This window comes from Erwinia typographi, from assembly GCF_000773975.1.
Lineage (GTDB): Bacteria > Pseudomonadota > Gammaproteobacteria > Enterobacterales > Enterobacteriaceae > Erwinia > Erwinia typographi.
In genome coordinates this window covers 1-56941 of the sequence record NZ_JRUQ01000005.1, presented here as the reverse complement: position 1 = coordinate 56941, position 56941 = coordinate 1, and the positions used below count along the sequence as shown (strand labels likewise).

The window sequence follows — 56941 nt, the reverse complement described above, 5'->3', positions numbered from 1 at the left end:
GTAGCTTCCACGTTGTTCCCACGCCGGGCCACACGCCGGGCAGCACCAGCTACCTTTACGCTTCTCCCCACGGTAAAACCTATCTTTTTGTCGGCGACACCATAATGCTGACCTCTGAGGGCTGGGTTACGGTACTGGTCCCGGAAAGTAATGAAGCCGATCTGAAAAAATCGATTGAGTTTTACCGCGCGCTGCGGCCCGACGTGGTGCTGATGGGAACAACGGCGGGCCAGCTTGCCTGGCAGGAAGTGACGATGCGCCAGTGGCTGTCGCTACTGGATGAGGCGGAGAATTCGCCGCTGGATCTGCGCCAGCGGCTGCTGGAGTAGCCGAAGCGCTCAGGACGCCAGTTTGCCTGAGGCGTCGGTCCTTTGCAGCTCAACCGCGCTGTTTTCACGCTCGCTGCTGCGGCTACAGGGCACCAGTTTCTGCTCACCGACGTAAGAGAAGAAGACATCCTCGTCTGAGGTATTCACCACCATCTGATCGCCATTACGGAACAGCACAATCGACACTTTATCGCCATTCCCGGTTTTGGAATGCTGGTTACCCGCGGCAATCTGGAAATGATCGCCGGGCCACATAATCGTGGTCAGGCCATACTGCGCTTCGGTCACGGTCATCGTCGGACGGCCTGGGCAGGTAATCTGGAATTCAGTGTTGAGTTTTGGCGCGTTCTCGTTTGCCTGAGCAGCGAACGCAGCGCAGGCAAGCAGACATCCAGTGGCGATAGTGCGGAACATGGGCAGGCGTCTCCGGGAATTCTCTCTGATGTAGCTGATATTTGTCAGAGAGCCTGGCATATTCCGCGTGATCTGTCTGTCTGATAATACTCCGAATTTCTGCCGGGCTTATTTGTCCAGCGAACTCATCTCTTTAATCTGGTCCTGGTTTACGGCCTGCTGCTGACCATTTTCATCGGTGTAAACCACCATACCGGTAGCTTTGTCCACCTGCGGTTTGCCCTGCACCACCACCGTTCTGCCATCTTTCATCTGCATGACGTGGTCGCTTGAACAGCCCGCAAGCAGCAGACCACCCGCCAGTAAAGCTAATGCATACGCCGTTTTTTTCATTTTTTCAGTACCTTCATTCGAATGGGTTACTGCGCAGTGTAGCGCAGGAGATGAAGTAAATTTGATGATTATTGCGGGGAATCCAATCCGCCTCACAGAATCCCCTCTCCAGCCAGGCCCTGCCGATTTGTCCAGCACGCAAGATTTTGATTGAAGGTTGCCGGCAATAACTGTATTTTTATCCAGCCTTTTTAACCAGGATAACCCCATGTTTGTTGAACTGATTTACGATAAGCGCAACGTTGCCGGACTGCCTGCCGCGCAGGATCTGATACTGACCGAGTTGACGAAGCGGATTCAGCCCGTTTTTCCTGACGCTGAGGTTAAGGTCAAACCCATGCAGGCTAACGGGGTGAAAACCGACGCCAGCAAAAGCGACAAGTCGGTCATGCTGAGAATTATTGAAGAGATGTTCGACGAGGCCGATCAGTGGCTGGTTTCTGAAGAGTTTTAACCGGCAGCAAGGCGAATGCGCAATGGCTCACGGCCCCACCCGATGCTAAAGTTTTCGCCAGCCAGGCCGACTCTATTCCTATAGCAAAATAAAGGAGAGACCGGTCATGGCAATACTTTTCATCCCGTCGCTGGTGAGCTTGCTGACGAAGGCGGAAAAACGAAAAGGCGCGGCGTTAACGCGACAGGAAGCGGAAGCTGTTTGCGCCAGTGCCGTCTGCATTTCAGTACCGGACAACCTTGTACGCAACCTGGACCCCTCGCGTGGCTACAGTGATATCGATCATACAAAATGCTGGGAAGCGTGGCTAAGCTACCGTTCTCCCGAGCGGACAAGAACGGCGTAGTGCGGCCGGAACCGGCCTATTTCGCGCGATGGGCAATCTCGGCGTACAGCAACTCGTAAACCTTAGCCGCATGAGCTGAGCTGTCGCGCAGCATCTGAATGGCCTCCTCCAGAGTCTGAGGTTCCATCTGGCCCACAATGCGCCACCCTAAAGCGATGTTCTTCGCTTCTTCCAGCCGGTTTGGGGTTTGTTCGATCGATGCAGCTTCAGACACAGAATTCTCCTGATTTGAGTGTTGGCCCTATTTTACGGACCATCGCTTCGCCATCTCAACCCCTGATTCAGGGCGGGCGGTCATTTTGGCTAGTTTTTACCCACTTTTCAGTTAAGTGGCGTTTTATCCAGCAAAATTAGAAAAATCCCCGGCTTAAAGTCGCTTACTGCCTGATGATGAAATAGCACTATTTCATCGTTTTGCGCTAACTTCCAGCCCTTTGTGCGGAAAATTTCTGCTGAATTTGGCCGGAAAAAAAATAAAAGTGTTGCGCAGATGAGAAGCGTTAAGGGCTATCGGTAACAGATCCGATGTAAACAAGGAACGTTCGGCTGGCGTTTAAGGTTAGTTTAGGGACGGGGTTGGTCTCATCCCCAACTGTAGTCATGCTGTCTTGCCGGTTGCCAGTAAAGAGTCATCAGCCAATTGCTGCTGTACCGCAGCCAGGAACAGGCGTAGGGCCGCAGGCTGAAGCTCACGCGACAGGTAAAGACCATAAATACCCAGCGTTTTTGGCGTGAAATCTGACATCACAAGCTGCAATTTCCCGCTGCCGATCGCCGCTCGTGCCTCCATCTCCGGCACCATCGCCAGACCGCAACCGGCGATGGCCGCATCGCACAACACCGAGGAGATCCCTGCGCTGAAATTCCCCCTGATGGCAGTGTTTACCACCTCACCGTTTCGGTCTTTAAATTGCCAGTTCTGTCCAGCGAAGCGGCTGTAGTGCAGGCAGTTATGCTGCGTCAACTCCTGCGGCGTTTGCGGTGCGCCGTGCTGCTGGAGATAACCTGGTGACGCGCACACCACCGAAGCACATTCACCGAGGCGACGCGCAATCGTGCCGGGTTCAGGATCGTTAGTGATGCGCACCGCCAGATCTATACGCTCGCCAATCAGACTGACTGACTGGTTGTTGATCTCAAGCTCGATACGCAGTGCCGGATAACGAGCCAAAAACGCCGGGATCATTGGGCCAAGAATATGGGTGGCGGTAGAGTGGGCGCAGGCCACCCGCAGCGTGCCCTGTACCTCACGCTGTGCGCCCTGTTCAGCAATTTCCTCCGCCAGACGCGCCAGAACACGGCTCTTTTCGAGAATTTTCTCCCCTGCGGGCGTGATGGTAAGACGGCGCGACGACCGGTGCAGCAAGCGCGCGCCAGCCCATTTCTCCATTTCGTCGAGATAGCGGCTGACCATGGGCCGCGAAATGTCCAGCGCCCGCGCAGCGGCGCTCAGGCTGCCCAGTTCGCAGATACGATTAAACACCGTGGCCGCTGTCACTCTGTCCATGCTCACTCCATCCGATCGTTTTATGAAACTGAACATCTCTGATTACGGTAATTCTATCAGACCAGGATTCCCCTACAATAGCGCTTTCAGTTACGGCAAGCCGCCGCTTAAAGGAAGACACAATGAAGATGAAAAAATTAGCACTGCTGTTGGCGCTCGCCGCCAGCCCGGCACTGGCCGCTCCGCTGCACTTAGAAGTATTCAATCCTCAGAAGGCGGGTCTGTTCCCCGTTTCTTCGACGCTGGTATCCGGCCCGCATGAAGCAATATTGTTTGATGCGCAGTTCAGCCCGGCAGATGGCAAAAAGCTGGTTGAGATGATCAAAGCCAGCGGCAAGAAGCTGACGCAAATTGTGATTACCTCCGGCGATCCCGACTTCTATTTCGGTCTGGAACCGATCGTCAAAGCCTTTCCGCAGGTGAAGGTCACGGCTTCGCCGGTGGTAGTGGAACATATCGAAGCCACTAAAGACGCCAAGCTGCAATATTGGGGCCCCAAAATGAGCGGCGGCGCGCCCTCACAGGTGTTTGTACCCAACATTAGCTTTCAGACAGGTTTCAGCGTAGATGGCGAGCGTATTGAACTGCGTCATGGCGGAGATAAATCTGCCTACCTGTGGATTCCGGCGAATCGGGCGATTCTGGGAGGCACGGCAGTGGCGGCGGGTATCCACGTCTGGACAGCGGATACGCAAACGCCCGCCAGTCGCGAACAGTGGCGCAGCGTGCTGCGTGAAATGCAGCAGTTAAAGCCAAAGGTGGTGATCCCGGGTCATTACATTGGCGCTCGTCCGTACGGCGACCAGGCCGTGACCTTCACGCTCAATTATCTGCAACAGTTTGAAGCGGCGCTGAAGCAGAAGAAAGGTTCGGCGGCGGTGATTGAAACCATGAAAGCGGCCTGGCCTAATCTGCCAGATGAGAGCTCACTGGACCTGAGCGCAAAAGTGAATAGCGGTGAGATGAAGTGGTAGTGTGCAAGCTCAAGGATTAAAGATGGCGGGAGCAGAACGCTCCCGCCATTAAGTACGCTGATATATGCCTGAGCATCGCGTCGCCAGACTCGCAAAACTTCAGCAGATTAGCGTCTTCCCTGTGACGCAGTATCACGCGCACAAAGTGAACCGGCTCTGATGAAAAAAATAATGCACCTATTTGCTTAGCACCAACGCGCATTTTGAATTATTCATATAATGATGAAAATCAGCAAGTTGCCATTAAAAGTAAGCAATCTTTCTGTTTACGCCATTGATCTTTACTGTAATGTAACCTGTTGGTGTAGCGGTTGAGGCTGGGGCTTCCGCCGTGGCTGAGGCCAACGTCACAACCTTCCCGTCATATCCATAACCAGCTGAGCCATTGTGATGATTCATTACGGATGAAAGCGTTACCCGGCTGGTGTTTTCAGGATCCAGGTCAGCATCTTCAGTGAAATCTGAATAGAACAACGAACTTTCACCTTCATCAAAGCGAGTCGGCCCTGTTGTTTTAAGATTAACGATGACATCACCACTCTGCGCTTTTACCTTAATCCAGGCCTCACAGGTTAAGCCTGAGTTATGTGAAAGCATGAAGCAATCGTCAACGCCAGAATCGCCTTCAAAGTGGATATTACCCCCGACAGAACTGGCTCCACGATAGAGGTTAATGAACGTCTTACCGCATACATTACTCAGTAAGGGGTTTTCAGTTGGTAATGTCGTCGTATCACGAAGTGTTTTACCGTTTACCTCAAGGTGCCAGTGCTGGTTAGCATAGCGAAAGTTAAACTGCCCCACGCGGAACCACTTGTCTTCAGTCGAATTATTGGTAATTCGATAACCTGAATACCAACCAGCTCTCATCGATCCGGTCATCTCGGTGCCGTAGTTCTCATCACGGCGCCAGCCCTTTTCAAAACTTGAAAGCCACGATGATCCGGTACGCTCCATGTCAATGCTGCCGCCAGTTTGCAAGTTCAGTTGACGAATCAGCACCCGCGAATAATTCAGTTTGAGTGGGTTAACGGAAGACTCAATGCTGAGAGCATCAATAATCCACTGACCATTGGACAGATCGCCAGGAAAACGCGTGTGCTCAATCCATACGTTGCGGATCAACCCTTGTGTCATACGGGGCATGTACAGCATTGCATCAGCATAACCATACTGGAAGTTTGAATTGGTCAACTCAACCGCCGTAGAGTGATCCCATTTTCCATTAGGTGAGTCTGACCAGGTAATATCAAATACCCGCCCATAAGTGTTTTTGGTGTAAATCTGGTCTAAACGCGTATCAAGTGTATCGATCAGCTTAAATGCGGAGCCACCATTATTTTCAACGCGACAGCATGTGATATTGACATATTGCCCCTCAATGGTGATGTTTTCGAAAAATGACTGCTGATTGCTGACCATCTCAGAAGTTATTGCACCAGTATTCGTGGTGGTATCCGCCGTGGCCTGGCCATCCCAAAAGAGCCCACGGATAGCCGTACGACGGGCCTGAACTTTAAAAACGGTTGAGCTGGATTGGTCGGAAACAATAATAGTTCTTGGAGAAATGCCGTATTCGCAGTCGTCCCCGTAAAGATTGAAAAACTGAAGCTCCCCCTCGCCGGTTAAATCAACAGGATTAATCATAAACTTGCCGACAGGGAAGCGAATTCCGACACTTTTAATCGGGTTTTTAGTGGTATCAGTTACAGGGGATGAAAAACCTTTTGACCATTTGTGCATGCTCACACATGCATCGTGGTTGACCGTGCCATTATCTGCATCAAATGAGGAATCACCACGTAGCCGCTTTCCACCAAAATGATAAATATTGATATCTTCAACATTATCGATGATGCGCTTCCAGTAGTAACCTCCGGCTGAAGGGACGGCAATAGTACCATTATCGTCAGAACCTGAAGTGATGGCGGTATCAAGGAAACCGACAAAACGACCGCCCCCCTGGAACGCGGAATCTTTGTCATAATAACGCTTGAGAGCAGCAATCTCGCCGGATGCAGATGGCGTGGTGTTACGTAGTTCGGCAAATGAATTTACTTCGATCATGACATTTCCTTTCATGGGTTGTTGAGCATATATGCCCGGGAGTATTCATTGCTTTCTTACAGGCCTGAGCTGATGCAGCGGAAACTGACACCTGTTAATGCGCTTCCAATTGCGACAGTCCCTGATATTAATTTGGACTTTCGCTCCCTTATTGCTGTAGTGTCCTCACAACAATTAAGGGGCAAAAAAAGCCTCCGGCGGTGGCCGAGGCTGGAATCTTATGATAATAAGCGTTGTGTCTACGTGACCACGCCTTTCAAGCTACGACACTTTTTGCGTAACGCAGTAGAATTATTTATATTTAATGCTGTTTTTTCTGACCTCTCTGGTTCGGCCACCTATGGCAAGCATCACGTCCAGTTAACAGCTAACGGAGAAAGGAAGCATGGCACGTAACTTAGCCCCCGGATATTGCGTGGTGGAACGACCCGGCACACTGGATTATCAGGCGCGGGAACTGTTCAGGGATAGTCGCTCCCCGGCCACCAGCCTGTTTATGAAACTTAATGCGGATACGCAGTATCTGAAACCAGGCCAAATCCTGATTGTGGCTGATCCGGACACACCTGACACGCTAACAATGCAGATGCTGACAACGCTCAGAGAGGCAAAGAATAAAACCAACGCTGCGTTTATTGGCGTAAGTAGTGATGATGCCAGTTTTATGCAGAAACATTACGGGATGATTGCCGCGTTAACGGGGGCGGGAGATAAGATTTTTAGCACAGCGGGCGATGTGGGTGAAAAGTATTTTAATGCCATTGAGCAGACCCTGAAAAAAATTGAGTCAAGCTATCAGAATCAATTCCGTACTCAAGGGACGCTGATCGGTCAGCAGTTCTTTGTTGAGCGTAATCAGTTGCTGCATCAGCTTAAGGAACTGGTCAACAGGCCAATGTTAAAATCCCTTGCCCGGTATACCATGAAATTCCAACAGTATGACAATATGAAGCGGGCGCTAAACCTCTCCAGCCGTTCGATTGTGCATGAGTGGTCCACGGTGGGGATGGGTGGCATTCCGGGATATTCGTATTATGTCGGCAATGCGGCCAGGGCGGCGCGTTTCCTTAAGATGGGAGGATATATTGGCATTGGATTTGCTTTTGCCGGAACAACTAATGATGTCGCTGAAGCATGCACCAAAGGCCGCGAAGGAGAATGCGGAAAATTAGCGTTCAAGGAATACACAAAATTCGGATTATCAACAGCTGCTGGGGTTGGCGCTGGTGCTATGGGAGCAGCGGCGGGAGTCGGGGTATGTGCTGCTGTCGGAATAGTAACGGCTGGCATTGGGGGTGTTGCCTGTGCAGCAATAGGTTCAGTTGCTGCTGGCTATGCTGGCAGCGAGTTTATGAACTGGGGTGTGGATGCGATCTCTAATCGCCAGGGCGTATAAATGTTAATGAAATTTACCGGATTCTTTATAATGGCATTATGCTTAGTTAGCTTTACTCTTTCCGTCATTATTTATGGTGTAAACAGAACCAAGTATTACAAGCTTTTGGGTGAATTTCAGAAAAACAATACATTCCCTGCCCCCTATTCTTTTCATTGCCTGACAGGTTTCTTTGGTGCTATGCCTATTGCGTATTTCTTTCTCAACTTAAATAAAAAAAAGAAAATATTTTTCTTGAAACGGGATAGCAACTCATATATTTTTTTTGATAAGAGAAACAGTGAATTAATCAAATGGATGCCTGCTTTCTATTACTCATCTATCACCAGCACGATCTGTTGCGCATTGATAGTTGCGATAGCTGCGTCACTGGAAATGAAGGATAAATTCTTTCCATAATTGCCTCCTGAATATAGCCCAATTTATGGGCTATATTTTTCTATGCTTGATTATCCATTTCCAGTTTGACAGACAGCCTTCGATAAACTCCTCTGCCGTCTGAAACTTAATCCGGATCATGCCCTCTGACAGCTTTAGCTTCCTGCCTATCGGCCCGCTTTGAAATGTCTTTGTGTAGTGAGCCACCAGCAAGACATGCTCATCAGGCCGTTTTTTGCTTCTGTCTGCTTACGCAGGTGCCCGGACTTCAGCAAACTTCTTCCGGCCAAACCAGAGCCATGCGACCTGTTGCCCATTTTTCAGGCTAAATACCTTGCCCTGCCCCAGCAGATGTTTGGTAAGGATTTCACCGTGGCCGTCATGCTTAAATCGTGGGGGCATGAAAAGCCATGCCAGCGCCTAAATGCTGGTGTGATTCGACATAATATGCACGAACAAAAAAAGCGCCCCGCTGAAGGTGTTTGTATCTGAAATGGGCATGAGAAATATGGATGACAATCGAGGTAAGGACTGGACGGTGATTGCGGTATAGTTTTTAAGCGGTGTTGCAGAAGTATTGCAGAAAGATTTTAAAGAGACAGAAACATCCCCATAATCGACCAGAATTACAGGAATGTTTCAATTAGTGATTATTACATATGCTTAATCATAGCGTCGCCAAACTCTGAAGATTTCAGCAGCGTAGCGCCTTCCATCTGACGTTCAAAGTCATAGGTCACGGTTTTGGCGGCAATCGCGCCTTCCATGCCTTTAACAATCAGGTCAGCGGCTTCGAACCATTCCATATGACGCAGCATCATTTCAGCGGACAGGATAACGGAACCTGGGTTCACTTTGTCCTGACCAGCATACTTAGGCGCCGTGCCGTGGGTGGCTTCGAACAGCGCGCATTCGTCACCGATGTTAGCACCAGGGGCAATACCGATACCGCCAACCTGCGCCGCCAGGGCGTCGGAGATGTAATCGCCGTTCAGGTTCATACAGGCAATAACGTCGTATTCCGCCGGACGCAGCAGGATCTGCTGCAGGAACGCATCGGCGATCACGTCTTTAACCACGATCTCTTTGCCAGTGTTAGGATTCTTAATCTTCATCCACGGGCCGCCGTCAATCAGTTCAGCGCCAAACTCTTCTTTCGCCAGCTGGTAGCCCCAATCCTTAAAGGCACCTTCGGTGAACTTCATGATGTTGCCTTTGTGAACCAGCGTCAGAGAATCACGGTCGTTGGTAATCGCATACTCGATAGCCGCGCGAACCAAGCGCTTGGTGCCTGCTTCTGAACACGGCTTAATGCCGATACCGCACTGCTCCGGGAAGCGAATTTTCTTCACGCCCATCTCTTCGCGCAGGAACTTGATCACTTTATCCGCATCCGCAGAACCAGCTTTCCACTCGATACCCGCGTAGATATCTTCGGAGTTCTCACGGAAGATCACCATGTCGGTATCTTCAGGACGTTTTACCGGGCTTGGCGTGCCGGTGTAGTAACGCACGGGACGCAGGCAGATGTAGAGATCAAGCTGCTGACGCAGAGCCACGTTCAGGGAACGAATACCGCCGCCGACTGGGGTAGTCAGTGGGCCTTTGATAGCCACGCGATACTCTTTAATCAGGTCGAGGGTTTCTTCTGGCAGCCAGACGTCCTGGCCGTAGAGCTCTACCGATTTCTCACCGGTGTAAATTTCCATCCAGGAAATTTTACGCTCACCGTTATAAGCTTTCTGTACAGCGGCATCGACAACTTTGATCATCACTGGAGAAACGTCCACGCCAATACCGTCACCTTCGATAAAAGGGATGATAGGGTTGTCAGGTACGTTGATTTTTCCATTCGCCAGGGTGATTTTCTGACCTTCCGCCGGAACAACTACTTTGCTTTCCATTAACCTCTCCTTCGAGCGCTTTTTTGTTAATGATTTGTAAGATGCGCGTCAATACTACTTGAATATTGCCGTCGCGCCAATCATCTCAGGATTGCGGTATAATGCGCTCATTGTTTTTAAGTGCAAAGACTATGAGAAACTCTTCCGTTAAGAATCACCGCGTTAAACGATTCAGCGCCTCCCCGACCGCTCGCCAGGTTGATAAAGGCCCTAAGCGTGTCATTATTTTTAACAAACCTTTTGACGTGCTGCCGCAGTTCAGCGATGAAGCGGGCCGTAGCACCCTGAAAGATTTTATCCCTGTGGCGGGGGTTTACGCCGCCGGACGCCTGGACCGCGACAGTGAAGGGCTGATGGTGCTGACCAATGATGGCGCGCTACAGGCAAAGCTGACGCAGCCGGGCAAACGCACCGGGAAAATTTATTATGTGCAGGTGGAAGGTGTCCCTGAAGAAAGCGATCTCCAGCCGCTGCGGGATGGCATTAATCTGAAAGAGGGACCTACCCTGCCCGCCGGCGCGGAGCTGGTAGCAGAGCCCGCCTGGCTGTGGCCCCGCAATCCGCCTATCCGTGAGCGTAAAGCCATTCCTACCAGTTGGCTAAAAATAACGTTATACGAAGGGCGCAATCGTCAGGTCAGAAGGATGACGGCGCAGATTGGCTTCCCTACCCTGCGCTTAATCCGCTTTGCTATGGGCACGCAGATGTTGCAGGATTTAGCGCCAGGCGAATGGCGAGACGTCACCGCTGAGTTTTCTCTTTAAGTCATTTTTTAGCAAGGAGCCAGCCATGTTTAAGCCTCACGTTACCGTCGCAACCGTAGTGCAAGCCGAAGGGCAATTTCTGGTGGTGGAAGAGATGGTCAGGGGGCGGGCAACGTGGAATCAGCCTGCCGGCCATCTGGAAGCGGATGAAACCTTGCTGCAGGCCGCCGTACGAGAACTGTACGAGGAGACGGGTCTGGAGGGCGTTCCGCAGGCTTTTCTGCGCCTGCATCAGTGGATCGCGCCGGACAACACCCCTTTTTTACGCTTCCTGTTCGCGCTGGATTTACCGAAAATGCTGCCGACCTACCCGCAGGATCGGGATATCGATCGCTGCTGGTGGCTGCCGCCGGAAGAGATCCTCGGCGCGAAAAAGCTGCGTTCTCCACTGGTTGCGGAAAGCATTCTGATTTATCAGCAGGGTCCGCGCTATCCGCTGGAGGTGCTGAGCGCGTTTCAGTGGCCGTTTAGCGAGGATGCGCCAGCCGCAGACGCGTGGTAGACTACGCCGCAATTTTAAAGGGCAGCCTTTAACTGCCACTAAAGTCGGGTATTACTCATGTCTCAAAGCCAGAAAAAAGTGATCGTCGGCATGTCCGGCGGCGTTGACTCCTCCGTTTCAGCCTGGTTGCTACAGCAGCAGGGCTATCAGGTTGAAGGCCTGTTTATGAAAAACTGGGAGGAGGATGACGGTGAGGAATACTGTACCGCTGCGGAGGATCTGGCCGATGCGCAGGCGGTTTGCGACAAATTAGGCATCTGGCTGCACACCGTTAACTTTGCCGCCGAATACTGGGACAACGTCTTTGAGCACTTCCTGGAAGAGTACAAAGCGGGCCGCACGCCAAACCCGGATATTCTGTGCAACAAAGAGATCAAATTTAAAGCCTTTCTGGAGTTTGCCGCCGAAGATTTAGGCGCGGATTTCATTGCTACCGGTCACTATGTCCGTCGCCAGGACGTTGGGGGCAAAAGCCGCCTGCTGCGCGGGCTGGACGACAACAAAGACCAGAGCTATTTCCTCTACACGCTGGGCCATGAGCAGATTGCCCAAAGTCTGTTCCCGGTGGGCGAACTGGCGAAACCCGAAGTGCGCCGCCTGGCCGAAGAGCTGGAACTGGTGACGGCGAAGAAGAAAGATTCTACCGGCATCTGCTTCATCGGCGAACGCAAGTTTCGCGACTTTTTGGGTCGCTACTTACCGGCGCAGCCTGGCGTTATTCTCAGCACGGAGGGCGAAGTGGTCGGCGAGCATCAGGGCCTGATGTACCATACGCTGGGCCAGCGTAAGGGCCTGGGAATCGGCGGCACCAAAGAAGGCAGCGAAGCGCCATGGTACGTGGTCGATAAAGATGTCGCCAACAACCTGCTGATTGTGGCTCAGGGTCACGACCATCCGCGCCTGATGTCGACAGGCCTGACGGCTCAGCAGCTGCACTGGGTAGACCGTGAAACGCTGAAGGCGCCGCTGCGCTGTACGGTCAAAACCCGCTACCGCCAGGCTGATATTGCCTGCACGGTTAGCCCGCTGGGCGAAGATCGGATCGAAGTCCGCTTTGACGAGCCGGTAGCCGCCGTCACCCCCGGACAGTCAGCGGTGTTTTATGTTGATGAAGTCTGCCTCGGCGGCGGTATTATTGAAGCGCGTCTGCCGCTGCTTTAAGTACGCGCTGGCGCATGGTGGTTAGATAACAGCATACTGGCGTAGCCCCTGCCGCATCTGAGACGGGGGAATTACAGGAGTTACCGTGGCGAAGAATTATTACGATATTACGCTGGCCCTTGCGGGCATCTGCCAGTCTGCTCACCTGGTACAACAGCTTGCGCATCAGGGACACTGCCCGGCAGACGCGCTAAAAACCTCGCTGCAAAGCGTGGTGGACCTTAATCCGCCCTCCACGCTGGCGATCTACGGCAATGACGAAGCCAACCTGCGCTTTGGCCTGGAATCGCTGCTGGGCGTGCTTAACAGCGGCAGCCGCCACGGCGCCGGGGCGGAGTTAACCCGCTACACTCTTAGCATGATGGTGCTTGAACGTAAGCTCAGCGCCAACAAAAGCGCGCTGAATGACCTGTCGCAGCGCATTGCTCAGCTGGATCGTCAGCTGGCGCACTATGATTTAGATTCCGAGACGCTGCTCAGCGCTATGGCGGCGATTTATGTCGACGTCATAAGCCCGCTGGGGCCGCGAATTCAGGTTACCGGCTCCCCTGCGGTGTTGCAGAACACCCAGATCCAGAGCAAAGTTCGCGCCACGCTGCTGGCCGGTATTCGCTCGGCGGTGCTGTGGCACCAGGTGGGCGGCGGTCGCCTGCAACTGATGTTTTCACGCAATCGCCTCGCCAGTGAGGCGAAGCAAATGCTGTCCCGTATCACCGAGTCCTCACTCTAAAATGTTAACCGATCCAGGAGTTGCACCGATGGAATTATCCTCTCTGACTGCCGTCTCACCCGTTGATGGCCGTTATGGCGACAAAGTCAGCCCGCTACGCGGCATTTTCAGCGAATATGGCCTGCTGAAGTTCCGCGTGCAGGTGGAAGTTCGCTGGTTACAAAAACTGGCCGCCTGCGCAGAGATCAAGGAAGTTCCTGCATTTGATGCCGACGCAAACGCTTTCCTTGATGCGATTGTCGATAATTTTAATGAAGAAGATGCCGCGCGCATTAAAACCATTGAGCGCACCACCAACCACGATGTGAAAGCGGTTGAGTACTTCCTGAAAGAAAAGGTTGAGCCAAACGCCGCGCTGCGCGCCGTCTCCGAGTTCATCCACTTCGCCTGTACTTCTGAAGACATCAATAACCTGTCTCACGCGCTGATGCTGGCAACGGCGCGTCGCGAGGCGATCGTGCCTTACTGGAGCAAAATCATCGCCGCAGTCAAAGACCTGGCCGCACAGTACCGCGATATCCCGCTGCTTTCCCGTACCCACGGTCAGCCTGCAACCCCCTCCACGCTGGGTAAAGAGATGGCGAACGTGGCTTACCGCCTGGAGCGCCAGCTGCGCCAGCTGGAGCGCGTCGAGGTGCTGGGTAAAATCAATGGCGCGGTAGGGAACTATAACGCCCACATCGCCGCTTACCCGGAAGTGGACTGGCACCAGCTGAGCGAAAGCTTTGTCACCGGCCTGGGCATTAGCTGGAACCCGTACACTACCCAGATTGAGCCGCATGACTACATTGCCGAGCTGTTTGACTGCATGGCCCGCTTCAACACGATCCTGATCGACTTCGATCGCGACGTCTGGGGCTACATAGCGCTGAACCACTTCCGCCAGAAAACTATCGCTGGCGAAATTGGTTCCTCAACCATGCCACACAAGGTCAACCCGATTGACTTCGAAAACTCCGAAGGCAACCTGGGGCTGGCAAACGCCGTGATGCAGCACCTGGCCAGCAAACTGCCGGTTTCCCGCTGGCAGCGCGACCTGACGGACTCTACCGTGCTGCGTAACCTCGGCGTGGGCGTGGGCTACGCGCTGATCGCCTACCAGGCGACGCTGAAAGGCATCGCCAAACTGGAGGTGAACCGCGACCGTCTGCTGGACGAACTGGACCACAACTGGGAAGTGCTGGCGGAGCCCATTCAGACCGTGATGCGCCGCTACGGCATTGAAAAGCCTTATGAGAAGCTGAAAGAGCTGACCCGCGGCAAGCGCGTTGACGCCGCCGGCATGAAGGCGTTTATCGACAGCCTTGAGCTGCCGGAAGAAGAGAAAACCCGCCTGAAGCTGATGACCCCGGCTAACTATATCGGTCGCGCAGTGCAGATGGTTGACGAGCTTAAGTAACCCCTGCCTGTTACGCGGGCCAGTGCCAGATCGGCCCGCGTTAACCTGCTGTTTATCTGCTATAACCTATACTTGCCAGGATTGACACAACAGCTCTGGGTTCGTCACCCCGTCTCTGACAGAAAGGATAAATTATGCGTGTACTGGTTGTGGAAGATAATCAACTGCTTCGTCATCATCTCGCCGTGCAGCTGCGCGATATGGGGCATCAGGTTGATGCTGCCGAAGATGCCAAAGAAGCCGACTATTTTCTCAGCGAGCATACGCCGGATATTACTCTGGTGGACCTGGGACTGCCGGATGAAGACGGCATGGCGCTGATCCGCCGCTGGCGCGGGCAGGACGTCAAGCAGCCGATTCTGGTGCTGACTGCCCGCGAAGGCTGGCAGGCGAAGGTGGAAGCGCTGGAAGCGGGAGCCGATGATTACGTCACCAAGCCTTTCCACATTGAGGAAGTGGTGGCGCGGATGCAGGCGCTGATGCGCCGTAACAGCGGCCTCGCCTCGCAGATTATTACCCTGCCCCCTTTCCTGGTCGATCTTTCGCGCCGCGAACTGACCATCCACGATCGGCAAATTAAGCTGACCGCCTTTGAGTACACCATCATCGAAACGCTGATCCGCAACGCCGGCAAGGTGGTCAGCAAGGACTCGCTGATGCTTCAGCTCTATCCCGATGCCGAGCTGCGCGAGAGCCACACCATTGACGTGCTGATGGGCCGCCTGCGTAAGAAAATGCAGGCCGAGCATCCTCAGGACGTCATCACCACCGTTCGCGGCCAGGGCTACAGGTTCGATCTCTCCTGAGATGCAGAATTTTCGCCCCAAAACGCCTTTCTCGCTTCGCGCCCGCTTTCTGCTGGCTACCGCCGCCGTAGTGCTGATTCTGTCACTCTCCTACGGCATGGTGGCGGTAGTAGGCTACGTGATGAGCTTTGATAAAAACTCCTACCGGGTGATGCGCGGCGAAAGCAATCTCTTCTTCACCCTTGCACAATGGCAGGATGGCAAATTAACCATCGCTCAGCCAGAGCGCGTCTCGCTAAACTTCCCCACGCTGGTTTATATCTATAACGAGAAGGGCAAGCTGCTCTGGCAGCTGCGCGACGTGCCGGAAATCCGCGACAAGATCAAACGCGAGTGGCTCAGGCGCGCTGATTTCTATGAAATCGATACGGACAACAGCACCAGCCGTCAGGCGCTGGGGAATAACCCTGAGGCGCAAAATAAGCTGACCGCCTACGATGATGACAATAACGATACCTTCACCCACTCGGTGGCGGTCAACCGCTATGATGCGACCCCCAATCTGCCCGCACTGACGATCGTCGTCATCGATACGATTCCGCAGGAGCTACAGCATTCGGACGTGGTGTGGTCCTGGTTCAGCTACGTGCTGCTGGTAAACCTGCTGCTGGTCATTCCGTTGCTGTGGCTGGCCGCGCACTGGAGTCTGCGCCCGATTGGCGCGCTGGCGGCCCAGGTCCGCGAGTTGGAAAGCGGAGTGCGTGAAACGCTCAATCCCCATCCGCCGCAGGAGCTGAAAAGCCTGGTGCGCAATCTCAACCTGCTGCTGGATAACGAGCGGCAGCGTTATACGCGCTACCGCACCACGCTGAGCGATTTAACCCACAGCCTGAAAACGCCGCTGGCGGTGCTGCAAACCACGCTCCGTTCGCTACGCGGCGGGCAAAATATCTCCATTGAGCAGGCCGAACCGATCATGCTGGAGCAGATCAGCCGTATCTCACAGCAGATAGGCTATTACCTGCACCGCGCCAGTATGCAGGCGGATCATAACGTACTGAAGCGCGAGCTGCATTCGGTCCCCGCCCTGCTGGACAGCCTGTGCTCCGCGCTTAATAAGGTTTATCAGCGCAAAGGCGTGGTGCTGACGCTGGATATCTCCCCGGAGCTGACTTTTGTCGGTGAACATAACGACCTGATGGAAGTGATGGGCAACGTGCTGGACAACGCCTGCAAATACTGCCTGGAATTTGTCGAAATCAGCGCCCGCCAGACGGATGACGAGCTGCACCTGATCGTTGAAGATGACGGGCCGGGCATTCCGGAAAGCAAGCGAAGCCTGATCTTTATTCGCGGGCAGCGGGCCGATACTCTTCGCCCCGGACAGGGGCTGGGCCTTGCGGTCGCCAGAGACATTCTGGAGCAGTACGCCGGAGAGATTATCGCCTCCACCAGCGAGCTGGGCGGCGCGCGGATGGAGGTTATTTTCAAGCGTCAGGAAGTGCTGAACGGCGACGAATAGTGATGAGCGCCGCGTCCCTGTGCAGTGCCAGACAAATGGGTTACCCCGACCCGTCCGGGCGCTGTTATAATCGGTGAAATTCAGCGTTTCAGGAACTCTCATCATGGACTATCAGCTCGATCTCAACTGGCCCGACTTTATTCAACGCTACTGGCAGAAACGTCCGGTAGTGCTTAAGCGCGGTTTTAAGAACTTTGTCGATCCGATCTCCCCTGACGAACTGGCCGGGCTGGCGATGGAAAACGAAGTCGACAGCCGCCTGGTCAGCCACCAGGACGGAAAATGGCAGGTCAGCCATGGCCCGTTTGAGAGCTACGATCATCTTGGTGAGAACAACTGGTCGCTGCTGGTTCAGGCTGTCGACCACTGGCATGAGCCTTCCGCCGCGCTGATGCGCCCTTTTAACTTCCTGCCCGACTGGCGCATCGACGATCTGATGATCTCTTTCTCAGTGCCCGGCGGCGGCGTTGGTCCGCATTTCGACCAGTACGACGTGTTTATTATTCAGGGTACCGGCCGCCGCCGCTGGCGCGTGGGCGAGAAAGTGCCGATGAAACAGCACTGCCCGCATCCGGATCTGCTCCAGGTTGAGCCGTTTGCGGCGATCATTGATGAAGAGATGGAGCCTGGCGACATCCTGTACATCCCGCCGGGATTCCCGCACGAAGGGTATTCGCTGGAGAATGCGATTAACTATTCCGTGGGCTTCCGGGCGCCAAGCGGCCGCGAGCTGATCAGCGGCTTTGCTGACTACGTTATTGCCCGCGAACTGGGTAGCCACCGCTTCAGCGATCCGGCTATCCCCACGCGCGACAACAAAGCGGAGATCCTGCCGGAAGAGCTGGAGGGGGTGCGTGCGATGATGCTTGACGTGATCAATCAGCCGGAGCACTTCAGCCAGTGGTTTGGAGAGTTTATTTCACAATCCCGCCACGAGCTGGACGTGGCGCCGCCGGAGCCGCCGTATCAGCCTGATGAAATTTACGACGCGCTACAGCAGGGCGACAGGCTGACGCGATTGGGCGGCCTGCGAGTCCTGACAATGGGTCCTGCGGTATTTGTCAACGGTGAGCAGCTGGAGTCGCCGCACCGCGCCGCACTGACCGCGCTGGCGAATCAGCACACGCTGGGCGCGGAGGAGCTGAAGGAAGCGCTGGACGACCCGTCGTTCCTGGCTCAGCTGGCCGCGCTGGTGAACTGCGGCTACTGGTACTTCGGCGACGAAGAGTAATTTTTCGCTGCGGGCGGGCTGCAATCCGCCCGCTTCAGAACCCCGATCGTCGGCAGTCAGCCCGGAACGATAGCAGCAGGCCGCTATTTTTTTGCCTGCCCGGCGGTTAGCGACGCAATGCGCATTATGACCGTCACCGCTTTTTCCATATTATCCAGCGAGGCGAACTCGTGCTTGCCGTGATAGTTGTAGCCACCGGTAAACAGGTTCGGGCACGGCAACCCCTTGAAGGAGAGCGCCGCACCGTCCGTACCGCCGCGAATCGGCTTCACTTCCGGTTCAATATCGCAGTCACGCATCGCCTGAAGCGCCAGCTCAACGATATGCGGGTGCGCTTCCACCTTCTCGCGCATGTTGAAATAGCTGTCGTCGATCTGCACCTCAATGCCACAGCCTGCCTGTAAACTCTTCGCCTGCTGGACGGCAATCTCTTTCATCCTCTGCTTACGGGCGGTGAAGGCGGCAAAATCGAAGTCGCGAATGATGTAATGCAACTCCGCCTTGTCCACGTTACCTTTGATACTGTGCAGGTGGTAAAACCCTTCATAACCCGAGGTGCATTCCGGCACCTCTTTTTCCGGCATCGCCTGGTGGAAGCGCATAGCCAGATCCAGTGCATTAACCATCACTCCCTTTGCCGTGCCGGGATGGACGTTATTGCCGGTAATTTTCACCGTGGCGGAAGCGGCGTTGAAGTTTTCATACTCGAATTCCCCCATCCCGCCGCCGTCAACGGTGTAGCCCCACTCGGCGCCAAACGCGGCCACGTCGAAGCAGCTGGTGCCTTTGCCAATCTCTTCATCCGGCGTAAAGGCGATGCGGATATCGCCATGCGGGATATTTTCATGCTTCAGTCGGACCATCGCAGTGACAATTTCAGCGATGCCCGCTTTATCATCCGCCCCCAGCAGCGATTTGCCGTCGGTGGTGATCAGCGTATGCCCAATCAGGCTGTGCAGCACCGGGAACATCACCGGCGATAAAATCTCGTCGCCCATGCCCAGCGCGATATCGCCGCCCCGGTAGTTCTCCACAATCTGCGGATTAACGTGTTTTGCCGTGAAGTCCGGCGAGGTATCCATATGGGAGATAAAGCCGATGGTCGGCACCGGCCAGTTGACGTTGGCGGGCAGCGTAGCCATCAGAATCCCATGCTCGCTAAGGGTAATATCACTCAGCCCCAGGCTTGTCAGCTCTTCCTGTAGCACCCGAGCCAGCCGCCATTGCCCTTCGGTACTGGGTACATGGCGCGCCAGACTTTTCGACTGCGTGTCGTAAGAAACATAGTTTAAGAAGCGATCGAGTAATTTATTCATCTGCCTTCCCTCTGAATGCGAATGCGTAGTATGTAGAACCCCACCTGCAAGAGTATTGCGTCAGGTCACTTCAGTGACGAATTTGTGTGCTTTCGATGCCGATAACTACTCTTTTGCGCCGCCTGGATAGTGGATCAGGCTCTGGAAGTGAACCGGCTGCCCGGTCTCGTTGCGATAGCAGTGCGGGCAGTCCGCCTGGAAGCGTAACCCTTCTCCGGCTTCAAGCGTATGCCACTCTTCATTAACCGCCAGCCTCAGCGTGCCGGAAATAACCAGCACATGCTCAATTACGCCGCGATCGTGGGCGGAGGAGTGGCTGGAGGCACCGGCGGCCAGCACAATGGCGAGCATGTCAAACCCGAGCTGCGGGTCAAAAGGAAACAGCGGCGTGACCTGCATACTGCCGCTCTGCTGTTGCCAGCTGGCGACAGCGCCGCTGCGCTGCACGACCGTGGCGGCCTGCGGCGCCGGGGCGGAAAAAAAGCGGGAGAACGGAACGTTGAAGCCGGTGGCGATTTTCCATAGCGTAGCCACCGTCGGGCTGGACTCGCCGCGTTCGATCTGCCCGAGCATGGCTTTGCTGACGCCCGTCCGTTCTGCCGCCTGCGTCAGGCTCCATTCCCGCAAGGTGCGCAGCGCTTTCAGCGTTTCTCCCAGATCCGGCCCCATCCTTCCTCCCATCGTTAATCAAGCCAGTATAGCGCTTGTACGTTATAACGCACAGTGTTAGCTTGTGCGTTATAACGTACAAACGGACACTGCTATGCGCCCGCCCTTCTCTTTTCGTCATCTGACCTTCCCCGCCGTGGTGGCCGGGTTTGTCGCGGTACTGGTGGGCTACACCAGCTCAGCGGCGATCATTTTTCAGGCGGCGGGAGCGGCTGGCGCTTCTGAGCTGCAAATTGGCGGCTGGCTGAGTATGCTGGGGCTGGCGATGGGCCTGACCTCGCTGTGCCTGTCGCTGTACTACCGTGCGCCGATCCTGACCGCCTGGTCAACGCCCGGCGCGGCGCTGCTGGTGACCAGCCTGCCGGGCACGCCGATTGCCGAGGCGATCGGCGTGTTTATCTTTGCTTCAGGGCTGATTTTCCTCTGCGGGGTAACCGGCCTGTTTGCCCGGCTGATGAACTACATTCCTCAGGCCATCTCAGCCGCCATGCTTGCCGGGATTCTGCTGCGCTTTGGCCTGGAGGCGTTTGGCGCGCTGAAGCTCGACTTTCCGCTGGCCGGCGGCATGTGCCTGGCGTATCTGCTGGCGAAGCGTTTTTTGCCTCGCTACGCCATCGTGCTGACGCTGATTGTCGGCCTGCTAATCGCCGGGCTTAGCGGCGAGATCCACTTCTCACCGCAGCCACTGACCTTTGCTCTGCCGCAGTTTATCGCGCCGCATTTCACGCTTTCAACGCTGCTGGGGATCGGCATCCCATTTTTTGTGGTAACGATGGCGTCACAAAATGCGCCAGGTATCGCTACGCTGAAGGCGGCAGGCTATACCACGCCGGTTTCCCCGCTGATTGGCTGGACCGGGCTGACTTCGCTGCTTCTCGCTCCGTTTGGTGGCTTCTCCGTCTGTATCGCGGCCATCACCGCCGCCATCTGTATGGGACCGGAGGTGAATGCCGATCCGCAGCGGCGGTACTGGGGCGCGGCCTGCGCAGGCTTTTTCTATCTGCTGGCGGGTTTATTCGGCGGCGCTATCGGCCAGCTGTTCAGCGCGCTGCCTCCGGCGCTGATCCATACCGTGGCCGGTCTTGCTCTGCTGGGGACCATTGCTGGCAGCCTTCAGCGTGCGCTGGCAGACGAGAAACAGCGTGAGGCGGCGGTCATTACCTTTCTGATTACCGCTTGCGGTTTGACTTTGCTTGGCGTGGGCGCGGCGTTCTGGGGACTGGTGGGCGGCGTAATGGCTCATCTGCTCCTTTCCCTGCCGCAGAAAAAGCGCGGGTGAACGGCTGGCCCCTGTGCTGCCAGGGGCTACCGTAAAATGACAGGCGTTAGCGGCGGTCGAATTAACGGCTTATTTTTGCCAGCAGGTTTTGCACAAACTTCGGCACCACCTCACTCGCTAATCCGTACTCTTTCTCTTCGAATTCGCTGCCAACCTGGCTGGGTTCCAGATTCAGCTCAACGGTGCGCGCCCCCTGCAACTTCGCCTCATGCACAAAGCCAGCGGCGGGATAGACGTGCCCTGAGGTGCCAATCGCCACAAAATAGTCGGCCTCGCTAAGCGCGGCATAAATCTCGTCCATCTGTAGCGGCATTTCGCCAAACCAGACGACGTGCGGGCGCAGCAGCGAAGGGAACTGGCAGCAGTGGCAGCGATCGTCAGGCTTAACGTCATCGACCCAGTGCAGGATCTGACCGCTGGTGGCGCAGCGCACCTTCAGCAGTTCGCCATGCATGTGGATCACATGGCTGTTGCCCGCCCGCTCATGGAGATTATCGATATTCTGCGTCACCAGCAGGAAATGATCGCCCAGCGCGGCTTCCAGCTCGGCCAGCGCCTCGTGAGCGGCATTGGGCTTAATGACCGGTTCCTGCAGCTGGCGGCGACGGGCGTTATAAAATGCCTGCACCTGCTCAGGGTCCCGCGCAAACCCCTCCGGCGTGGCGACATCCTCCACTTTGTGATCTTCCCACAGGCCGTCGGCCGCGCGGAAAGTACGGATACCGGACTCGGCCGAAATGCCAGCGCCGGTCAGCACCACCACCCGAGGCAGCGGGTGACGGGCGATCTCAAGGTTGCGGTCTCGCTCAAAAATGCGCTGGCGAAAACGCTGATGCACCTGACGTCGGGTCTTTTTGTAACGTGCCAGCCGCAGTCGGCGGCGGGGTGTACGCATCATAATCCTCTATTCCTTAACGTGCAGGAATGCGGCACCGCGCATTCCCCCTGCGTCTCCGTGACGCGCTTTTTCAAACCTCGGCGGTTTGGCGACCGGCAGCAGATGCGGTCTTACCCGCTCCGCCAGGCCGTCATGCAGCGCGTCGAAATTAGACAATCCACCGCCCAGCACCACCAGATGCGGATCCACCAGCGTCAGTAGGTTGCCCAGGCAAACCGCCAGCAGATCCCGGTAACGCTCGGTGTGGGCGATCGCCTGCTGGTCTCCCTGATAATAGCGGGAGATAATCTCAGGCGCACTGAGAGCCTGCTGATTATGCAGTTGCCAGAGGCGGGAGAATCCCGACCCCGACAGCCAGGAATCCACGCACCCTTTCTTGCCGCAGCCGCACTGCGGCTGCTCAATGCCGTGCCCCAGCACCGCCAAAGCGTCGAGAGGCAGGCGAACATGACCAAACTCGCCGACAACATAATTGCGGCCTGTCACGGGCCTGCCGTCGACGATCAGCCCGCCGCCAACTCCGGTGCCAAGGATTAATCCCATCACCACCGGGTAAGCCTGAAATTCATCGTCCCAGGCTTCTGACAGCGCAAAGCAGTTGGCGTCATTGTCAATTCTCACTTCACGGCCAAGACGCCGGCTAAGATCGGCCTGTAGCATCCTGCCCGTCGCCGCTGGCAGGTTGGCGCTAAACAGCGTGCCATCATCCGGTATCGGGATGCCGGGTATGCCAAGGCCAACGCTGCCCTGCTCACCGCAAAACGCATCGGCCTGTTGCGTTAACGACGTCAGCACATCCAGCAGCGCCTGATAATCATTTTTTGGCGTCGCTACCCGCTGCGTCCACACCTGCTGACGCTGGAGGTTGTAGACTCCCAGAGCAATTTTGCTGCCGCCGACGTCAAAGCCGTAATACATTGCGCTATTGTCCGCTCAGTACGCGAGCCGGGTCGATGCGACTGGCTCGTCTCGCCGGATACCAGCTGGCGATCAGGCTCAGCACCAGCGACGTGACCAGCACGATCGCCACATCCATCCAGTGAACTTCCGTAGGCAGGAAGTCGATAAAGTAGATATCGCCCGACAGAAAATGGTAGCCGGTTAAGGTTTCAATTCCGCGAACGATCGGCGTAAGGTTAAACGCGGCAAGCACGCCCACTACCACGCCGCTGACGCTGCCCACCAGCCCGGCCATCAGCCCGTACCAGACAAAGATAGCGCGGATCAGCCCATCCTTCGCGCCCAGCGTGCGTAATACCGCAATATCGCCGCTCTTGTCCTTTACCGCCATCACCAGCGTGGAGACAATATTGAAGCAGGCTACGCCAATCACCAGCACCATTGCCAGATACATAATGGCGCGGATCATCTGAATATCGCGGTACATGTAGCCATAAGTGCCGATCCAGCTGCGAATATAGACATATGAGTGGGTGACTTCGCCAGCGTCCCGCACCAGCTTTTGAGCCGCAAACGGGTCGTTCATCTTCAGCGCAATGCCCGTGACGTTGTCACCCATGTCCAGATACTGCTGCGCATCGGTCAGCGGGACCAGCGCCAGGCTGTGATCCAACTGGCCGCTGAGCGCCAGAATGCCGCTAACCTGGAGGCGTATGCGTTTGGGTTGCAGCAACTTATGCTGCGGGTCGCTGTTGGGGATCATGACGGTCAGCCAGTCGCCCTGCTTCAGGTTCAGACTGTTCGCCACGCCCTGTCCCAGAATGATTTGCTGCTTACCCGCGGCAAAGCTTTGCCAGGCATTATTCTGCACCCAGCGGGGCAGCGCGCTAAGCTTGCTTTCCTGCTGCGGGTCCACGCCCTTCAGCTGAATCGCCTGTAGCTTAGTGCCGCTTTCGATAAGGCCGGTAAAGTTGATGTAGGGCGCGGCGGCGGCAATGCCTTTCACCTGCTCGACCTTCGGCAGCAACGCCTGCCAGCCGGTAAACGGCTGATTGACCGGTTCGATTTCACCATGCGGAACCACGGCCAGAATGCGGTTGTTCAGCTCGCGTTCGAAGCCGTTCATCGCGCTGAGGCCGACGATCAGCACCGCCACGCCCAGCGCAATGCCCACGGTGGAGATCACTGAAATGAGCGACACCATGCCGCTGCGACGGCGGCCCCGGCTGAAGCGCAGGCCGAGCAGAAGTGAGAGATTGCCCGCCATTACGCTATTCCTGCCAGGGTCACATCCCCGCTGAGCTGGCCGTCCCGCATCTCCATCTGGCGGTTCAGGCGCTTAGCCAGGTGCAGATCGTGGGTCACCACCAGGAAAGCGGTGCCCTGACGCACGTTCAGCTCGCCGAGCAGATCGAAAATGGCGTCCGCATTGCGGGCATCCAGGTTGCCGGTAGGCTCATCCGCCAGCACCAGCCGCGGATTGTTGACCAGCGCGCGGGCGATTGCCACGCGCTGACGCTCGCCGCCAGAAAGTTCGGACGGCCGGTGCGCCGCGCGCTTATCCAGGCCTACGGCCGTTAGCATCTCCAGCGCTTTCGCCTGGGCCTCCGCCTTGCCCGCCCTGCCGATCAGCAGCGGCATCGCCACGTTCTCCAGCGCGCTAAAGTCCGGCAGCAGGTGGTGGAACTGATAGATAAAGCCCAGCTCGCGGTTGCGCAGCTCGGCTTTGGCTGCGGAGCTCATGCCGTTGAGGGAGCTACCGTTAAACACCACGTCGCCGGAAGTCGGCGTGTCCAGCCCGCCCAGCAGGTGCATCAGGGTACTTTTACCGGAGCCGGAGCTGCCGACAATCGCCATCATCTCGCCCGGCGCCACGCTGAACGAGACATTACGCAGCACGTCGGTCTGGACGCTGCCTTCCTGATAGCGCTTGCACAGGTTGTCGCACTGCAACAGAATCGGGTTACTCATAACGTAAAGCCTCAGCGGGTTGAACGGCGGCGGCGCGCCAGGAAGGATACAGCGTGGACAGCAGCGCCACGACCATCGCCGTCACCACAATGGTGATCACTTGCGGAATGGAAATCTCTACCGGCAGGGCCGCGCCGTCAAGGAACGCGCCAATCAGCGGCATCAGGTTATTCAGCTGGCTTGCCAGCAGCACGCCCAGCAGCGCGCCCAGCACGGAGCCGACGATGCCGGCCGTCGCGCCCTGCACCATAAACACCATCACAATCTGCCTACGGGTTAGCCCCTGCGTTTGCAGGATGGCGACCTCACCCTGCTTCTCCATGATCAGCAGGCCAAGCGAGGTGATAATGTTAAACGCCGCCACGGCCACGATCAGGCTGAGCAGCAGCCCCATCATGTTTTTCTCCATGCGCACGGCCTGGAACAGCTCGCCTTTGCGCTCGCGCCAGTCTTTCCACACCAGCCCTGCCGGCAGCTTTTGCTGGCTGAGCGTATCGACCTGCAGCGGCTTATCCAGCCACAGACGCCAGCCGGTGATGTTGCCCAGCGGATAGCGCATCAGGCGGGAGGCATCCTGCTGATTGACCAGAATCTGATAGCCATCCACCTCGCTGTTGGCGGCAAAGGTGCCGATTACCGTAAACAGGCGCTGGCTGGGTAAACGGCCCATCGGCGTGAACTGGCTGGCCGAAGGCACCATCAGGCGCAGCTGTTCACCGCGCTTGACGCCAAGCTGGCTGGCAAGCTGCTCGCCGATAATCACATGGTACTGACCCGCCTGCAGATCGTTCTGCCTGACGTTAACCAGATAAGGCGACAGCGGGTCCGGTTCATCCGGATTAATCCCCAGCATCACGCCAACGCCAACGCTGCGGGCGCTTTGCAGCACCACATCGCCGGTGGTCAGCGGCGTGATCTTTTTGACCCCCTCAAGGGCGAGTGAGGCTGGCGGAACCTGCTGCGGGTTGATTGAGCCTTTGTCACTGGAGATCAGCGCCTGAGGCATCAGGTTAAGGGTGCTCTTTTCCAGCTCATGCTCAAAGCCGTTCATCACCGACAGGACGGTGACCAGCGCCAGTACGCCAAGCGTAATGCCGATAGCGGAGAGCCAGGATACAAACCGACCGAAGCGGTCTGAAGCTCGTCCACGCATATAGCGCAGACCGATAAATAACGCGACAGGTTGATACATGTAATCCGTCTTCTGGCAAAGCGTTAGCAAAAAGTGATCGAAGATAATAAAGGTTAGCCCGGCGTTATGGAACCTCTAAGCTGCTGACTCCGCTGCTTTGTTTTGTCAGCAAAGGCAACAGCGCGCCCCATTGCGCCGATATCGCCTAAAAAAACCACGCTAATTGCGCAATTATTACCCACTAATCGACATAAACTGATATCACCCTTTTTCTGAGGAAGTTCATACTGTACTAGCAATATCGCCGCAGAGTCAGCGCAGGAGTGGTAAAGATGTCTAAATATCCTAAAGGCAGCATTGTGAGACATAAAACGGGTGACATTAAAGGAATGATCGTCAATGTGTTCGAACAGGGCGACAGCCCGGCGGGCTATTACGTTAAATGGGATGACGGTAACCACAGCTATCACGGCGAAAACGAGCTGGTTTGGGCAAACATTGACCGACCCAGAATGCACTACACTCAACAATCACCGAAATAAAGGTATACTCCGGTTAGCTGAAGGGGAACGAATCGTTCCCTGCTCTCCATTTTGCGAAGAGACCGTCTGACTGATTATGCCTGAACACACCCGATACGCCCTGCCCGTGAAAGCAGGTGAACAGCGCCAGTTAGGGCAACTGACCGGCGCTGCCTGTGCAGTGGAATGCGCGGAAATCATCGAACGCCATCGTGGCCCGGTGATGTTAATTGCCCCCGACATGCAAAATGCCCTCCGCCTGCATGATGAAATCAAACAGTTTACCGATGAGCCGGTAATGACCCTGGCCGACTGGGAAACGCTGCCTTTCGACAGCTTTTCGCCGCATCAGGAGATCATTTCATCCCGCCTTTCTACGCTTTATCAGTTGCCCACGCTTGAGCGCGGCATCCTGATTTTGCCGGTGAATACGCTGATGCAGCGCGTATGCCCGCACAGCTTCCTGCACGGCCACGCGCTGGTTATGCAGAAAGGCCAGCGGCTCTCGCGGGATACGCTGCGCAGCCAGCTTGAGCAGGCCGGCTATCGCCACGTTGACCAGGTGATGGAGCACGGAGAATACGCCACCCGCGGCGCGCTGCTGGATCTCTACCCGATGGGCAGCGACCAGCCTTACCGTATCGACTTTTTTGATGATGAGATCGACAGCCTGCGCCTGTTCGACGTCGACAGCCAGCGTACGCTGGAGGAAGTTCCGGCGGTGAACCTGCTGCCCGCGCATGAGTTCCCTACCGATAAAGCGGCGATTGAGCTGTTCCGCAGCCAGTGGCGGGAGCATTTCGATGTTCGCCGCGAGTCCGAACATATTTACCAGCAGGTAAGCAAGGGCACGTTGCCGACGGGGATCGAGTACTGGCAGCCGCTGTTTTTCGATCGGCCACTGCCCGCGCTGTTCAGCTATTTGCCTGAAAATACGCTGATAGTGAACTCTGGCGATCTGGAGAGCAGCGCCGACCGCTTTCTGCTGGACGTGACCTCTCGCTTTGAAAGCCGCCGCGTTGATCCGATGCGCCCGCTGCTGTCGCCGGAAAAACTGTGGCTGCGTACCGATGAGCTGTTCAGCGAGCTGAAAAAATGGCCGCGCGTGCAGCTGAAAACCGAAGCGCTGCCGGAGAAAGCCGCCAATACCAATCTGAATTATCAGGTTCTGCCGGATCTGGCCGTACAGGCTCAGGCAAAAGCGCCGCTGGACACCCTGCGCCGCTTTCTTGAAACGTTTCCCGGCCCGGTCGTCTTTTCGGTAGAGAGTGAAGGCCGCCGTGAGGCGCTGCAAGAGCTGCTGGCGCGGATCAAAATTATTCCCAAAGCCGTACATACCCTCGCGCAGGCAGAGTCCGCCGGGCACTACCTGATGATTGGCTCCAGCGAAAAAGGCTTTATCGACGCGCTGCGCGAGCGGGCGCTGATTTGCGAGGGCGATCTGCTTGGCGAGCGCGTCAGCCGCCGCCGTCAGGACAACCGCCGCACCATCAACCCTGACGTACTGATCCGCAACCTGGCCGAGCTGCATCCGGGCCAGCCGGTGGTGCATCTGGAGCACGGCGTAGGGCGCTATATGGGTCTGACCACGCTGGAAACCGGCGGCATTACCGCCGAGTACCTGATGCTGACCTATGCGGGCGACGCTAAGCTTTACGTTCCGGTTTCGTCGCTCCACCTGATCAGCCGCTATGCGGGAGGCGCTGATGAAAATGCGCCGCTGCACAAGCTGGGCAGCGACGCGTGGTCGCGCGCGCGGCAGAAAGCCGCCGAAAAAGTCCGTGACGTCGCCGCCGAGCTGCTGGACATCTATGCCCAGCGCGCGGCCAAGGCGGGCTTCGCCTTTAAACACAACCGCGAGCAGTATCAGCTGTTCTGCGAAAGCTTCCCGTTTGAAACCACGGTGGACCAGGCGCAGGCAATCAATGCCGTGCTCAGCGACATGTGCCAGCCGCTGGCGATGGATCGCCTGGTGTGCGGCGACGTGGGCTTTGGCAAAACCGAGGTAGCGATGCGCGCCGCCTTCCTGGCGGTGGAGAATCACAAGCAGGTGGCCGTGCTGGTTCCAACTACCCTCCTCGCCCAACAGCATTACGACAACTTCCGTGACCGCTTTGCCAACTGGCCGGTACGGATTGAAATGCTCTCTCGCTTCCGTACCGCTAAAGAGCAGGCGCAGATCCTGGAGCAGGCGAAAGAAGGCAAAATTGATATTCTGATCGGCACGCACAAGCTGCTGGCTAACGAGATCAAATGGCGCGATCTCGGCCTGCTGATTGTTGATGAGGAGCACCGCTTTGGCGTGCGCCACAAAGAGCGGATTAAGGCGATGCGCGCCGACGTTGATATCCTGACGCTGACCGCTACGCCAATCCCGCGGACGCTGAATATGGCGATGAGCGGTATGCGCGACCTGTCGATTATCGCCACCCCTCCGGCACGCCGCCTGGCGGTGAAGACCTTCGTACGCGAGTTTGATGACCTGGTGGTGCGCGAGGCCATTCTGCGTGAAGTGCTGCGCGGCGGCCAGGTATACTACCTCTATAACGATGTGGAGAATATCGAGAAGGCGGCCAACCGTCTCGCCGGGCTGGTGCCGGAGGCTCGCGTTGCCATCGGCCACGGGCAGATGCGCGAACGCCAGCTGGAGCGGGTGATGAACGATTTCCACCATCAGCGCTTCAACGTGCTGGTTTGCACCACGATCATTGAAACCGGTATCGACATCCCCACCGCTAACACCATTATCATCGAGCGGGCCGATCATTTCGGTCTGGCCCAGCTGCATCAGCTGCGCGGCCGCGTGGGACGTTCGCACCACCAGGCCTATGCCTGGCTGCTGACGCCGCACCCCAAAGCGATGACCAGCGACGCCCACAAGCGCCTTGAGGCTATTGCCTCGCTGGAGGATCTGGGCGCCGGCTTTGCGCTGGCCACTCACGATCTCGAAATCCGTGGCGCCGGTGAGCTGCTGGGTGAGGATCAGAGCGGCCAGATGGAGACTATCGGCTTTTCGCTGTATATGGAGCTGCTGGAAAACGCCGTTGACGCGCTGAAGGAGGGCCGCGAGCCTTCGCTGGAAGATCTCACCAACAGCCAGACGGACATAGAGCTGCGGATGCCTTCCCTGCTGCCGGATGACTTTATTCCCGATGTGAATACCCGCCTGTCGTTCTACAAGCGGATTGCCAGCGCGCAGGAAGAGGGAGAGCTGGAAGACCTGAAGGTCGAACTGATCGATCGCTTTGGCCTGCTGCCCGACGCCGCCCGCAATTTGCTGGATATTGCCGCGCTGCGGCTGGTGGCGAAGAAAATCGGCATCCGTCGGGTGGAAGCGAGCGAAAAAGGCGGCTTCATTGAGTTTGCCGAGAAGAATCTGGCTAACCCTGGCTGGCTGATCGGTCTGCTACAGAAAGATCCGCAGCACTGGCGGCTGGATGGCCCGACGAAAATCAAGTTTATCCGGGATCTGGCGGAGCGTAAGGTGCGCATGAAGTGGGTGCGGGACTTTATGGCGCAGGTACTGGCAAACGCGGCCTGACGGGAAAAGGGCCGCTAAACTGGCTGACGCTTTTGATATAAGCACTTAAATACCTGAGGTATTTAAGTGCTTAAAACAGCCAGCAGATTCATTGGGGAGAACCTCTGAAGCCGCAGCTTTATCGATTTATAAATCCCAGCATTTGTAGCATCTCTTCACCTCTTTCGGCGTCAGCAAAAGTAATTTAGGCAACTTGCTCTCCTCGTAAAGAACTCTGTGCCGTTTACGGTTTGCGGGGCTAACCAGGGTGATGTATTTAATCATTTCCCAGTTCACCCGATCCTGACCGCCTTCCAGAGCCCCGACCCTCGCCTTTGCTGAGTAACATCGGCGGAGGTATCGCACCAGACCCAATGCTGTCGGTATATCAAGCAGAATCAGGCCGGTTGCCCGCTCAAGCCGTTCAGCCATACATTTGCTGTAGTTACCTTCAATGACCCAGCGTGCTTCACTGATAGCGCTGGCATGCAATTGCAGGAACTCGTCGTGATCCCGCGGCACCCAGTTCGTATTCGGTAAGTGATGAAGCTGATCAAGATGAACGGCCGGGAGTCCCGTCTTGCATGATATTGCCTGGGCAAGCGTTGATTTGCCGCTATTGGAGGGGCCGATGATGCAGATGCGCGGTCCCAACTCATCGAGTGAAATTATCGTTTTCATAAGGTTGTTTCTGTCAGTGACGTATCCAGAAGCAAAGAAAAACTGTCTACCTGAGAGGCTCACACAGCCTGAACAATATGCAAAAAAAATCTGGAAATGATCAACATTTCCAGACTCTTATACCATCACTGCATTGGCCAGGCGATTCTTCACCGTTCGATCAACTGTGTGACCGTTTTGTCGATCTCAGCTGGCTGTTAGACGGCTAAGCTTACGCTTTGTCGTTAAGCACCAGTTGGCCATTGTTATCCAGCGGAATACGGGTGCCCGGGTCATTATCCATGCGGATTTTGCCCTGCTCGTTACCAATTTTGTAGGTAACGTCATAACCCATCATTTTTTCCTGCTTGTCGTAAACGGTTTTGCAGCGCTGTTCGGTAGTGGTGTAGGTATCACGATCCTGCATCGCTCCCTGCACCTGGTTACCACCGTACCCGCCAGCTACGGCACCCGCAACGGTTGCCACATCGCGACCGCGACCGCCGCCAAACTGGTGGCCCAGCACGCCGCCAGCTACGGCACCCAGTACCGACCCGGCAATACGGTGTTCATCCTGGACGGCCCGACGATGGGTCAGCGTCACGTTGCGGCACTCCTGACGCGGATTTTTTGTGGTTTCTTTGATTGGTGTAGCGGAAAGCACCTGCGCATACTGGGGGCTGCGATCAAACACGTTCATGCTTGCAACCGCCGCGACGCCCAGTGCCGCCGCAACGCCAATTCCAATACCCGCCAACATTGATTTATTCACAGGATAACCTCCTGAAATTGTTACCGCGCAATTCTGACTCTCCCCACTCCCTGGGCAGAGACACTTACCCGGCGTGCGCGACGCGCCATATGGTGTTGCGGTAAATTTTGCGCATCAGGACCAATTGTGACAATAAGAAAACAGGACGAAATCATCTCCGCTTACCATAAGAGAAAGCTTTTAAGAGTGTTCCGATCGACGGCATCCGGGGGCAGTTGAAGAAGAAAGGCTTATAGCAAACGCTATCGCTATAAGCCTTCGATTGGAAAATGGCGCGGTACTACAATGGATAAATGAGGATCAGTGCAGCTTCAGTCGTGGGCGAATCACCCGGTTGATGCTGCCGACCAGCATCATCAGGCCGGTTTTGAAATAGCCGTGCAGTGCGACCTGGTGCATACGGTAAAGCGAGATGTAGACGAAACGGGCTATGCGCCCTTCCACCATCATCGAGCCGCGCATCAGGTTACCCATCAGGCTACCCACCGTGCTGAAGCGGGAGAGCGACACCAGTGATCCATGATCCTTATAAACATAGGATTTCAGGCTCTGGCCTTTAATTTGCGCCAGGATGTTACCCAGCACCAGTGAAGCCATCTGGTGGGCCGACTGTGCGCGAGGCGGCACAAATCCGCCGGAAGGCAGCGCGCAGGAGGCGCAGTCGCCGATGGCATAGATGTTCTCGTCCAGCGTGGTTTGCAGCGTTGGCTTCACCACCAGCTGGTTGATGCGATTAGTTTCCAGACCGCCAATCTCTTTCATAAAGTCTGGGGCTTTGATGCCAGCAGCCCACACCATCAGATCGGCGTCGATAAACTCGCCGGACTTGGTGTGCAGACCGTTCTTCTCGGCGCTGGTCACCATGGTCTGGGTGAGAACGCGCACGCCAAGCTTAGTCAACTCGTGGTGTGCCGCGGTAGAGATGCGTGGCGGCAAGGCGGGCAAAATGCGCTCGCCAGCTTCCACCAGCGTCACGTTCAGCGTATGGCTGTCGAGGCCTTTGTAGCCGTAGCTGTGCAGCTGTTTAACCGCGTTATGCAGCTCGGCAGAAAGCTCAACGCCGGTTGCGCCGCCGCCGACAATAGCGATGCTGACTTTTCCCTGCTCCCCTTCGCCGGAAGAGAATTTCAGGAACAGGTTGAGCATTTCGTTGTGGAAACGTCGCGCCTGATGCGGGTTATCCAGGAAAATACAGCTGTCCTTTACGCCTGGCGTGCCAAAGTCGTTGGAGGTGCTGCCCAGCGCCATCACCAGCGTGTCATACGCCAGCTCGCGCTCAGGGACCAGCAGCTCGCCCTGCGCATCCCGAATCTCAGACAGTTGCAGGAATTTCCCCTCGCGGTTGAGATTGGTCACGGTGCCGAGCTGGAACTGGAAGCCGTGATTGCGGGCATGTGCCAGGTAGCTCAGGCCGTCGATCCCCTCGTCCAGCGAACCGGTCGCCACCTCATGCAGCAGCGGCTTCCACAGGTGGCTGTGATTGCGATCCACCAGGGTGATCTCCGCCTTTTTCTTACGCCCCAGCTTATGGCCAAGCTGAGTGGCAAGCTCCAGCCCACCGGCCCCCCCGCCGACAATAACAATTTTCTTCAGTGGTGTAGTCAATTGACCCCCTTAAAATGTGAACCAACCGTTAACTAAAAGTTAAATTAATATCCTTAGTAAACATAGGGTTGGCGAGTTGATTCGTTATCTGCTGGCAGAATACCACGGGGATGAAGAAGAGATCTCTTAAAATTGATGCAGGTCAATTTTAGTTGGGCATTCTCAGAGTAATACGATGCCGGACGCAGCGGGACCGCTGCGTCCGGAAAGGGTCAGCCGAGGGTTTTAAAGGCCTTAATACGCTGGAGGTGCGGGGAGATATTTTTGAATTTATGGCCCTGCTCGTCGTCCCAGACAATTTCATAGAAACTGTGCAGCGCCGCCGCCGTGCGCTGGCTGTCCAGCGCCTCATCCTCGCGGGAGAGGATCACCAGGCAGCGATCGCGGTTCTTCTGACGAAAGTTACTGACGCATTTGGTGGCAATATCGACATACTCTTCCGGGCGATTGATTTTGCCCGCCATGTTCTCTTCCGGCCACAGGTTAGGATTGAAGATCGCCTGACGGATATCGCAAAGAAAGCCGATGCGCTCCGCCCAGAAACCGCCAAGCCCTACCCCGCAGATCAGCGGGCGTTCATCCCCGCCGCTGCGCAGCATTTTGTCGGCCTCATTCAGCAGATACTGCATATCATGCTTGGGATGGAGCGTGCTGTAGCTGAGTAAGCGGACGTCCGGGTCGATAAACTGTAGCTGGAGAACCTTTTCGTGGTTCCCCGGGCTGGTGGAATCAAAACCGTGCAGATAGATGATCATCGCTATCCTCGTTGAGAATTGCCGTCAGCTGCCTTTCTGCTCCAGCCAGCGCAGTTGTAGCGCGGTCAGGGCCTGATTTGCCTCTTTCCAGCGAGGCGAGTCCAGCAGCTGCTGGCGGGTAAATGTTCCCCGATGGTACAGCCTGCTGACGCGCTCCGCCTTGATCGGCGACAGATTATCCAGCACGCTGACCGCGCCCTGGCGGTTATTACATACCAGAATCATGTCACAACCCGCGTCCAGCGAGGCCTGCCCACGTTCAGCATAGCTGCCCATAATCGCCGCGCCCTCCATCGACAGGTCGTCAGAGAAAATCACGCCGTCGTAGCCCAGCTCGCCGCGCAGCACCGTTTTCAGCCAGTGAGAAGAGCCGCTGGCCGGGCGGGGATCGATCTGAGTATAGATAACGTGAGCCGGCATAATCGCATCCAGCGCCTGTTCTTCGATCAGCTGTTTGAAGATCTGCATATCATGCTGGCGGATCTCCAGCTCGCTGCGGTCGTCACGCGGCGTCTCTTTGTGAGAGTCCGCGCTGACCGCGCCATGGCCAGGGAAATGTTTGCCGGTGGTTTTCATCCCGGCGCTATGCATACCGCGAATAAACTGTCGCGCCATTTGCAGCGCGATAGCCGGGTCCTCGTGGAAGCTCCGCTCGCCGATTGCCGCGCTGCCGTGACCAATGTCCAGCACCGGCGCAAAGCTGATATCAATGTCCATGGCGATCATTTCTGCCGCCATCAGCCAGCCTGCCTGCTGCGCCAGCCCGGCCCCTTTCTCCTCGCCATTTAGCGCACAGAATGACTGCATCGCGGGCAGGCGGGTAAAGCCTTCGCGAAAGCGCTGAACGCGTCCCCCTTCCTGATCCACCGCCAGCACCAGCCGGTTACGTGAGGCCTCGCGGATTTGCCGGATCAGTTCGGCCAGCTGCTCAGGATCGTGATAATTGCGGGTGAACAGGATCAGCCCGCCCACCAGCGGATGCTGTAAAATTTCCCGCTCTTCTGCATCCAGCTCGTAGCCGAGCACGTCTAACATTACCGGTCCCACACATCACCTCTTAATCTGATAACACCCGCTGCCAGGCCCGTGCCGCCAGCGCGTAAAACGTTTGTTCCTGACTCTGCTGCCAGCGCAGCTCGTACCAACAGGCCATCAGCAGAGACAGCCACGGCTGCCAGCGCCGCATCTGCTGCGCCAGCGTTGCCGGATCCAGATGCTGTAACCGCGCATAGCTGATGGTCAACCGCTGCTGCTGCTCCGCATCCAGCGCATTGCCCGCCACGATCGCCGCCAGTTCCAGCGCAACGTCGCCGTCGCTGGCATATTCCCAGTCGATTAGCCGGAGGCAGTCGCGATGGCGGATGACGTTGCCGGCATGGATATCCATGTGCAGCAACGCCAGCCGTAACGGCTTCGGTTCGCCCTGCCGCTTCAGCTTTTGTATCGCCCGCAGCCAGCCATGATGACGCCGTTCGGGAGTGCTTAACAGCCAGTACTGTTGCAGCAGCCTTAGCAGGGACAGACGATACCCGCTGGGCGGCTGCTGATGCAAGGCGGCAACGCTGGCGGCCAGCGGCGCAAGCTGGCGGGCAAATTCCTCAGAACGCAGCGCCTCACCCGGCTGCCAGCCCAGCAGCAGCCACGCATCGGCATAGCCGTAAACTGCCGGAGCCAGCCCGCTGCCCGCCAGCCTGCGCAATATATGGTACTCACGGCGACGATCCACGCCGGGGATCGGGGCCGCTTTGCTTTGATGGCGAGCCAGCAACGTCAGTTCGCCCACCGCCACCTTTCCCGTCTGGCCGGTCAGCCCGGACAGCGGAAAAAAAGAACCGGCGGACTGTGCCGCCGGAAACCGTTGGGTGATTAGCCTGGCCAGCGCCGGATCAATGCTGAACGACACCGTTGCCCGACCAGATAATTTCACCGGTCTGCACCAGCATCAGCTGCATTTGCAGTGCAGGAGACTTCACGTCTCCCGATGCATTGCTGTATAGCACGTACTGCGCGCCGACGTAGCGGGCCAGTCCCACCGCCTTGCTGCGCGATCCCAGGCTGTCTTCTGCCGAAAGGCCCAGCGTCTGCTTCGCGGTTGCCAGCTGCTGCGGCGTCACCAGCGTGAACTGCGTGTTATTCTCCAGCGCCGAGTGCAGCGCAGCGGTCGCTTTAGAAGTTTGCAGGCTGCCGTTGGTGCTGTTTTTCACGCCATCTACCAGCAGGACGCTACCCGACGTAACGCCATCGGCCTTCAGCATCTGCGCAATCATCGGCGTTACGCTGGCGTCCCAGTTAATTGACTGGAACTTCGGCGGCTGCGGCACGGTTTCACCCGGCTGCGGTTGCACCGGCGGCACTGGCTGAGTGGGCTGAACAGGCTGAGCTGGCTCAACAGGGGCCGGCTGCTGGGGCTGCTGTTGCTGGCTGATACAGCCGCTGAGGATCAGCGCCAGCAGCGCTACGCCAGAGAGTTTACTAACCTTCCTTTCCACGCAATAGTCTCCTAAAGATACAGATAGAGCCTGACTTTACTGGCCGTCAGGTTACCGGTTTGCGATGATATTTCAACTTTGCTGTTCGCGGCTACGTTGGCCGTACGCGGACGTTCAAACGGGGTAATTTCCAGGCCTTTGTCATCATACCAGTAGAAACGGTAGTGAACCGTCACCGGACTCACCTGCTGGTTAAACAGTACCGCCGAGGCCCGCTGCTGCCCTTCATGTTCAGACATGACCGGCTCATCGGTGGTGATGCCGGAAGAAAGCACCGAAGACTCCATCACCAGCGACTGCGAAGTATTAATGGTCGTACGATCGCTACTGCATCCGCTCAGGAGCGCCAGTAACGTTATGCCTGTGGCAATAGCCCGCATAGTGGTGGGTATCCGCATTAAAGGAGCGTTAATTATGCCAGCATTGGCCCTAAAGGACGGCCGCCGACGAGGTGCAGGTGAATGTGATACACCTCCTGACCGCCGTGCTGGTTACAGTTGATGATCAGGCGGTAGCCATCCTCTGCGATGCCTTCGTCTTTCGCTATCTTCGCCGCCACGGTGATCATCCGGCCCAGCGTCGCTTCGTGACCGGCCACGGTGTCGTTGGTGGTAGGGATCAGGATATTAGGCACTAACAGAATATGGGTGGGCGCTTTTGGGGCGATATCCCGGAAAGCGGTGACCAACTCATCCTGATAGACGATGTCAGCCGGAATTTCACGGCGAATAATCTTACTGAAAATCGTTTCTTCAGCCATCGGGCAGATCCTTAGCAAAAAAGGGAGTGCAGGCAGTATGAGCGAGTTATTTGTTTTCTTTCAACCTTCCCGTCACTTTTCTTGCTTTAATCGCACGCGTTTTCAACACTCATCCCGTCTCAGCATAAAAAAAAGGGAGCTCTCGCTCCCTTCCGTTGCGCCGCCGCTAAAGATTAGCTGTTGCGGATATAGTCATCCATGTCGGTTTTCAGGTTGTCGGATTTAGTGCCGAAAATAGCCTGAACCCCGGAACCGGCAATGACTACGCCAGCCGCGCCCAATCTTTTCAGGCTCAGCTGATCGACTTTCGCCACGTCCGCAACGCTCACGCGCAGACGAGTGATACAGGCGTCCAGATTGGTAATGTTCTCTTTCCCACCGAACGCCGCGACAAGGTTACCGGCCATCTCACTGGCATTGCCCGTGACGTGCCCGGCAGACGTCTCTTCACGGCCCGGCGTCTTCAGATTGAATCTGGTGATAACAAAGCGGAATACCGTGTAATAAATGATGCCGTAAATGATGCCGATCACAGGGAACAGCCAGATCTTGCTGCTGTTACCGCTCAGCACCACAAAATCGATCAGGCCGTGAGAGAAACTGGTGCCGTCGCGCATACCCAGCAGAATACAGATCGGGAACGCCAGCCCGGCCAGCAGAATATGGATGCCATACAGCACCGGCGCCACGAACATAAAGGAAAACTCGATGGGCTCGGTGATCCCGGTCAGGAAAGAGGTCAGCGCGGCGGAGATCATAATCCCCCCCACCTTGGCGCGGTTTTCCGGCCTGGCGGAATGCCAGATCGCGATGGCCGCCGCCGGCAGGCCGTACATTTTAAACAGGAAGCCGCCGGAAAGTTTGCCCGCCGTTGGGTCACCGGCCATATAGCGAGGAATATCGCCGTGAAAGATCTGGCCCGCGGCATTGGTGAACTCGCCAATCTGCATCTGGAAAGGGACATTCCAGATATGGTGCAGGCCAAACGGCACCAGCGTGCGCTCAATCAGGCCGTAGAGGCCAAAGGCCACCACCGGGTTCTGATAGGCTGCCCACTGCGAGAAGTCCTGAATAGCGGTACCGATCGGCGGCCAGATAAAGGAGAGCGCCACGCCCAGGAAGATAGCGGTAAAGCCGGAGACGATCGGCACGAAGCGCTTCCCGGCGAAGAAGCCCAGATATTCCGGCAGCTTGATGCGATAGAAGCGGTTAAACATCCAGGCGGCAATAGAACCGGCAATGATCCCCCCCAGTACGCCGGTATCCGCCAGGTGTTTGGCTTCAATTTCAGCAGGAGGCAGATGCAGCACCAGCGGCGCCACCACCGCCATGGTTTTCACCATAATGCCGTAAGCGACTACCGCCGCCAGCGCGGAAACGCCGTCGTTATTGGTGAAGCCTAAGGCTACGCCGATAGCGAAGATTAGCGGCATGTTGGCAAAGACCGAGCCGCCCGCTTCGGCCATGACGTGGGAAACCACGGCAGGCAGCCAGCTAAAGTCGGCTGAACCCACGCCAAGCAGGATGCCGGCGATCGGCAGAACCGATACCGGCAGCATCAGCGATTTACCGACCTTTTGCAGGTTGGCAAAGGCATTTTTGAACATAATTTGGAACTCCTGAGTATGAGTGCTGTTTTACGCGCGTTACGCGTTGTAGCAGGGGGAGGTTCCCGCTATCAGAAGGGCGTCTTTGCGCCCTGGTTATTTATTACGAAGAGTAAAATAAATCGCTAAAACTTTATTTGATGATTATCACGTTTCACTTAACCTGCCCGCAGCGGCCGGCTCGGATGCTCAGAAAATGCCGGGTTAAGGCGATAAAAAACCCCATCGCGACGACGAGCGATGCGGTATTTGCAGCGGCAGCAATGGGTTTTGCGCCCTATGATTCGCTTAAGCGGGACAGCGGCACATGGAACAGACGGGAAAAGTTGCTGGTGGTCGCCTCAGCGATCTGCTCAATACTGACGCCCTTCAGCACCGCCATATATTCAGCGACGTCGCGAGTATAAGCAGGCTGGTTTTCTTTGCCACGGTGTGGCACGGGCGCCAGGTAAGGTGAGTCGGTCTCCACCAGGATACGATCCAGCGGGACATAGCGCGCGGCTTCACGGATTGTTTCCGCGTTGCGGAAAGTCACTATGCCAGAGAAAGAGATATAGAAGCCCATATCCAGCAGCTTAGCGGCCGTTTCACGATCTTCAGTGAAGCAGTGCAGTACGCCTCCGCAACCTTCAACCTGCTCTTCCCTGAGGATCGCCAGCGTATCTTCACGGGCATCGCGCGTATGGACTATCACCGGCTTGTTCAGATCGCGGCCAATGCGGATGTGCTCACGGAATGAGGCCTGCTGCTGCGCTTTAGTTTCCTGCTGGTAGAAGTAATCCAGCCCGGTTTCGCCCATCGCCACAACGCGGGCGTCGGCAGCCAGCTGGCGCAGCTCGGCAAAATCATAGGGCTGTTCCTGATTCAGCGGATGAACGCCGCAGGAGTAAGCGACGTTCGGGCGATCGCCAATCAGCGTGGTCATCGCCTTATAGCCCGGCAGCGTGGTCGCTACCGCCAGCATAAATTTAACGTCGCGGGCGGCGGCCTTCGCCAGCACGTCGTTGACGTCCTGATGCAGTGAGGCGTAGTCCAGCCCGTCCAGATGGCAATGCGAATCGACTAAAAACATAATGACTCTCTATTCAGCCTGAATCGACGACGCGGAGTGTAGCATTTTCTCCCAGCCCAGCAGCCGATCGATCAGTAATAATTCACGGTTTACGGCAACCACTTTCAACAGACGATCGCGGCAGATCATCCACTGGCGGACGCTCTCATCCAGCGCGCTACCGGGTAGCTGCTGGGCCATTTCGGCGATCAGCGCCTGCTGGTCAACGTTGGTAATAAACTGCCCGCCGCCCTGTTGCCATTTCAGCGCATCTACCAGCAGCGCGCAAAGCCAGCCGGTCCGCTGCACCGCGTTATCGTGGTTGAGCGCGGGCAGCAGGCTTAACATATCCTGGCGTAGGGCCTTGGGCAGCGCCTGGCACAGCGTCTGGCGCGCCGACCAGTTTTTTTCCTCTAGTAGCTCCTCAGCGGCCGCAGGCGCGCCGCCGCTGAGACGCAGCGCGGTGATGGCATCCGGCTCTGGCACCGGCACCTGCTTTAGCAACCATTTCAGGCTCTGGCCTTCGTCTGGCGGCGCCAGGTGAACGCTCAGACAGCGGCTGCGAAGCGTGGCCAACAGCTGGGCAGGCTGTTGGCTGCCCAGCATAAACCAGGTATTCTTCGGCGGCTCTTCGAGGGTTTTTAACAGGGCGTTGGCGGCCGCTTCGGTCAGCGTCGCCGCGTCGGGGATCCAGACGATCTTCGCACCGCCCTGCTGAGCGTGATGATAAAGTTTTTCCGTCACTTCACGGATGGCATCAACCCCGATGGTACTTTTTTCGGCTTGCAGACAGTACCAGTCCGGGTGAGTATGGGCCTGCATCAGCTGGCAAGCATGGCACGTTCCGCAGCTTTTCAGACCGTCGCGCCGCTGGCACATCAGCCAGCGGCTGATCCCCCAGGCCAGCGAGGCCTCTCCCATTCCCGGCAGGGCATGCAGCAGCAGCGCATGGTGCCCGCGACCGGTCTGGTGCTGGCCGATAATCTGCCGGTAAGGTTGGTTCAGCCACGGATACCAGTTCATTGCTGCTCCTTCAGCCACGTCCTGAGTACCTGACGGATTGCGGCGGAAACCTGTTCAATCGGCTGAGTTGCGTCAATGGTTTTAATGCTCGCATCATTTGCCGCCAGCGCAAGATAGCGTTCGCGGGTGCGGGTGAAGAAGTTCAGCGACTCTTGCTCAATTCTGTCCAGCTCGCCACGGGCCCTCGCACGCTGCAAACCGATTTCCGGCGTGACGTCCAGATACAGCGTCATGTCCGGAGCGAACTCGCCAAGCACGCTTTGCTTCAGCTGAGCCATCAGTACGGTATCCATGCCGCGCCCCCCACCCTGATAAGCCTGGGAAGAGAGGTCGTGACGATCGCCCACTACCCAGGCTCCTCGCGCCAGCGCAGGCTTAATAATGTTCTCCACCAGCTGAACGCGGGCCGCATACAGCATCAGCAGCTCGGCCTTATCGGTAACCTGCTCGCCCTCAATTCCCTGTTTGATTAGCTCACGCAGCTTTTCAGCCAGCGGCGTACCGCCGGGCTCACGGGTAAACACAATGTCGGCAATGCCCTGCTCGCGCAGCGTGGCAACGACCACATCGCGGGCAGTGGTCTTCCCTGCCCCTTCCAGCCCTTCGATAACGATGAATTTACTGTCCATTTTTTTCCTTCACGGCGAGACGCCAGGCCTGAACGGCACGATTATGGCTGACCAGATTGGTACTGAAGGTATGGCCACCCTTACCGTCGGCGACAAAGTAGAGGAAGTCGGTTTTTAGCGGATGAGCAGCCGCTTCCAGCGAGGCTTTGCCCGGCATGGCAATCGGCCCCGGCGGCATCCCGGCAATGCTGTAGGTATTATAAGGCGTCGGGGTATCCAGATCTTTGCGGGTCAGCGTCCCCTTGTAGCTGTCGCCCATACCGTAGATCACCGTCGGATCGGTTTGCAGCCGCATGCCAATGCGCAGGCGATTAATAAAGACCGAGGCCACTTTACTGCGCTCATCGCTCAGCGCGGTTTCTTTTTCCACGATCGAGGCCATGGTCACCAGATCGTTTTTGTCTTTGTAAGGCAGTCCGTCAGTTTTGCTCTGCCACAGGCTGTCCACCAGCTTGACCATCCGCTCATGTGCCCGCTTCAGCAGCGCCACATCGCTGGTGTTAGCCGTGTAGGCGTAGGTGTCAGCATAGAACCAGCCTTCCACATCCTGCTCCGGTAAGGAGAGCGCGGTCGCGACAGTCGCCAGCTTATCATCGGCAAGCGTATGTTTGACGTAAGGCGCGGCGCGCAGTTGGGCAAGCCACTCCTGCATCCGTGTCCCCTCGACAAATCGCAGCGGGAACTGCGCCTCTTTGCCGCTGGCAAGCAGCTCAAGCATCTGCCTGACAGTCATGCCGTGAGTCAGGCGATAGGTGCCAGCCTTGAACTTAGCCAGTTTGGGTTCCAGCTTCAGCAGCCAGCCAAACCACGGCGTTTTCGGCACAATGTGCTGCTGTGTCAGTTCAGCTTCCAGAACTACGCGACCAGAACCTGCCGGCAGCGTAAAAATCGTATCCTGGTTAATGCTCAGCGTGGAGTCGGCAAACTGGCGAATCTGCCAGTAGCTGTAGGCTATGGCCGCCACCATCAGGATGATAATCCAGCCCACTCTTTTTCTTTTTACCGTCATGAAATATCCATGTTAATCGTCTTCTGGGCGCAGCAAATCAAACAGCTGCCTGGAGGGATAATGCCACTCCTCAATCTGGCAGACCGGCAGCACCGGCATCAGCGCATTGGTGATCAGCACTTCTTCCGCGCTGGCGAGAGTCTCCAGCGGCAGACTGACCTCCTGCACTTCGGTACCCAAACCGCGCAGCAGCTGGATCACCCGCTGACGCTGAATGCCGTCAACGCCCGACTGGCTGAGGGAGGGAGTAAACACCTGTTTTCCCTTGCGCCAGAATAAATTTGCCGCACAGCATTCCACCAGGCTGCCGTCAGTGTCAAGCACCAGCGCCTCGTCTGCGCCGGTCTGGTCAAGCTCTGTGCGAATCAGCACCTGCTCAAGCCGGTTAAGGTGTTTGATGCCGGCCAGCAGCGGGTTTTTACTCAGGCGAATGCTGCTGAGCGCTAGCCTGACGCCGGTCTTACGCAGCGTAAGGTAGTGAGCCGGATAGTCGGAAAGATAAACCAGCCGCGTTGGATGCTCACAGCCAGAGGCGCTATACCCTCTGCCGCCCACGCCACGGGAGATAATCGCCTTCAGCACGCCGGTTGTTCGGCTAGCCGCCGCCAACAGGATCTCCTCGCGCAGGGCAACCCAGTCAACGCCGTGGATCTTCAGCCGCTCGCACCCGGCCTGTAGCCGTGCGAGATGCGCCTCCAGCGCGACGACATTGCCCTGCAAAATCCGCGCGGTGGTGAAGCAGCCGTCACCAAACTGGACGGCGCGATCGGCCGCCAGTACCCGATCCTGCGGCTCACCGTTTATCCAAACCATGAGTCCCCCTGAGTGAACATCGCACAGCGGTAAAGATTACCCGTATGGCCCGGCAGATTCATCCGATTGTCTGTGCAGAATTGTATAGAGATAAAATACCCCCGGCCTGTCGCCCCTGTCGCCAACAAAAAAGGCCCGCGTCGCGGGCCTTTCTGAGGTTAAGGCAGCAATCAGATTTTGCGGAAAATCAGCGAACCGTTGGTTCCGCCAAATCCGAAGGAGTTGCACAAGGCATACTCAAGGCCTTTGACCTGCCGTGCCGTGTGCGGCACGAAATCCAGATCGCACCCTTCATCCGGGTTATCCAGATTAATGGTTGGCGGGATAACCTGGTCGCGCAGCGCAAGGATTGAGAAGATAGACTCTACGGCCCCCGCCGCACCTAACAGGTGACCGGTCATTGACTTGGTAGAGCTGACCATCACCCTGTCTGCGCTGGCACCGAAGATTGACTTCACCGCCTGGGTTTCTGCTCTGTCACCGGCTGAGGTGGAGGTCCCGTGCGCGTTGATATAGCCAATCTGCTCTGCCGAGAGCTGCGCATCTTTCAGTGCGTTTTTCATTGCCAGCGCCGCGCCTGCCCCATCATCTGGCGGCGAGGTCATGTGGTAAGCATCGCTACTCATGCCAAAGCCAACCAGCTCAGCATAAATTTTCGCCCCGCGTTTTTTCGCGTGCTCGTACTCTTCCAGCACCACCAGACCCGCGCCGTCGCCCAGCACGAAGCCGTCACGGTCACGGTCCCACGGACGGCTTGCCGCCTGCGGATCGTCATTGCGGGTAGAAAGCGCGCGTGCGGCGCCGAAGCCACCGATACCCAAAGGAGTACTGCCCTTCTCGGCTCCGCCAGCCAGCATCACGTCGGCATCGTTGTAAGCAATGATGCGCGCGGCCTGGCCGATGTTATGCACACCGGTAGTACAGGCGGTGGAGATGGCGATGCTTGGGCCTTTCATGCCGTACATAATCGTCAGGTGACCCGCGATCATGTTTACAATCGTGGAGGGAACGAAGAAAGGACTGATTTTACGCGGGCCGCCGTTTACCAGCGAAGCGTGGTTTTCTTCAATCAGACCGAGACCACCGATACCGGAGCCGATAGCGGCACCAATACGCTCGGCGTTCTCATCTGTGATCACCAGACCGGAATCCTGCATGGCCTGAATGCCAGCGACTACCCCGTACTGAATGAAGGCATCCATCTTGCGCTGATCTTTGCGCGAGATAAATTCTTCACAGTTAAAATCCTTTACTAAGCCTGCAAAACGCGTTGCGTAGGCACTAGTATCAAAATGGTCGATCGGGCTGATGCCACTCTGACCGGCAACAAGAGCATTCCAGGTAGACTCTACGGTATTGCCGACAGGAGACAACATGCCAAGACCGGTCACAACTACACGACGCTTAGACACGTTCATCCTCCAGGGAGGGAAAAAATGACAATGACACTGTGTGGGGCTTACAGATAAAACTCAGGCGGTCGAATGACCGCCTGGAGATGCTCACTTATGCCTGGTGACCATTGATGTAATCAATAGCAGCCTGAACGGTAGTGATTTTCTCAGCTTCTTCGTCCGGAATCTCGGTATCAAACTCTTCTTCCAGAGCCATTACCAGCTCAACGGTATCAAGAGAATCAGCGCCCAGATCTTCTACAAAAGAGGCAGTGTTAACGACTTCTTCCTGCTTAACGCCAAGCTGCTCGCCAATGATTTTCTTAACGCGTTCTTCGATAGTGCTCATACTATTAAATTTCCTATCAAAACTCGCTTTCGCGATGGTTTTCGTAGTGTATTAAATGGTGAAAAAGATGCAACTAAATCCCGGCTGGTCCGACCACGAATTTACGCTATTTTGCGGGTTTTACCGCAAATAACGCAAATACTTTTCGTGATTATCAGACCATATACATTCCGCCGTTGACGTGCAGCGTCTCACCAGTGATGTACGCAGCCTCGTCAGAGGCTAAAAATGCTACGGCATTGGCGATTTCCTGCGCGCCGCCGAGGCGACCCGCTGGCACTTCCGCCAGAATGCCCGCACGCTGATCTTCAGTCAGCGCACGCGTCATGTCGGTTTCAATGAAACCAGGCGCCACGACGTTAACGGTAATACCACGTGACGCGATTTCACGCGCCAGTGACTTGCTGAAGCCGATCAAACCCGCTTTTGCTGCCGCGTAGTTTGCCTGGCCCGCATTACCCATCGTTCCAACAACGGAACCAATGGTAATGATTCGGCCTACGCGTTTCTTCATCATAGCGCGCATTACCGCTTTTGACAGGCGGAATACCGAAGTCAGATTAGTGTCCAGGATATCCTGCCACTCGTCGTCCTTCATACGCATCAGAAGATTATCACGCGTAATGCCAGCATTATTGACTAAAATGTCCACTTCGCCAAATTCAGCGCGAATATTTTCTAAAACGCTTTCAATCGACGCGCTATCGGTGACATTCAGCTGCAGACCTTTACCCTTCTCGCCAAGCCAGGTGCTGATGGCGTCCGCGCCACTTTGGCTGGTCGCGGTGCCAACGACTTTCGCGCCGCGGGCCACCAGCGTTTCTGCGATAGCACGGCCAATGCCGCGACTTGCACCGGTAACCAGTGCGACTTTTCCTTCAAAGCTCATGTTCATCCTCGTCTGACTGTCAGAGCGCCGCTGCCAGGCTGGCCGGATCGTTCACCGGGGCTGCGGTCAGGGTGTCTACAATACGTTTCGTCAGGCCAGTCAGCACCTTACCAGGACCAACTTCCAGCAGTGACGTTACGCCTTCCTGCGCCATACGCTCCACACACTCAGTCCAGCGGACCGGGTTATACAGCTGACGAATCAGCGCGCTGCGAATCGCCTCTGGCGAGGTTTCAAACTGCACATCAACGTTGTTAACCACCGGGAATGTCGGGGCGTTGAAGGTCAGCGTTTCGAGCGCCACGGCCAGCTTATCAGCGGCCGGTTTCATCAGCGCACAGTGAGAAGGTACGCTCACCGGCAGCGGCAGAGCACGTTTGGCTCCGGCAGCTTTACAGGCTGCGCCAGCGCGTTCTACCGCCTCTTTATTGCCAGCAATAACAACCTGACCAGGCGAGTTAAAGTTTACCGGAGAAACCACCTGTCCCTGAGCCGACTCCGCACAGGCTTTAGCAATGGAGGCATCATCCAGACCAATAATCGCCTGCATGGCGCCGGTGCCTTCAGGAACCGCTTCCTGCATCAGTTTGCCACGCAATTCTACCAGTTTGATGGCGTCGCTGAACGCCAGCACCCCGGCACAAACCAGCGCACTATACTCGCCAAGGCTATGTCCTGCCAGCATTGCAGGCGCCGAACCGCCTTTTTCCTGCCAAACGCGGAAAATAGCAACAGAAGCGGCTAACAGCGCAGGCTGGGTCTGCCAGGTTTTGTTTAATTCTTCAGCCGGCCCCTGCTGAACCAGCGCCCAAAGGTCGTAGCCCAGCGCAGCGGAAGCTTCAGAAAAGGTTTTCTCAACCAGCGGGTTCTCAACGGCCAGTTCGGCCAGCATCCCCACCGTCTGGGAGCCCTGTCCCGGGAAAACCATAGCAAATTGGGTCATTGTTATGTCCTTAATTAAAAACGAACCAGCGCCGAGCCCCAGGTGAACCCACCGCCAAAGGCTTCCAGCAAAATAAGCTGTCCAGGTTGAATACGTCCGTCACGCACGGCCTCATCCAACGCGGAAGGCACGGAAGCAGCAGAAGTGTTTCCGTGACGATCGAGGGTGACCACGACTTTATCCATGCCCATGCCCAGCTTGCGGGCAGTGGCGCTGATAATGCGCAGGTTAGCCTGATGCGGCACCAGCCAGTCAATAGCTTCGCGATCCAGGTTATTGGCCTGCAGCGTTTCGTCAACGATATGCGCCAGCTCCGTCACCGCCACTTTGAAGACTTCGTTGCCGGCCATGGTGACATAGGAAGGCTGGTCCTGATGCTGACGATCCTGGTTGGACAGCGTCAGCAGCTCGCCATAGCGGCCGTCGGCGTGCAGATGGGTAGAAATGATGCCGGGTTGTTCGCTGGCAGCCAGCACGGCCGCGCCCGCGCCGTCGCCAAACAGGATGATGGTGCCGCGATCTTCAGGATCGAGCATTCTCGCCAGCACGTCCGCGCCAATCACCAGCGCATTCTTAACCGCACCATTTTTGATGTACTGATCGGCGACGCTCAGCGCGTAGGTAAAGCCTGCGCAGGCTGCCGCGAGGTCAAATGACGCAGCGTCGTCAATCCCCAGCATCTGCTGGATCATGCAGGCTGAACTGGGGAAAGCGTGGCTGGAAGAGGTGGTAGCGACCACAATCAGCCCAATATCGTTCTTATCGATGCCGGCCATTTCAAGCGCGCGCTCAGCGGCATGGAAACCCATTGTGGCTACGGTTTCATCCGGCCCAGCAATGCGACGCTCACGGATACCGGTGCGGGTGACAATCCACTCGTCCGATGTATCCACCATTTTTTCCAGATCGGCGTTAGTCCGCACCTGTTCGGGCAAATAGCTTCCCGTACCGATAATCTTCGTATACATGTACGTCAGTCACTCTTAGGTAATACAGCCTGAAGGCGGGCAGCAATTCGCTCGGGAACTTGCCGCCGCACCGCCTGCTCTGCCTGTTCTATCGCCGCAGTGAATGCGCGTTGATTCGCTGCGCCATGACTTTTAATCACGGAGCCGCGTAATCCTAACAGACAGGCACCATTGTACTGGTCGGGGTTGAGGTGGCCGAAGCGCTTTGCCAGACGTTTTTTAACCAAACGCCCCAGCAGCGTCATCCACCAGGCCCTTTTTTTACCTTCGCCCTGTGATTTCAACAGCGAAAGGAACATTCTTACCACGCCTTCCATGGTTTTCAGGGTGACATTGCCCACAAAACCATCGCAAACAAGCACATCCGTTTTCCCGGTAAGAAGATCGTTACCTTCGAGGTATCCAATATAGTTAATTTCCGGCGATTCACGCAGAATAACTGCAGCATCGCGGATACTGTTTAATCCCTTGGTCTCTTCCTGACCAATATTCAGCAGCGCCACGCGGGGGTTTTGTACGCAGAGCACCTCCTCCGCCATCACCGCGCCCATAATCGCAAACTGCACCAGCATCGCGCTGTCGGACTCGACGTTTGCGCCCAGGTCCAGCACCACCGTTTTGCCCTTTTGCTGATTCGGCAGTACCGTCATCAGCGCGGGGCGCTCAATGCCGTCGAGCGGCTTTAGCAATAATTTTGCCAGGCCCATCAGCGCCCCGGTATTTCCGGCGCTGACGCAGGCCTGAGCCTTCCCCTCTTTAATCAGCTCCAGCGCCACCCGCATCGACGTCCCGCGGCTTTGACGAATCGCCTGGGAAGGTCTGGCATCACTGGCAATAACCGACTCGGCAGGAATAATATCCAGACGTGCCAATAAGGCAGAATCAGCTTTTGCCAGAAATGACGAGATGTTGTCGGGGTCACCGACCAGAAGAAGATGCAGCTGCGAGTTTGAGGCCAGTGCCTGCATTGCAGCAGGCACTGTCACGCAGGGACCGAAATCCCCGCCCATGGCATCAATCGCCAGGGTCAGACGTGGCAAAGTATCGCCTTGCGTATCCGCAAGAATTACTTAACGATGACCTTGCGACCGCGGTAGTAACCATCCGCAGTGATGTGGTGACGCAGATGCGTTTCGCCAGAAACTTTATCTACGGAAAGAGAGGAAGTGGTCAGAGCATCGTGTGAACGACGCATACCACGCTTGGAACGGGTTGGTTTATTCTGTTGTACGGCCATGGACCTTACTCCTATTACTTACGCTTTAAACTGGCTAATACGGCAAATGGGTTTGGTTTTTCCGCCTCTGCAGGCAGTTTGCCAAACACCATGTCCGCCTCGGACACTTCACAGTGTTCAGAATCATGCACCGGAACGACAGGCAGAGCGAGGATAATTTCATCTTCAACCACCGCCAGCAGATCGATTTCACCAAACTCGTTGACCTCGACCGGCTCGTACGCTTCCGGTAGTGCCTCAGCCTGTTCGTCAGTCACGACCGGGCTGAAACAATACGTCACATGGACCTGATGCGGGAATGTCTTATTGCAGCGTTGACAGCACAGCGTAACGTCAACCGATGCAGTACCGTTAAGTACCGCTAAACGCTGGCTATCGATAGCGAACGACATCGAACACTCTACATCACTGTCCACACTCACTACCGATTCGGCAATACGCTCCACCTGTTGAGGGGTGTAAACACCCTGATAATCAAGGCGCTTTTGAGCGGTACGAACCGGATCGAGAGTCAGGGGTAATTTTACCTTTTGCATAGGGCGCGCATATTAACTTTGTAACGAGATAGAGTCAAAGAAAAAGGCCTGTTTACAGCATCTTTCACCCAATATTCGCATCCAATGCGGCGCACAGTTTAAAATGCCTTGCACCGATTCGCTATCTATTCTGGAAAAAAAAGATGACCCAACTGGTATTAGCCTCAACCTCGCCGTTCAGAAAAACGCTGCTGGAAAAGCTGGGCCTGCCCTTTATCAGCGCCGCGCCGGAGGTGGATGAAACGCCACAAGCTGATGAGTCTGCTGGCGAACTTGTAATGCGGCTGGCAGCGGCCAAGGCTCAGGCGCTGGCAGGAAAGTATCCTGAGCATCTGATTATTGGGGCGGATCAGGTCTGCGTGATTGACGGAAAAATAACCGGCAAGCCGCACACGCCGGAGAACGCCCAGCGCCAACTCAGGCAGGCAAGCGGGCATAGCGTGGTTTTTTATAGCGGACTGGCGCTTTTTAACAGTCATCATAAACAGCTACAGGTCATTTGCGAGCCATTTAAGGTGAATTTCCGGGAGCTTAGGGAGGAAGAAATCGTCAATTACATTGCCCGCGAACAGCCGCTGAACTGCGCCGGAAGTTTTAAAAGTGAGGGACTGGGGATTACGCTGTTCGACAGCCTTTCCGGACGCGATCCGAATACATTGATTGGACTGCCGCTGATCGCGCTGTGCGAAATGCTGCGCCAGGCGGGCGTTGATCCGCTGGCGGCTCAGTAGCAGCCTCCCTGCCGCTGAAGACTAGCTACTCTTGCCTGGCGAGGTTTTACGCAGTAATTCAAGACAGCGTTTCAATTCGCTATCCAGCGGCGCTTCCACCCTCATGACCTCTCCCGTATTGGGATGGGTGAATTTTAGCGCGGCGGCGTGCAGAAATAGCCGTTTCAGGCCGGTCGCCGACAGCTGCGCGTCAAAGTCACGTTCGCCATAGCGATCGTCAAAGGCAATTGGATGGCCGGCATGCTGCGTATGCACGCGGATCTGGTGCGTGCGGCCGGTAACCGGGCTGGCCTTCACCAGCGTGGCTTGAGCATAGCGCTCTTCTACCTTGAAGCGCGTTTCCGAAGGTTTGCCTTCGCTGCTGACCCGGACAATGCGCTCGCCGCTTTGCAGAATATTTTTCAGCAGCGGCGCCTGAACGCTTTTAATATGCGAAGGCCACTGGCCGCGGACCAGCGCCAGATAATCCTTTTGCATCCCCTTCTCTCTCAGCTGTTCGTGCAGCGAGCGCAGCGCCGAGCGCTTTTTCGCCACCAGCAGAATACCTGAGGTGTCACGATCGAGACGGTGAACCAGCTCAAGGAAGCGCGCTTCCGGCCGCAGCGCACGCAGGCCTTCAATCACCCCAAAACTTAATCCGCTGCCGCCGTGTACCGCCGTACCTGAAGGTTTGTTCATCACCAGGAGATGATCGTCTTCATAAATAATCGCGTCAGCTAATGCCGCCACTTTATCCAGTTTGGGTGACACCGCCTGATCGTCGCGCTCCGCCACTCTTACCGGCGGGATACGCACCTCGTCACCGGCTTCGAGCTTATATTCAGGCTTGATGCGGCCTTTATTCACCCGCACTTCACCCTTCCGCAAAATGCGATAAATCATGCTTTTCGGCACGCCTTTAAGCTGCGTACGCAAAAAATTATCGATGCGCTGTCCCGCCTCATCGGCAGAGATAGTCACCGTTCGGACTGCTGGAGTATTGGTTTTCATGGTCGGCGATTCTAAATACAGCGCCAGCATAGCGCCACCTCTTTTTCTGTGCTTAACTGACAGTGACTTTGTTAATGAGGATTTATGAGCAGTTTCTGGGCAATTGAGAGAAATGCGAGCTAAATAGCCCGGTAACCCGCGATAAACTTCACAGTGCAGCGAAAGTCACCTTGCTATCTCAAGGTTAGCAATGGAATAATGCTAATGTTTTTTCTCGCTTAACCTTGTGAAACAAGGAACAAGCGTAATAAGAAGTTTGCCGGATAGCCCATACACGCAGCAATGGCGTAAGACGTATTGAGCAATCAGGCATTTAGCGGGCTGCGGGTTGCAGCCTGGACGACAAGACGGGATTGGTTCACTCTGGTTATTCACTGGCGGTCCCCCCTTTTTTAAAAGCGCTGTTTTTCCAAATGAAAAACAGGCTGCCGAGATTTTGCGCCCCTTAGCAGACCACAGCCGTGAGGTTGACGTTTTTGCGATGAGACTCGGGGCCATCGGTTACTCGCGTCCAGCGTTACTATTGCCCGTAGCTTTGTCACTAATGTAAGAATAATGAGTAAGTTACGATGAAAAGAATGTTGATAAACGCAACTCAGCAGGAGGAGTTGCGTGTCGCTCTCGTGGATGGACAGCGCCTGTATGACCTGGATATTGAAAGCCCGGGACACGAACAGAAAAAAGCCAACATCTACAAAGGCAAGATCACCCGCATTGAACCCAGCCTTGAAGCCGCTTTCGTTGATTATGGCGCTGAGAGACACGGTTTCCTCCCCCTGAAAGAAATCTCCCGCGAATACTTTCCCAACAACTATTCTTCCCACGGCCGCCCCAATATTAAGGACGTGCTGCGTGAAGGACAGGAAGTTATCGTCCAGATCGATAAAGAAGAGCGTGGAAATAAAGGCGCAGCCTTAACGACCTTTATCAGTCTGGCCGGCAGCTATCTGGTGCTGATGCCAAACAACCCGCGTGCTGGCGGCATCTCGCGCCGTATCGAAGGTGATGATCGCACCGAACTGAAAGAGGCGCTTTCTGCTCTCGAACTGCCGGAAGGGATGGGACTGATCGTTCGCACCGCAGGCGTTGGCAAATCGGCCGAAGCGTTGCAGTGGGATCTGAGCTTCCGTATGAAGCACTGGGAAGCGATTAAAAAAGCCGCAGACAGCCGCCCTGCTCCGTTCCTGATCCATCAGGAAAGCAACGTGATTGTCCGCGCCTTCCGCGACTATCTGCGCCAGGATATCGGTGAAATTCTTATCGATAATCCTAAAGTTCTTGAGCTGGCGCGTCAGCATATCGCTGCGCTTGGCCGCCCTGACTTCAGCAGCAAAATTAAGCTCTACAACGGTGAAATCCCGCTGTTCAGCCACTATCAGATTGAATCGCAGATCGAATCCGCCTTCCAGCGTGAAGTGCGCCTGCCTTCCGGCGGGTCGATTGTTATCGACTCCACTGAAGCGCTGACCGCCATCGACATCAACTCCGCTCGCGCTACTCGCGGTGGCGATATCGAAGAGACAGCCTTCAATACCAACCTCGAAGCGGCGGACGAAATTGCCCGCCAGCTGCGCCTGCGCGACCTCGGCGGCCTGATTGTTATCGACTACATCGATATGACGCCGGTCCGCCACCAGCGCGCGGTTGAGAACCGTCTGCGCGAGGCGGTCCGTCAGGATCGCGCCCGCATTCAGATCAGCCATATCTCTCGTTTCGGCCTGCTGGAGATGTCCCGCCAGCGCCTCAGCCCGTCGCTGGGCGAGTCCAGCCATCACGTTTGCCCGCGCTGTAGCGGCACCGGCACCATTCGTGATAACGAGTCGCTGTCACTCTCCATTCTGCGCCTGATTGAAGAAGAAGCGCTGAAGGAGAACACCAAAGAAGTCCACGCCATCGTGCCGGTCCAGATCGCCTCCTATCTGCTGAACGAAAAGCGCGAGGCGGTGAGTGCTATTGAGAAACGTCAGGGCGGCGTGCGCGCCATCATCGTCCCTAACGATCAGATGCAGACTCCGCACTTCTCCGTTCTGCGCGTGCGCAGCGGTGAAGAGACCCAGACCCTCAGCTACCATCTGCCGAAGCTGCATGAAGCCGAGATGGCGCTGCCTTCTGAAGAAGAGCAGGCTGAACGTAAACGCCCTGAGCAGCCAGCTCTGGCGGCCTTTGTGATGCCAGATGCGCCGCCTGCGCCGCAGGAACCGGTTGCTGAAGACGCGCCACAGGTTGCCACCACCGCTAAACCAGCGGCGCCTGTCGAAGCAGGTAGCAGCCTGATGGGCCGCTTCTTCCGTGGCCTGAAGAAAATGTTCGCCGGTGAAGAGAAACCTGCTGAACAGCCTCAGCCAGCCGTTGTGGAAGAAAAAGCGCCGGAAGCGGCTGCGGCACCGCGCGGTGAGCGTCGTAATAACCGCCGTCAGAACAACCGTCGCGATCGTAATAATGGCGATCGTGGCGAACGTTATGGCGAACGCGGCGAACGTAGTACCGAACGCAGCGACCGTAACGATCGTAACGCTGACCGTTCAGAGCGTAATGACCGCTCAGAGCGCAGTGAGCGTACCGAACGCAATCCGCGTAACGAACGTCACTCTAATCGCAATGAGCGTATGACTCGCGACCGCGATCCGGCCGCTGAAAGCCGTGAAGAGAATCGCCGTAAACGCAACGCGCCTGCCGTCGCAGAAGCGAACGACGACCTTCAGCCGGTAGCAGAAGAGTCGCAGCAGCCACGTCGCGAACGTCAGCCTCGTCGTCGCCAGGAAGACAAACGTCCACCGGTGCAGGAAGAGAAAATTGCCGACGTTGCTGAGGTCGCCGTCGAGGGAACGGGTGAAAATGACGAACACGTTCAGGTCTTGCCGCGCCGTAAACCGCGCCAGCTCGCCCAGAAAGTGCGCATTGAAACCGCTGAGCAGACCGCTGCCCGCTCTTTTGCTCCGGCAGAAGAAGCCGCACCGGTTCAGACCGCTGCTGAACTCCCTGCCGCCGTGGACACTCACAGCGATGCGGAAGAGAGCGAAGATCGCGACAGCAACAGTATGCCGCGCCGCTCTCGTCGTTCTCCTCGCCACCTGCGCGTCAGCGGCCAGCGCCGCCGCCGCTACCGTGATGAGCGCTACCCGAACCAGTCGCCAATGCCGCTGACCTTTGCGGCGGCCTCACCTGAGATGGCCTCAGGCAAAGTCTGGATCACTTATCCCGTAGCCCAGGCTTCTGACGAGCATGAACACGAGCAGTCTGTTGTTCCTGAATACGGCCATCAGGATCAGGATACCGCCGATGCCGTGGCGGTGGCTTCTGTTGCTGCTACCTCGCAGCCTGAGGAAGCGATAGCTGAAGCCCAGCCGGTTCACATTGCGGAACCACAGCCGGAAAATACCCCGGAGATCGCGCTGGTCAACACCGATGAAACGGCTGCGATTGAGGTTCCGGTCAACGAAGAGCCTGCGGTCATCTCGTCAGCTGATGAGCCGGTTGCCGATTCCGTCGCTAAAGCGGCTGTGCCGGTTGAAGACGCTGCGCCAGCGGCTGAAACACAGCCTGCCGTCGATGCGGTTAGCGCGGTGGAAGAGATTGTGGCTGAAGCCCGGCAGGTTGAAGAGCAGCGCGCTGCAGAAGAAGTCAGCCAGCAGGCTGGTGAAGCCGCCGCTGACGTCAGCCTTGCCGTTGAGCAGCAGGTTGAAGAGGTACTGGCAGCACCGGAAGCGGTGGCGGAGCCTGTAGTGGCGACCGAGCCACATGCGCCGGTTCCAGCCCGAGATGAGCCAGTTGCACCGACTGCTGCCGAAGCAGCGCCAGTCGCTTCTGAGCCAACGGCTGCTGAGCCTGCGCCAGAAGCACCTGCTGCTTCCGAGCCAGCGGCTGCTGAGCCTGCGCCAGAAGCACCTGCTGCTGCTGAGCCAACGGCTGCTGAGCCTGCGCCAGAAGCACCTGCTGCTTCCGAGCCAGCGGCTGCTGCGCTTGCGCCAGAAGCACCTGCTGCTGCTGAGCCAACGCCTGCGGTGCCCGCGCCAGAAGCGCCTGCGTCAGTCGCTAAGGCAGTCTCTGCTCAGCCGGCCTATAAGCATCATGCCGCGGCACCGATGACCAAAGCGCCTGCGCCTGACTACCAGCCGGAACCTGCGCGTCACAGTGACTGGGTGCGGCCTCCCTTCAGCTTTGAAGGTAAAGGTTCCGCTGGCGGTCATGCCGCAACCCATCAGGCCACCGCTCCGGCTACACGTCCCGAGTAAGTGATGCCTGAACGAAAAAGCCCTGGTCTTCTGACCGGGGCTTTTTTTTCCCAGAAAAAATTACCTACTGTTTAGTGCGCGTGCGATGTGCCTTCAACCTCAGCATCCGGCTCTTCCGTCTTCAGCGTCACCTCCGGCAGCGTGCCGAACTGTACCGACTGCTCCTTCAACACTTTCGCTATCTCACCGCTGATGTCTGCCTGTGCTGACACCGATAGCGCCAGCCCTGCTGGCAGCACCGCTGCGGCATGATGTTTCTCCCGCCATGCGGCAACCGCCTTTTTCAACTCGCTGATCACCGCAATTCGTGCTGCCTGCTGCTCCGCCTGCCACTGAATATTCAATAACCGGCTATCCGCTGCCCTCGCCTTCTGTTGGTTCTCTAAGGTCATCTCACTGTAGCTGGCCGCAGCGCGGTCAGCGCCCTCCACCAGTTTTGCCCTGACCACGTCCAGATGGCCAGCCTCCTGCGCCAACAGGCCTGAGTCCTTCAGAACCTGCTCCACGTTTACAAATTTCATCTCCGTACTCTCCTGTGTGTTATCCCTGCACCCACCTGCCAGCACTACCGCTGCCATTAGCGTCATGCCGCACAATGCTTTTAAACCGCGTTCCATCATCTTTTCGCTTCCGTTTAAAGCCTTCCCCTGAGGGGAAGGCTCAGATGTTACCTGATACCCATTGCTGGCTATCGATCAGAAACTGCGCGTGGCGTTCAGCATAAAGCCGTTATCCGCTGCGCCTTGTTCTCTCCACTGGTAAACATTCATGTCCAACCCGGTGTTGCCGCTACGATAGTTCGCGCCTACTGACGCGCGGGAGTTCAGGCCGCCGGAGTCTTTCTCGCCGTTAACGCGGAACTTTTGCCCCTGCATCCCCTGAAGCGAGGCGGTGCTGCCGCTCTGGCTGTAGCCCACGTTTGGCCCACCTTCCAGCGTGGCCGAAGCGGACCAGCCATTTCGGCCTTTATAGTCCACTCGCAGACCCGCAACTGCATCTGTCGCCGTCTCACTGTAACGGCTGACGCTGAGGTTAAAGTCTCCGGCTCCGCGTTCCTGATAGCCGCCGGTCATATTATGGCGGACCACCATTCCCGCAAACGGCGTAACCGCCAGTTCCCTGCTCAGCTCGAAGGT

60 protein-coding genes (1 of these 60 cut by a window edge) are annotated in these 56941 nt (G+C 56.4%); 19 read left to right on the top strand and 41 right to left on the bottom strand.

The window, feature by feature from the left end:
- Positions 1 to 329 carry the final stretch of an MBL fold metallo-hydrolase gene (locus NG99_RS00980; protein WP_034887456.1) on the top strand. 334 nt of this gene lie to the left of the window's left edge, so the window shows 329 of its 663 coding nt (coding positions 335-663); its start codon lies beyond the left edge, outside the window; its stop codon occupies positions 327 to 329.
- A gap of 9 nt (positions 330 to 338) precedes the next feature.
- Here NG99_RS00980 and NG99_RS00975 read toward each other — a convergent pair whose 3' ends face one another.
- Both NG99_RS00975 and NG99_RS00970 read right to left on the bottom strand, forming a co-directional pair.
- A complete protein-coding gene (locus NG99_RS00975) occupies positions 339 to 743 on the bottom strand; it encodes a hypothetical protein (RefSeq protein ID WP_034887455.1) in 405 nt (134 codons plus the stop codon).
- A gap of 108 nt (positions 744 to 851) precedes the next feature.
- Positions 852 to 1076: a YgdI/YgdR family lipoprotein gene (locus NG99_RS00970; RefSeq protein WP_034887453.1), complete on the bottom strand. Its 225-nt coding sequence runs from the start codon at positions 1074 to 1076 to the stop codon at positions 852 to 854.
- Between the two features lie 208 nt (positions 1077 to 1284).
- Between NG99_RS00970 and NG99_RS00965 the strand changes: the two genes are divergently transcribed.
- A complete protein-coding gene (locus tag NG99_RS00965) occupies positions 1285 to 1530 on the top strand; it encodes a DinI-like family protein (protein WP_034887451.1) in 246 nt (81 codons plus the stop codon).
- 106 nt (positions 1531 to 1636) lie between these two features.
- Entirely contained in the window at positions 1637 to 1876 is a 240-nt protein-coding gene (locus tag NG99_RS27835; RefSeq protein ID WP_072017505.1) for a hypothetical protein, read from the top strand.
- Positions 1877 to 1892: 16 nt separating this feature from the next.
- Here the strand turns inward: NG99_RS27835 and NG99_RS00960 are convergent, their stop codons facing one another.
- Complete coding sequence (locus tag NG99_RS00960) at positions 1893 to 2090, bottom strand: hypothetical protein (RefSeq protein WP_034887450.1); 198 nt, start codon at positions 2088 to 2090, stop codon at positions 1893 to 1895.
- Positions 2091 to 2474: 384 nt separating this feature from the next.
- Complete coding sequence (locus NG99_RS00955; protein ID WP_034887448.1) at positions 2475 to 3383, bottom strand: LysR family transcriptional regulator; 909 nt, start codon at positions 3381 to 3383, stop codon at positions 2475 to 2477.
- Positions 3384 to 3505: 122 nt separating this feature from the next.
- Here NG99_RS00955 and NG99_RS00950 point away from each other — a divergent pair, with 122 nt between their 5' ends.
- Positions 3506 to 4357 (top strand): Vmh family MBL fold metallo-hydrolase, encoded by an 852-nt coding sequence (locus NG99_RS00950; protein ID WP_034887446.1) that lies wholly within the window; start codon positions 3506 to 3508, stop codon positions 4355 to 4357.
- A gap of 243 nt (positions 4358 to 4600) precedes the next feature.
- On the opposite strand, the gene NG99_RS00945 is transcribed toward NG99_RS00950, so the two are convergent.
- Complete coding sequence (locus tag NG99_RS00945; protein ID WP_034887445.1) at positions 4601 to 6424, bottom strand: hypothetical protein; 1824 nt, start codon at positions 6422 to 6424, stop codon at positions 4601 to 4603.
- 385 nt (positions 6425 to 6809) lie between these two features.
- On the opposite strand from NG99_RS00945, the gene NG99_RS00940 reads away from it, so the two are divergent.
- Together NG99_RS00940 and NG99_RS00935 are read left to right on the top strand one after the other, a co-directional pair.
- Positions 6810 to 7820: a membrane protein gene (locus tag NG99_RS00940; protein ID WP_034887443.1), complete on the top strand. Its 1011-nt coding sequence runs from the start codon at positions 6810 to 6812 to the stop codon at positions 7818 to 7820.
- Complete coding sequence (locus NG99_RS00935; RefSeq protein WP_232298140.1) at positions 7821 to 8219, top strand: hypothetical protein; 399 nt, start codon at positions 7821 to 7823, stop codon at positions 8217 to 8219.
- A 30-nt stretch (positions 8220 to 8249) separates the two neighbouring features.
- On the opposite strand, the gene NG99_RS27395 is transcribed toward NG99_RS00935, so the two are convergent.
- The 3 genes from NG99_RS27395 to icd all read right to left on the bottom strand — a co-directional run bounded on the left by NG99_RS27395 (position 8250) and on the right by icd (position 10102).
- Entirely contained in the window at positions 8250 to 8405 is a 156-nt protein-coding gene (locus NG99_RS27395) for an antiterminator Q family protein (protein WP_232298141.1), read from the bottom strand.
- Positions 8406 to 8447: 42 nt separating this feature from the next.
- Positions 8448 to 8600, bottom strand: coding sequence for a hypothetical protein (locus NG99_RS29030; protein WP_157032518.1), 153 nt, complete (start codon positions 8598 to 8600; stop codon positions 8448 to 8450).
- A 251-nt stretch (positions 8601 to 8851) separates the two neighbouring features.
- Complete coding sequence (icd, locus tag NG99_RS00930; protein WP_034887441.1) at positions 8852 to 10102, bottom strand: NADP-dependent isocitrate dehydrogenase; 1251 nt, start codon at positions 10100 to 10102, stop codon at positions 8852 to 8854.
- 101 nt (positions 10103 to 10203) lie between these two features.
- Here icd and rluE point away from each other — a divergent pair, with 101 nt between their 5' ends.
- The 8 genes from rluE to NG99_RS00890 all read left to right on the top strand — a co-directional run bounded on the left by rluE (position 10204) and on the right by NG99_RS00890 (position 18157).
- Positions 10204 to 10866: a 23S rRNA pseudouridine(2457) synthase RluE gene (rluE, locus tag NG99_RS00925; protein ID WP_034887440.1), complete on the top strand. Its 663-nt coding sequence runs from the start codon at positions 10204 to 10206 to the stop codon at positions 10864 to 10866.
- Between the two features lie 25 nt (positions 10867 to 10891).
- Complete coding sequence (locus NG99_RS00920) at positions 10892 to 11368, top strand: NUDIX domain-containing protein (RefSeq protein WP_034887437.1); 477 nt, start codon at positions 10892 to 10894, stop codon at positions 11366 to 11368.
- 57 nt (positions 11369 to 11425) lie between these two features.
- Positions 11426 to 12529 carry a tRNA 2-thiouridine(34) synthase MnmA gene (gene mnmA, locus NG99_RS00915; protein WP_034887436.1) on the top strand — a complete coding sequence of 368 codons (1104 nt, stop codon included), beginning with the start codon at positions 11426 to 11428 and terminating at the stop codon, positions 12527 to 12529.
- Between the two features lie 85 nt (positions 12530 to 12614).
- Positions 12615 to 13259, top strand: coding sequence for a high frequency lysogenization protein HflD (hflD, locus tag NG99_RS00910; protein ID WP_034887434.1), 645 nt, complete (start codon positions 12615 to 12617; stop codon positions 13257 to 13259).
- Between the two features lie 28 nt (positions 13260 to 13287).
- Entirely contained in the window at positions 13288 to 14658 is a 1371-nt protein-coding gene (gene purB / locus NG99_RS00905; protein ID WP_034887432.1) for an adenylosuccinate lyase, read from the top strand.
- A gap of 134 nt (positions 14659 to 14792) precedes the next feature.
- Positions 14793 to 15464 carry a two-component system response regulator PhoP gene (gene phoP / locus NG99_RS00900; RefSeq protein ID WP_034887430.1) on the top strand — a complete coding sequence of 224 codons (672 nt, stop codon included), beginning with the start codon at positions 14793 to 14795 and terminating at the stop codon, positions 15462 to 15464.
- A gap of 1 nt (position 15465) precedes the next feature.
- The gene (gene phoQ / locus NG99_RS00895; protein WP_034887428.1) at positions 15466 to 16926 is read left to right on the top strand and encodes a two-component system sensor histidine kinase PhoQ; all 1461 of its coding nucleotides are present in this window, start codon (positions 15466 to 15468) and stop codon (positions 16924 to 16926) included.
- A 103-nt stretch (positions 16927 to 17029) separates the two neighbouring features.
- The gene (locus NG99_RS00890; RefSeq protein WP_034887426.1) at positions 17030 to 18157 is read left to right on the top strand and encodes a ribosomal protein uL16 3-hydroxylase; all 1128 of its coding nucleotides are present in this window, start codon (positions 17030 to 17032) and stop codon (positions 18155 to 18157) included.
- An 83-nt stretch (positions 18158 to 18240) separates the two neighbouring features.
- On the opposite strand, the gene pepT is transcribed toward NG99_RS00890, so the two are convergent.
- Complete coding sequence (gene pepT / locus NG99_RS00885; RefSeq protein ID WP_034887424.1) at positions 18241 to 19473, bottom strand: peptidase T; 1233 nt, start codon at positions 19471 to 19473, stop codon at positions 18241 to 18243.
- A gap of 105 nt (positions 19474 to 19578) precedes the next feature.
- Positions 19579 to 20142 carry a helix-turn-helix domain-containing protein gene (locus NG99_RS00880; RefSeq protein ID WP_034887421.1) on the bottom strand — a complete coding sequence of 188 codons (564 nt, stop codon included), beginning with the start codon at positions 20140 to 20142 and terminating at the stop codon, positions 19579 to 19581.
- 94 nt (positions 20143 to 20236) lie between these two features.
- Here NG99_RS00880 and NG99_RS00875 point away from each other — a divergent pair, with 94 nt between their 5' ends.
- Entirely contained in the window at positions 20237 to 21421 is a 1185-nt protein-coding gene (locus NG99_RS00875; protein ID WP_034887419.1) for a benzoate/H(+) symporter BenE family transporter, read from the top strand.
- A gap of 61 nt (positions 21422 to 21482) precedes the next feature.
- Here NG99_RS00875 and cobB read toward each other — a convergent pair whose 3' ends face one another.
- The 5 genes from cobB to lolC are packed head-to-tail and all read right to left on the bottom strand — an operon-like array spanning position 21483 to position 26382.
- Positions 21483 to 22316, bottom strand: a complete 834-nt coding sequence (cobB, locus tag NG99_RS00870; RefSeq protein ID WP_034887466.1) for a Sir2 family NAD+-dependent deacetylase — start codon at positions 22314 to 22316, stop codon at positions 21483 to 21485.
- Positions 22317 to 22325: 9 nt separating this feature from the next.
- Positions 22326 to 23237: an N-acetylglucosamine kinase gene (gene nagK / locus NG99_RS00865; protein WP_034887417.1), complete on the bottom strand. Its 912-nt coding sequence runs from the start codon at positions 23235 to 23237 to the stop codon at positions 22326 to 22328.
- A gap of 4 nt (positions 23238 to 23241) precedes the next feature.
- Complete coding sequence (gene lolE / locus NG99_RS00860) at positions 23242 to 24486, bottom strand: lipoprotein-releasing ABC transporter permease subunit LolE (protein ID WP_034887415.1); 1245 nt, start codon at positions 24484 to 24486, stop codon at positions 23242 to 23244.
- A complete protein-coding gene (gene lolD, locus NG99_RS00855) occupies positions 24486 to 25190 on the bottom strand; it encodes a lipoprotein-releasing ABC transporter ATP-binding protein LolD (RefSeq protein ID WP_034887414.1) in 705 nt (234 codons plus the stop codon). Before lolD ends, lolE begins: the two co-directional genes overlap by 1 nt.
- The gene (lolC, locus tag NG99_RS00850; RefSeq protein ID WP_034887412.1) at positions 25183 to 26382 is read right to left on the bottom strand and encodes a lipoprotein-releasing ABC transporter permease subunit LolC; all 1200 of its coding nucleotides are present in this window, start codon (positions 26380 to 26382) and stop codon (positions 25183 to 25185) included. Before lolC ends, lolD begins: the two co-directional genes overlap by 8 nt.
- A gap of 272 nt (positions 26383 to 26654) precedes the next feature.
- Between lolC and NG99_RS00845 the strand changes: the two genes are divergently transcribed.
- Together NG99_RS00845 and mfd are read left to right on the top strand one after the other, a co-directional pair.
- A complete protein-coding gene (locus NG99_RS00845) occupies positions 26655 to 26864 on the top strand; it encodes a hypothetical protein (RefSeq protein WP_034887411.1) in 210 nt (69 codons plus the stop codon).
- 76 nt (positions 26865 to 26940) lie between these two features.
- Positions 26941 to 30384, top strand: a complete 3444-nt coding sequence (gene mfd, locus NG99_RS00840) for a transcription-repair coupling factor (RefSeq protein ID WP_034887409.1) — start codon at positions 26941 to 26943, stop codon at positions 30382 to 30384.
- Between the two features lie 126 nt (positions 30385 to 30510).
- Here mfd and NG99_RS00835 read toward each other — a convergent pair whose 3' ends face one another.
- From NG99_RS00835 to yceD, 23 genes are all read right to left on the bottom strand, one after another.
- Positions 30511 to 31044, bottom strand: coding sequence for a P-loop NTPase family protein (locus NG99_RS00835; RefSeq protein WP_034887407.1), 534 nt, complete (start codon positions 31042 to 31044; stop codon positions 30511 to 30513).
- A 211-nt stretch (positions 31045 to 31255) separates the two neighbouring features.
- Complete coding sequence (locus NG99_RS00830; RefSeq protein WP_034887405.1) at positions 31256 to 31795, bottom strand: glycine zipper 2TM domain-containing protein; 540 nt, start codon at positions 31793 to 31795, stop codon at positions 31256 to 31258.
- A gap of 300 nt (positions 31796 to 32095) precedes the next feature.
- Positions 32096 to 33400 (bottom strand): NAD(P)/FAD-dependent oxidoreductase, encoded by a 1305-nt coding sequence (locus tag NG99_RS00825; RefSeq protein WP_034887404.1) that lies wholly within the window; start codon positions 33398 to 33400, stop codon positions 32096 to 32098.
- Between the two features lie 212 nt (positions 33401 to 33612).
- Complete coding sequence (gene ycfP, locus NG99_RS00820; protein WP_034887402.1) at positions 33613 to 34155, bottom strand: alpha/beta hydrolase YcfP; 543 nt, start codon at positions 34153 to 34155, stop codon at positions 33613 to 33615.
- 24 nt (positions 34156 to 34179) lie between these two features.
- On the bottom strand, positions 34180 to 35202 hold the full coding sequence (nagZ, locus tag NG99_RS00815; RefSeq protein WP_034887401.1) for a beta-N-acetylhexosaminidase: 1023 nt from the start codon (positions 35200 to 35202) through the stop codon (positions 34180 to 34182).
- Positions 35203 to 35212: 10 nt separating this feature from the next.
- Complete coding sequence (gene thiK, locus NG99_RS00810) at positions 35213 to 36082, bottom strand: thiamine kinase (protein WP_052130498.1); 870 nt, start codon at positions 36080 to 36082, stop codon at positions 35213 to 35215.
- Positions 36042 to 36644 carry a penicillin-binding protein activator LpoB gene (gene lpoB / locus NG99_RS00805; RefSeq protein WP_034887397.1) on the bottom strand — a complete coding sequence of 201 codons (603 nt, stop codon included), beginning with the start codon at positions 36642 to 36644 and terminating at the stop codon, positions 36042 to 36044. Before lpoB ends, thiK begins: the two co-directional genes overlap by 41 nt.
- Before the next feature lie 11 nt (positions 36645 to 36655).
- Positions 36656 to 37024 (bottom strand): YcfL family protein, encoded by a 369-nt coding sequence (locus NG99_RS00800; RefSeq protein ID WP_034887396.1) that lies wholly within the window; start codon positions 37022 to 37024, stop codon positions 36656 to 36658.
- Between the two features lie 32 nt (positions 37025 to 37056).
- Positions 37057 to 37404: a purine nucleoside phosphoramidase gene (gene hinT / locus NG99_RS00795; RefSeq protein WP_034887394.1), complete on the bottom strand. Its 348-nt coding sequence runs from the start codon at positions 37402 to 37404 to the stop codon at positions 37057 to 37059.
- Between the two features lie 173 nt (positions 37405 to 37577).
- Positions 37578 to 39011 (bottom strand): PTS glucose transporter subunit IIBC, encoded by a 1434-nt coding sequence (gene ptsG / locus NG99_RS00790; RefSeq protein WP_034887392.1) that lies wholly within the window; start codon positions 39009 to 39011, stop codon positions 37578 to 37580.
- A gap of 277 nt (positions 39012 to 39288) precedes the next feature.
- Positions 39289 to 40083, bottom strand: a complete 795-nt coding sequence (locus tag NG99_RS00785; RefSeq protein WP_034887391.1) for a metal-dependent hydrolase — start codon at positions 40081 to 40083, stop codon at positions 39289 to 39291.
- A 9-nt stretch (positions 40084 to 40092) separates the two neighbouring features.
- A complete protein-coding gene (holB, locus tag NG99_RS00780) occupies positions 40093 to 41085 on the bottom strand; it encodes a DNA polymerase III subunit delta' (RefSeq protein ID WP_034887389.1) in 993 nt (330 codons plus the stop codon).
- A complete protein-coding gene (gene tmk / locus NG99_RS00775) occupies positions 41082 to 41714 on the bottom strand; it encodes a dTMP kinase (RefSeq protein ID WP_034887387.1) in 633 nt (210 codons plus the stop codon). The genes holB and tmk overlap by 4 nt, the downstream gene beginning before the upstream one ends.
- Complete coding sequence (yceG, locus tag NG99_RS00770) at positions 41704 to 42723, bottom strand: cell division protein YceG (protein ID WP_034887386.1); 1020 nt, start codon at positions 42721 to 42723, stop codon at positions 41704 to 41706. The genes tmk and yceG overlap by 11 nt, the downstream gene beginning before the upstream one ends.
- A 12-nt stretch (positions 42724 to 42735) precedes the next feature.
- Positions 42736 to 43536 carry an aminodeoxychorismate lyase gene (pabC, locus tag NG99_RS00765; protein ID WP_034887384.1) on the bottom strand — a complete coding sequence of 267 codons (801 nt, stop codon included), beginning with the start codon at positions 43534 to 43536 and terminating at the stop codon, positions 42736 to 42738.
- A gap of 170 nt (positions 43537 to 43706) precedes the next feature.
- Positions 43707 to 44948, bottom strand: coding sequence for a beta-ketoacyl-ACP synthase II (gene fabF / locus NG99_RS00760; protein WP_034887464.1), 1242 nt, complete (start codon positions 44946 to 44948; stop codon positions 43707 to 43709).
- Between the two features lie 94 nt (positions 44949 to 45042).
- Complete coding sequence (acpP, locus tag NG99_RS00755; protein WP_004157115.1) at positions 45043 to 45279, bottom strand: acyl carrier protein; 237 nt, start codon at positions 45277 to 45279, stop codon at positions 45043 to 45045.
- A 154-nt stretch (positions 45280 to 45433) separates the two neighbouring features.
- A complete protein-coding gene (gene fabG / locus NG99_RS00750) occupies positions 45434 to 46168 on the bottom strand; it encodes a 3-oxoacyl-ACP reductase FabG (protein ID WP_034887380.1) in 735 nt (244 codons plus the stop codon).
- A 19-nt stretch (positions 46169 to 46187) separates the two neighbouring features.
- Entirely contained in the window at positions 46188 to 47111 is a 924-nt protein-coding gene (gene fabD / locus NG99_RS00745) for an ACP S-malonyltransferase (protein ID WP_034887379.1), read from the bottom strand.
- A gap of 14 nt (positions 47112 to 47125) precedes the next feature.
- Positions 47126 to 48079: a beta-ketoacyl-ACP synthase III gene (locus NG99_RS00740; protein WP_034887377.1), complete on the bottom strand. Its 954-nt coding sequence runs from the start codon at positions 48077 to 48079 to the stop codon at positions 47126 to 47128.
- 5 nt (positions 48080 to 48084) lie between these two features.
- Positions 48085 to 49119 (bottom strand): phosphate acyltransferase PlsX, encoded by a 1035-nt coding sequence (plsX, locus tag NG99_RS00735; protein ID WP_034887376.1) that lies wholly within the window; start codon positions 49117 to 49119, stop codon positions 48085 to 48087.
- Positions 49120 to 49145: 26 nt separating this feature from the next.
- Positions 49146 to 49316, bottom strand: coding sequence for a 50S ribosomal protein L32 (rpmF, locus tag NG99_RS27830; protein WP_072017504.1), 171 nt, complete (start codon positions 49314 to 49316; stop codon positions 49146 to 49148).
- A 14-nt stretch (positions 49317 to 49330) separates the two neighbouring features.
- The gene (gene yceD / locus NG99_RS00730) at positions 49331 to 49852 is read right to left on the bottom strand and encodes a 23S rRNA accumulation protein YceD (RefSeq protein WP_034887374.1); all 522 of its coding nucleotides are present in this window, start codon (positions 49850 to 49852) and stop codon (positions 49331 to 49333) included.
- A 143-nt stretch (positions 49853 to 49995) separates the two neighbouring features.
- On the opposite strand from yceD, the gene NG99_RS00725 reads away from it, so the two are divergent.
- A complete protein-coding gene (locus tag NG99_RS00725; protein WP_034887372.1) occupies positions 49996 to 50583 on the top strand; it encodes a Maf family protein in 588 nt (195 codons plus the stop codon).
- 21 nt (positions 50584 to 50604) lie between these two features.
- Here the strand turns inward: NG99_RS00725 and rluC are convergent, their stop codons facing one another.
- The gene (gene rluC / locus NG99_RS00720) at positions 50605 to 51573 is read right to left on the bottom strand and encodes a 23S rRNA pseudouridine(955/2504/2580) synthase RluC (protein WP_034887462.1); all 969 of its coding nucleotides are present in this window, start codon (positions 51571 to 51573) and stop codon (positions 50605 to 50607) included.
- Between the two features lie 569 nt (positions 51574 to 52142).
- Here rluC and rne point away from each other — a divergent pair.
- Positions 52143 to 55805 carry a ribonuclease E gene (rne, locus tag NG99_RS00715; RefSeq protein WP_034887370.1) on the top strand — a complete coding sequence of 1221 codons (3663 nt, stop codon included), beginning with the start codon at positions 52143 to 52145 and terminating at the stop codon, positions 55803 to 55805.
- 71 nt (positions 55806 to 55876) lie between these two features.
- On the opposite strand, the gene NG99_RS00710 is transcribed toward rne, so the two are convergent.
- Both NG99_RS00710 and NG99_RS00705 read right to left on the bottom strand, forming a co-directional pair.
- Entirely contained in the window at positions 55877 to 56326 is a 450-nt protein-coding gene (locus NG99_RS00710; RefSeq protein ID WP_034887368.1) for a hypothetical protein, read from the bottom strand.
- A 174-nt stretch (positions 56327 to 56500) separates the two neighbouring features.
- The coding region (locus NG99_RS00705; protein ID WP_034887366.1) for an autotransporter outer membrane beta-barrel domain-containing protein at positions 56501 to 56941 on the bottom strand (441 nt) is incomplete at its 5' end.

Coding starts and splice junctions, on each gene's coding strand:
- holB (WP_034887389.1), bottom strand. CDS start 41,085: ATGAACTGGTATCCGTGGCTGAACCAACCTTACCGGCAGATTATCGGC.
- NG99_RS00940 (WP_034887443.1), top strand. CDS start 6,810: ATGGCACGTAACTTAGCCCCCGGATATTGCGTGGTGGAACGACCCGGC.
- NG99_RS00785 (WP_034887391.1), bottom strand. CDS start 40,083: ATGTTTTTAGTCGATTCGCATTGCCATCTGGACGGGCTGGACTACGCC.
- rpmF (WP_072017504.1), bottom strand. CDS start 49,316: ATGGCCGTACAACAGAATAAACCAACCCGTTCCAAGCGTGGTATGCGT.
- NG99_RS00935 (WP_232298140.1), top strand. CDS start 7,821: ATGTTAATGAAATTTACCGGATTCTTTATAATGGCATTATGCTTAGTT.
- phoQ (WP_034887428.1), top strand. CDS start 15,466: ATGCAGAATTTTCGCCCCAAAACGCCTTTCTCGCTTCGCGCCCGCTTT.
- ptsG (WP_034887392.1), bottom strand. CDS start 39,011: ATGTTCAAAAATGCCTTTGCCAACCTGCAAAAGGTCGGTAAATCGCTG.
- yceG (WP_034887386.1), bottom strand. CDS start 42,723: ATGACGGTAAAAAGAAAAAGAGTGGGCTGGATTATCATCCTGATGGTG.
- tmk (WP_034887387.1), bottom strand. CDS start 41,714: ATGGACAGTAAATTCATCGTTATCGAAGGGCTGGAAGGGGCAGGGAAG.
- hinT (WP_034887394.1), bottom strand. CDS start 37,404: ATGGCTGAAGAAACGATTTTCAGTAAGATTATTCGCCGTGAAATTCCG.
- NG99_RS00800 (WP_034887396.1), bottom strand. CDS start 37,024: ATGCGGGCTATTGCCACAGGCATAACGTTACTGGCGCTCCTGAGCGGA.
- purB (WP_034887432.1), top strand. CDS start 13,288: ATGGAATTATCCTCTCTGACTGCCGTCTCACCCGTTGATGGCCGTTAT.
- pabC (WP_034887384.1), bottom strand. CDS start 43,536: ATGGTTTGGATAAACGGTGAGCCGCAGGATCGGGTACTGGCGGCCGAT.
- NG99_RS00890 (WP_034887426.1), top strand. CDS start 17,030: ATGGACTATCAGCTCGATCTCAACTGGCCCGACTTTATTCAACGCTAC.
- icd (WP_034887441.1), bottom strand. CDS start 10,102: ATGGAAAGCAAAGTAGTTGTTCCGGCGGAAGGTCAGAAAATCACCCTG.
- NG99_RS00880 (WP_034887421.1), bottom strand. CDS start 20,142: ATGGGGCCGGATCTGGGAGAAACGCTGAAAGCGCTGCGCACCTTGCGG.
- NG99_RS00920 (WP_034887437.1), top strand. CDS start 10,892: ATGTTTAAGCCTCACGTTACCGTCGCAACCGTAGTGCAAGCCGAAGGG.
- pepT (WP_034887424.1), bottom strand. CDS start 19,473: ATGAATAAATTACTCGATCGCTTCTTAAACTATGTTTCTTACGACACG.
- NG99_RS00950 (WP_034887446.1), top strand. CDS start 3,506: ATGAAGATGAAAAAATTAGCACTGCTGTTGGCGCTCGCCGCCAGCCCG.
- acpP (WP_004157115.1), bottom strand. CDS start 45,279: ATGAGCACTATCGAAGAACGCGTTAAGAAAATCATTGGCGAGCAGCTT.
- NG99_RS00875 (WP_034887419.1), top strand. CDS start 20,237: ATGCGCCCGCCCTTCTCTTTTCGTCATCTGACCTTCCCCGCCGTGGTG.
- rluC (WP_034887462.1), bottom strand. CDS start 51,573: ATGAAAACCAATACTCCAGCAGTCCGAACGGTGACTATCTCTGCCGAT.
- lolE (WP_034887415.1), bottom strand. CDS start 24,486: ATGGCGGGCAATCTCTCACTTCTGCTCGGCCTGCGCTTCAGCCGGGGC.
- nagK (WP_034887417.1), bottom strand. CDS start 23,237: ATGTATTACGGCTTTGACGTCGGCGGCAGCAAAATTGCTCTGGGAGTC.
- NG99_RS27835 (WP_072017505.1), top strand. CDS start 1,637: ATGGCAATACTTTTCATCCCGTCGCTGGTGAGCTTGCTGACGAAGGCG.
- lolD (WP_034887414.1), bottom strand. CDS start 25,190: ATGAGTAACCCGATTCTGTTGCAGTGCGACAACCTGTGCAAGCGCTAT.
- NG99_RS29030 (WP_157032518.1), bottom strand. CDS start 8,600: ATGCCCCCACGATTTAAGCATGACGGCCACGGTGAAATCCTTACCAAA.
- ycfP (WP_034887402.1), bottom strand. CDS start 34,155: ATGATCATCTATCTGCACGGTTTTGATTCCACCAGCCCGGGGAACCAC.
- fabG (WP_034887380.1), bottom strand. CDS start 46,168: ATGAGCTTTGAAGGAAAAGTCGCACTGGTTACCGGTGCAAGTCGCGGC.
- yceD (WP_034887374.1), bottom strand. CDS start 49,852: ATGCAAAAGGTAAAATTACCCCTGACTCTCGATCCGGTTCGTACCGCT.
- NG99_RS00945 (WP_034887445.1), bottom strand. CDS start 6,424: ATGATCGAAGTAAATTCATTTGCCGAACTACGTAACACCACGCCATCT.
- NG99_RS00970 (WP_034887453.1), bottom strand. CDS start 1,076: ATGAAAAAAACGGCGTATGCATTAGCTTTACTGGCGGGTGGTCTGCTG.
- lolC (WP_034887412.1), bottom strand. CDS start 26,382: ATGTATCAACCTGTCGCGTTATTTATCGGTCTGCGCTATATGCGTGGA.
- NG99_RS00965 (WP_034887451.1), top strand. CDS start 1,285: ATGTTTGTTGAACTGATTTACGATAAGCGCAACGTTGCCGGACTGCCT.
- NG99_RS00725 (WP_034887372.1), top strand. CDS start 49,996: ATGACCCAACTGGTATTAGCCTCAACCTCGCCGTTCAGAAAAACGCTG.
- NG99_RS00955 (WP_034887448.1), bottom strand. CDS start 3,383: ATGGACAGAGTGACAGCGGCCACGGTGTTTAATCGTATCTGCGAACTG.
- mfd (WP_034887409.1), top strand. CDS start 26,941: ATGCCTGAACACACCCGATACGCCCTGCCCGTGAAAGCAGGTGAACAG.
- NG99_RS00845 (WP_034887411.1), top strand. CDS start 26,655: ATGTCTAAATATCCTAAAGGCAGCATTGTGAGACATAAAACGGGTGAC.
- fabD (WP_034887379.1), bottom strand. CDS start 47,111: ATGACCCAATTTGCTATGGTTTTCCCGGGACAGGGCTCCCAGACGGTG.
- rne (WP_034887370.1), top strand. CDS start 52,143: ATGAAAAGAATGTTGATAAACGCAACTCAGCAGGAGGAGTTGCGTGTC.
- NG99_RS00740 (WP_034887377.1), bottom strand. CDS start 48,079: ATGTATACGAAGATTATCGGTACGGGAAGCTATTTGCCCGAACAGGTG.
- cobB (WP_034887466.1), bottom strand. CDS start 22,316: ATGCGTACACCCCGCCGCCGACTGCGGCTGGCACGTTACAAAAAGACC.
- phoP (WP_034887430.1), top strand. CDS start 14,793: ATGCGTGTACTGGTTGTGGAAGATAATCAACTGCTTCGTCATCATCTC.
- NG99_RS00710 (WP_034887368.1), bottom strand. CDS start 56,326: ATGAAATTTGTAAACGTGGAGCAGGTTCTGAAGGACTCAGGCCTGTTG.
- rluE (WP_034887440.1), top strand. CDS start 10,204: ATGCGCTCATTGTTTTTAAGTGCAAAGACTATGAGAAACTCTTCCGTT.
- NG99_RS00975 (WP_034887455.1), bottom strand. CDS start 743: ATGTTCCGCACTATCGCCACTGGATGTCTGCTTGCCTGCGCTGCGTTC.
- NG99_RS00835 (WP_034887407.1), bottom strand. CDS start 31,044: ATGAAAACGATAATTTCACTCGATGAGTTGGGACCGCGCATCTGCATC.
- mnmA (WP_034887436.1), top strand. CDS start 11,426: ATGTCTCAAAGCCAGAAAAAAGTGATCGTCGGCATGTCCGGCGGCGTT.